Below are 57671 nucleotides of genomic sequence, written 5' to 3'. Positions count from 1 at the left end.
GACTCCATGCAGAAGGAGATGGACGCCGCACAGGTCAAGGTCGACGCGCTCGCGCGCGCGAGCTACCGCGGCGCGCGCGTCAATCGCCTCTACGCCATGCTCGTGAGCGATTCGCCGCAGAGCCTCCTCGACAACATGTCGGGCCTGGAGATCATGTCCCGGCAGGCGGCGACCGATCTCCGCGTCGCCACAGACGTCGCCAAGCGGACACGCCAGGCGCGGTCGGACGCCGACGCAGCGGCCGCCACGGCGCGCGCCGCCGTCGCGGAAGCCGAACGTCATCGCGGCGACCTCCAGGCCAAGCAGGCCGACCTTCAGCTCGAAGCGGTGCAGATCCGCGCGATCTACAAGTCGCTGACAGGGAAGCAACTCGCCGCACTCCGCGGACCGCGGTACGAATTCGACGCGCGGGCCGTCCCCAAGGGCACGTCCCCCGAACTCATCGCAGTCCAGGCCGCGATCTCCCGGATCGGCGATCCGTACGTGTGGGGCGCAGTGGGCCCGCACCAGTTCGACTGCTCCGGACTGATGCTCTGGGCGTACAAGCAGGCTAAGCGGACGATCCCGCGTACCAGCGAAGCGCAGCTCGCAGGCGGCACCCCGGTCGCGCGCAAGGACCTCAAGCCCGGCGACCTGATCATCTACTACTCGAGTGCCTCTCACGTGGGCATGTACGTCGGCGACGGATTTGTCGTGCACGCGTCCACGTTCGGAGTTCCTGTGGCCGTCGTCCCGATCGACAAGGCCGGACCGTACAACGCTGCGCGACGGTACTGAGTGAGCTCGCACCACGGGCGGGCCACGCTCGCTGCACTGGTGGCCGCGGCCGTCTCCTTCGGCGTGCTGACGGCGTGCTCGAACGGACCCGACGACTCGGTGACGCCGTCCGGGTCGGTGTCGACGACGCCGCTCAATCCGTTTGAACAGCAACGGTCCGACGGTGTGACGGCGCTGCTCGATCAGTTGTCGTCCGTGCTCCGAACAGGAGACATCGCCGGGCTCGACGCCCTCATCGACAAGTCGGCGCCCGCGGCGTTCCGTGACCGCATGCGCACGATCGCTGCATCGTTCGCGGCCAAAGGGGACCGCGGGTCGCGCGGAGGCCCCCTCGCCGCTTCGACGTTCGGGTATCGGCTCGCCCCGAGCACCGGTGCCGAACGGCTTCTCGGCGAGCAGTGGGTGTCCCGTCTGGAGCAGCAGGGGAGCACCGACACCTGGGTGAACCCGGTCGAGCTGTCGTACGCCCTTGGCGGTGCGCGCACTCCGGGTCTTGACGAACCCGTCATCACGCTCACCGAGACGATGTCGTTCGCCCGCTACGACGACGACTGGAAGGTAGTCGGAGACGGCAGCCTCGCGCCCGATCCCACTCCGACGACGATCAAATCGGCGGGTCCCGCTGAAGTCGGTCCGTGGGAGTTCGGCGGCGTGGCGGCCGTCGACGTGAAGACCGCCGGGGGAACCTCGACGGTCCTGTCGTATCCGAGAACAGAGGCGACCACCGCCGCGGCCACCAAGATCCTGCCGGCCGCCGTCACCGCGGTCGACAAGTTCTGGGGTCAGGACTGGCCGCGCCGCGCCGCAGTCGTAGCGACCGGCAGTCCGGCCGAGTTCGCGGGCCTCACCCGTACCGAGTCGGCAGACACGAAGACCGCGGCGGCGGCGACAGTGTTCTCCCGCATAGACAAACCGGAGAAGAAGGTGATCGGCCAGCGGATAGTCCTCGCACCCAGCGCCGCGTCCCTGACCGGACCCGCACTCACAGTGGTGTTGCGTCACGAGTTGATGCATGTCGCAACGCGCCTGATCACCGCTGAGAACGCGCCGCTGTGGCTCACCGAAGGCGTCCCGGAGTACGTCGGACGTCGCGGGACCTACCGCGAGTTCATCGACGCCGCGCCGGACCTCGCCGCAGCCGTCGCCGGGGGAGACGTCCCGAAGACTCTGCCCGCCGACTCCGCATTCGCGGTAGACACCGACGCCGCCCGTGTCGCCTATCAGAGCGCCTGGTCGTTCGCGGCGTTCGTCGCCGACGAGTACGGCGAGGAGAAGCTGAAGACGCTGTACACCGGTGTCGCCAAGGGGGGAGATTCGCCGACCCAGGACGCTGCGATCAGGTCAGCCCTCGGCAAAGACAAGGCCGCGCTGGTCAAGCAGTGGCAAGGTTGGCTGCGCGAGCAGGTCCGCTGATGGAACGGACACTGCTGGTCACCAACGACTTTCCGCCACGACCCGGCGGGATCCAGTCGTACCTGGAGAACCTGTTGCGGTTCTTGCCGCCGGAGGACGTGATCGTCTACGCGCCGAAGTGGAAGGGCTGCGAAGCGTACGACGCCGCCGCCCCGTATCGGATCGTCCGGCACCGCACCACGCTGATGATCCCGACGCCCTTCGTCGCGCGGAAGGCCGCCCGACTCGTCCGCGACAACAACGTGCACACGGTGTGGTTCGGTGCCGCCGCACCGTTGGCTGTCCTCGGCCCGCACATGCGCCGCGCAGGCGCCAAGCGCGTCGTCGCGAGCACACACGGTCATGAAGTGGGCTGGTCGATGCTGCCGGGATCCCGGCAGATCCTGCGGTACATCGGCGACAACACCGATGTGGTCACCTACGTCAGTCGGTACACGCGAGGCAGATTCGCCTCGGCGTTCGGGCGCAATGCAGCGCTCGAGTACGTGTCATGCGGCGTCGACGTCGACCGTTTCGCGCCCGACGCCGGGTCCCGACGCGAACTGCGGGAACGCTACGGTCTCGGGGACGCGCCCGTCGTCCTGTGCCTGTCGAGGCTAGTCCCGCGGAAAGGGCAGGACGTCCTCATCGAAGCGTGGCCGAGAGTGCTCGAATCGGTGCCCGACGCTCGACTCGTCATCGTCGGCGGCGGCCCCTACGGCGATCGTCTTCGAGACCTCGCGGTCTCGGTCGGCGTCACCGATTCGGTGATGTTCACCGGTTCAGTGCCGGCGGCCGAACTCCCCAAGCATCACGCGATGGCAGACGTGTTCGCTATGCCGACCCGCACCAGGGGGCGCGGGCTCGACGTGGAGGGACTCGGGATCGTGTTCCTCGAGGCGTCGGCCAGCGGCGTGCCGGTTGTCGCCGGCGATTCCGGTGGGGCGCCCGAGACGGTTCGCGAAGGAGAGACGGGGACCGTCGTCGACGGTCGCGATCGACATCGTGTCGCCGACGCGATCACCGACATCCTGACCGACCCCCAGCTCGCAGAGTCGATGGGGCGAGCGGGCCGGGCCTGGGCGGTCGACAACTGGCAGTGGCGGCAACAAGCCGCCCGCCTCATGCGTCTTCTCTGACACGGGCGAACGACGCTTACTCGACGAGACTGACGAAGACGACGATGCCCCGCACACTGCGTGAGTGCGCGGGGCATCATTCGTCGAGCTACTTCTTGTAGAGCGCCTCGATGTCGGCCGCGAACTTCTCGGCGACTACGTTGCGCTTCACCTTGAGCGTCGGGGTGAGCTCACCTGTCTCCTCGGTGAAGTCCGACGGCAGGATTCGGAACTTCTTGATCGCCTCGGCGTGCGAGACGGTCTCGTTAGCCTGATCGACGGCCTGCTGGACCTCGGCGCACAGCGCAGGGTCGGTGGCGAGGTCGGCGACCGTCGCACCGGCGTCCTTGCCGTTGCGTGCCTTCCAACCCTCGAAGGCCTCCGGGTCGATGGTGATCAGTGTCGACACGAACGGGCGCTGATCGCCGACGACCATGGCCTGCGACACGAGCGCGTGGGTGCGCATGATGTCTTCCATCGGGGCGGGGGAGACGTTCTTGCCGCCCGCTGTCACGATGATCTCCTTCTTGCGGCCGGTGATGCGGAGGTAACCGTCCGCGTCGAGGCTGCCGAGGTCCCCCGTGTGGAACCAGCCGTCGGTGATGGCGTTCGCGGTGGCCTCCTCGTTCTGCCAGTAGCCCGCGAAGACGACCTCGCCGGACAGCAGGATCTCGCCGTCCTCGGCGATGCGGACGCTGTTGCCGGGGATCGGGCGTCCAACCGTGCCGACCCGGACCTGACCGGGGGTGTTCACACAGATGGCGGCGGTGGTCTCGGTGAGTCCGTACCCTTCGTACACGGGGATGCCGACGCCGCTGAAGAAGTGGCCGAGGTATGGGCCGAGTGGTGCGCCGCCGGAGATCGCGAGTTCGCACTGGCTGCCGAGAGCGGCACGCAACTTCGCGTAGACGAGTTTGTCGAACAGTGCGTGCTTGCCACGCAGGATCAGTCCCGGCTTGTCGCCCGACTGTACCGCCTTCGAGTACTCCACCGCGGTGTCGGCGGCGAGATCGAAGATCTTGCCCTTGCCTCCGTCGTGCGCGCCCTGGCGTGCCGAGTTGAAGACCTTCTCGAACACGCGCGGCACCGACAGGATCAGGGACGGGCGGAACTGGGCGAACGTCGGGAGCAGATCCTTGATGTTGTTGGTGTAGCCGACCTCGACTCCTGCCTCGATCGCGACGAGATTGATCGCGCGCGCCAACACGTGAGCCATCGGCAAGAACAGGAGGAGTCGCTTGCCGTCGCCGAGGAGCGTGTTCAGCGGGGTCTCCAGGACACCGCCGATCTCGCCGAGCATGTTGGCGTGCGTCAGCATGCAGCCCTTGGGGCGTCCGGTGGTGCCGGAGGTGTAGATCAGCGTCGCCGGATCGGCGGCCGTGAGGTGACGACGACGCTCGTCGAGTTCGGCGTCGGTCACGTCCTTGCCGAGTTCGGCGAACAGTTCCACGATGCCCTTGCCGGGCTCATCGTCGATCTGATAGACGGCGACGGCGTCGGTGATCGACTCGACCGCGTCGACGGTCGCGCGGTGCGACGCTGTCTCGGCGATGATCGCGACGGCAGCCGAGTCGCGCATGATCCAGTCGATCTGCGGGCCGGACGAGGAATCGTAGATCGGGACGGGGACGGCGCCCGCCGACCAGATCGCGAAGTCGATGAGCGTCCACTCGATGCGGGTGGACGACAGCAGCGCGACGCGATCGCCCGGCTTGATGCCGGAGGCTATGAAGCCCTTGGCGAGGGACCGGACGCGGTCGGCCGCGTCGGCCGCGGAGACCGGAAGCCAGTCGGTGCCCTGCTGGACTCGGAACACGGTCTTCGCGGGGGTGGCCGCTGCGATGTCGAAGAGGACGTCGGACGCGTTCCGTTCCTTCGGAGTGTTGAATTCAGCGGGGACGCGGCACTCTGCCATCAAGAAACACCTTCTCAGAACAGGACTATGTGACAAGACGCATTGGTCTGGTCGGTAATTCTATCCCCGCTGACGCGGCCTCGCGGTGCCAGGCGGCTTTTGTCGTGCGACGTGCGTATGTGATGCTGGTTCGGTGACGAGCATTCAGGTGGCTGACGAGGCATTCGTCGCTGCCGCCCCGTCCCTGGCCGGAGCCGTTGTCGGCGATCGAGCCAGGTGGCGGCGGTGGTGGCCGGATCTGACGTTGGAGGTCGCCGAGGACCGCGGCGACGAAGGTGTCCGCTGGCGTGTGTCCGGCCCGCTGACCGGGACCATGGAGATCTGGAACGAGAAGTGCATGGACGGCTTCGTCCTGCACTACTACCTCCATGCCGAACCCGTCGCGCCGCTGCCGACCGAGCCCGACGCCTGGCTCGCCGAGGTCGCCGAACTCAACCGTCTGCGACGTGTCGCGGGCAAGGTGATGGCTTTCGAGGTCAAACAACTCCTCGAGGCAGGCCGAGAGATCGGTGGACCCGCCACCGCCGGGAGCGTCGCATGACCGACAGCACCGAGCAGTCCACGATCATCGCGGCCGACGTCGCAGCGGTGATGGCCGTGATCGCCGACTTTGAGAACTATCCCGAGTGGGTCGGGGCTGCGCGTGAGGTGACCGTCCTCGAGCGCGACGCGGCCGGACGCGGGGTGCACGTGCGCTTCGTCCTCGACGCGGGAGTCCTCGCCGACACTTACGAACTCCGTTACGAATGGGCCGACGACGGGTCGTCGGTGTCGTGGCGACTCGTCTCCAGTGATCTCCAGCGCGATCAGCGTGGCCAGTACCTGCTCGCGCAGCAGGTGGCTGGGTCGACGAAGGTCACGTACACGCTGACCGTCGACCTCAAGATCCCGATGATCAGTCAACTCAAGCGACGCGCGGAGAAGGCGATCACGACGTCGGCGCTGAGCGACCTCAAGAAGAGGGTCGAAGGCTGATCGATCTGACGCCCATCCACCTGGTGCTCGGACCCGGCGGATCAGGCGTGTCCGTGGTGGCCGCGGCGGCCGCACTGACCGTCGACGCGTCGACGCACGAGCATCGCGGAGTGCTGCCCATCGGAGCCGAACGCGACACCCTCCTGGTCACCGTCGACCGGCAGTCGTACCTGCCGGAGCGCCTCGGGGTGTTCCGCGTGCCAGGCGAGCCGGTGGCGATCACCGCCGACACCGATCTCCTGCACCTGGACCCGCTGGCCGTCGTCGAACAGGCCTGGACCGACTTCACGGCGGCCCTGACGGCCGTCAGCGCCGCCCGGGCGTTCCTTCCGATCGTCGGGACGCTGTCGTCGGTCGCTCCGGGCGAGATGGTGGCACTGCCCGGCATCGGGGAGTTCCTGTTGCTTCGGCAGATCCGGGACGCTGCGACCAGCGGTCGGTGGCGTCGGGTCGTCGTCGACCTGTCGGGTGTCGGTGATCCACACGCCTTCCTGCGTGCACCCGTCATCCTGTCGACGGCCGTGGAACGTCTGTGGCCGCGGCACGCACGCCTCGCCGAGGCGGCAGAGAAGCCCGCGCTCGCTCAACTGTCGGCCGCGGTCGAAGGCATCGACCGTGACTGCCAGGATCTCGCCGAACTGCTCATCGATCCGCATTCGGTGTCGGCGCATCTGGTCCTCGACGCAGGCGACCGTGGACGCCGCGCCGCTGCCGATCAACTCGCGATAGCCGATCTGACGGGACTCCCGCTGCGATCTGTGCTGGTCAACGCCGGTGAGGCCGCGATGTCCACGGTGTCGGTCGCCGAGCATGTCCGCTCGCTCGTCGACGGCGACGGGGCGGTGACCGTTCACGAGGTGGACTCCGGTGGAGTCCTCGACCGGCTCTCCCGCATCCGCAAGATCACGCTGCACGCGCAGAAGCCGAGCGGACGACCCCGTGGCAGCGGGGCGCTCACGGTCACCAAGGCGTCCGGCGAGGGCGTGGACACTGTGTTCGAACTCACGTGGAGGCAAGGTCTGCCGCGGCCGGACCAACTGCAGCTCGGCCGATCGGGTGACGACCTCCTGGTCACCATCGACGGCTTCCGACATCCCGTCCGACTGCCCTCTGTCCTGCGACGATGCCGAGTCATCGGGGCCGGATGGGATGCCGGACTGCTCACCGTGACCTTTTCGCCCGACCCGGCGGTGTGGCCCGCGCGGGACGGCGGATCCGGGCCCGCTAGGTAGCCGGACACGCTGGTCGCCCGCCTGGCCCGGTAGAATCCGCACACACGCCCGACGCCGAGCAACCAGGCGTCCGACACTTCCGAAGGAGTGCACGAGCAATGCCTGCAGACGAGCGCGACACCCGCGCCGGCACCGCCGCGAGCGGCGACCCGGTGCAGGACATGCTGCTCGGGCTGGTCTCGAACATCGATCAGTTGGCAGCCATCATCGGCGGGGGACATTCGGCGGCAGCCGCGGCGGTCGGCGTCGTCCCGGGACCCATTCCCGAACTCGCCGCCGAATTGGGGACGTTGCTCACCGAACTCGGCGACCTGCTCGCCCGAATCCTCTCCGCGTTCATCGCGATCCTCGAAGCAATCGCCGAATCGCTCCGCTCGGCACCCGCCGGACAATCGGCGCCGAGCAGCGGCTTCGAGTCGATCCCGGTCCGGATCTCGGCCGGAGCGTAAACCGTGACGCCGTCCCCGGGAACGGACCTCACCGTCGGAATCGACATCGGCGGTACCAGCGTCCGGGCCTGCGTCGTCGACTCCTCAGGTCGAATGCTCGACACCCTGCGCACCGCGACCCCGTCGACAGCCTCCGCGTTGGAACACTGCTTGGATCGGCTCGTCGGTGAACTCCGCGACCGGTGGGCGGTCGGGGCCGTGGGCCTCGCCATCGCAGGCTTCTTGACTTCGGACCGCAAGACCGTCCGATTCGCTCCTCACCTGCCGTGGATCGAGGCGGACGTCGCAGCCGACATGGCCGAGCGGATCGGCATGCCCGTATTCGCCGAGCACGACGCCAACGCGGCCGCCGTCGCCGAACTCCATTTCGGCGCCGCGGCACGGGGGCACAACACTCTCGTCCTGGCGATCGGCACCGGGATCGGGGCGGGTCTGATTCTCGGCGGAGAACTCTACCGGGGCAGTTTCGGCGTGGCCCCGGAGCTCGGGCATCTCACCGTCGTCCCCGACGGTCGTCCGTGCGGATGCGGCAAGAAGGGCTGCTGGGAGCGCTACTGCAGCGGCACGGCGCTCGTCGACACGGCCGTCGAGATCCTCGCATCACAACGATTCCCGCGAAGTGTGCTGGCCGCGGAGTCGGATGCCGACCCCGGCTCACTCACCGGGCGACGCGTCGCGGCGGCGGCCGCGGACGGCGACCCCGTCGCCCTCGCCGCCTACGCCGACCTCGCACGATGGCTGGGACTGGGCTTGGGCATGATCGCCGATGTTTTCGACCCCGACCTGATCGTTCTGGCCGGCGGCGTGGGGGCGGCCTCGGGTCTGTTCCTCGACGACGCACGCGAGCAGTACACCGCGTCGGTGACGGGTGCGGGCCATCGTCAGCTCGCGCGGATCCGCGGAACTCAGCTGGGGGAGTCGGCGGGAGTGATCGGCGCCGCACAAGTGGCCCGCGAGGGACTCCGCACGAGCCAGTAGAGTAAGGCGACGCACTGACGAGCCGAGCGGCCGTCGTGAGAAGGGACTGGACGCGAGCATGTGGTACTTCATCTTCAAGTACATCCTCATGGGCCCTGGACTGCGGCTCATGGGACGCCCGACGATCGAGGGGCATGACAACATCCCGAAGTCGGGCGCCGCCCTGATCGCGTCGAACCACCTCGCAGTCGTCGACAGCTTCTACCTTCCGCTGATGGTGCGTCGACGCATCTTCTTCCTCGCGAAGTCGGAGTACTTCACCGAGGGCGGATTCAAGGGCAGGTTCAAGAAGTGGTTCTTCAGCTCGTCCGGTCAGATTCCGATCGACCGGTCGGGGGCGAGTGCGGCGGCGGGTGCTCTGAGCGCGGGCAAGCGTGTCCTCGACGCAGGCGGTCTGCTGTGCCTGTACCCGGAGGGGACCCGCTCACCCGACGGTCGCCTGTACAAGGGCAAGACCGGACTCGCCCGCATGGCGCTGGAGACCGGAAAGCCCGTCATCCCCGTGGCGATGATCGGCACCGAGCGGATCAATCCGCCCGGGACGATCCTTCCCCGGCCCACCCGGATCACTGTTCGAGTCGGCGAACCCCTCGACTTCTCACGCTACGAGGGCATGGCGGGCAATCGTTTCATCGAGCGCGCCGTGACCGACGAGATCATGTACGCGCTCATGCGTCTGACCGGTCAGCAGTACGTCGACGTGTACGCGCAGAAGCTCAAGAACTCCGACGGCACGTACAAGAAGGCCGAAGAGCTGATGGACGGCGGCGAACCCGCCGCCTGATCGCCCCCGGGCCGTCGGCCTTCAGATCAGCGCGTCGGTCGGTACGGAAGGCGCCAGAAGGCGATGAGCAGCGCGATGCCCCAGAGGGGGTACGCGTTTCCGACGATGTGCTGCCACCAGGACCAACCGTCCTGGATCGGCGGCAGCAGTTGGAACGGTCCCATCGCGAAGATCACCGTTCCCACTGCGGCCAACGAGCCGTACACCGCACGTACACGTGGGGAGTCGGTGCGGGACACGAAGACCAGGGCAGTCACGATCGCCGGCACACACCAGACCCAGTGATGGGCCCAGGTGGTCGGGGAGACGAGCAGTCCCCACACCGCGATCGCACACGTGACGACCATCGCGTTCACCCGGCCGCCGATCGGGCCCGGGGCGAAAGCCTCCCGCGGACGTGCCGCGAGCACAGCGAAGACCGCGGGCACCGTCACCAACAGGCTGGAGAGCACCCAGAGCACCGACGCCGTCGACCCTCCATCGTCGAAGAGGCGCAACCACAGCGCATTCAGGTTCTGATTGATGCGGCCTTCGGGTTCACCGATGCGCCCCGTGTGGAACACCGTGTCGGTCCAGTAGGTCTTCGAGTCGTCGGGAATCCACACCCACGCGATGAGAGCGGCACCGACGAACGCCACGACACCGGCCGCGACCGCCCGGATCCGCTCGGCCATCAAGAACACGCCGAGGAACACGAGCGGCGTCAACTTCACTGCGGCGGCCAGACCGGTCAGGACACCCTGCAGCGCCGTCGACGGGCCGGGTCTGCGGCCCATGACGAAGACGTCGACCACGATCACCGCCATCAGGACCAGGTTGATCTGCCCGAATCCCAGGGTCATGCCGAACGGGTTGAACCACACGGTCGCCGCCGACAGCAGCAACGCGGTCTGCCACCGGTTGGCACGATCGCCCACCCCGAGGACGTCGAACGTCACCTTGGTCACATACACGAGCAGGAGCACGGTCACCACGGAGACGCCGATGCTCGTCACCGCAAGCGACATCGCGCCGAGCGGAGTGAAAAGCAGGGCCGCGAACGGCGGGTACGTGAACGGAAGCCAGATCCCGTCCTCGGTGAACGGTAACGAACCGTCGGCGTACAAGCTGAACCCCTGATGCCACAGCTGCCCGCCGAGACGGTAGACGTCCATGTCGAAGCGGGTCCGCGTGCCGAAACTCGAGGTGAACGGGACGCCGGCGATCTGCAACGTAGACGACACGATGAACACGAGCGCGGTCAGCGTCGACACCCCCGGGCCCGGTCGCCAACGGCGCAGCGTGGACTCGGCGGCGCGGATCGAGGAGGACATAGGGAGATTATGGCTGCTGCGGCGGGATAACCTTCAACTCGTGCGCTACTTCTACGACACCGAGTTCATCGAAGACGGAACCACGATCGAACTCGTGTCGATCGGTGTGGTCGCCGAGGACGGCCGCGAGTTCTACGCCGTCTCCACCGAGTTCGACCCGGGCCGGGCCGGCAGTTGGGTGCGTGCGAACGTGCTCGACAAGCTGCCGTCGCCTGCCGACAAGGCGTGGAAGTCCCGGCGCGCCATCCGCGACGATCTCTACGACTTCCTCGTCGCCGGGGACGGCCGAGTCGAGCTGTGGGCGTGGGTGGCCGCCTACGATCATGTGGTGCTCTGTCAGTTGTGGGGTCCGATGACCGAGCTTCCCCGCGACCTGCCGCGTTTCACCCGGGAACTCCGCCAGCATTGGGAGGCCGCCGGTTCGCCGACGTTGCCTCCCGCGCCGAAGGACGCGCACGACGCGCTCGCCGACGCTCGCCACAACTTGAACAAGTGGCTCTCGATAGAGGCGGCGCGAGACGCGTCCGCACCCGCAGGATAGGCTGAACGACGTGGTGAACTGGACCGTAGACGTGCCCCTCGACGAGCTTCCCGAACTGCCTCCGCTGCCGGGTTCCCTCGCTGCGAAACTCGAGGACGTGCTGGCGCGCCCCGCGCTTCAGCAGCCGAGCTGGCCCGCCGACGAAGCGCGCAAGATGCGCACCGTGCTCGAGAGTGTGCCGCCGATCTGCATGCCGACCGAAGTGGAGAACCTCGCCGACCAACTCGCCGAGGTGGCTCACGGTCGGGCGTTCCTGCTGCAGGGCGGTGACTGCGCTGAGACGTTCGCCGCCAACACCGAACCGCACATCAAGGGCAACATCCGCACTCTGCTGCAGATGGCTGTCGTGCTGACCTACGGCGCCAGCCTTCCGGTGGTCAAGGTCGCCCGCATCGCGGGTCAGTACGCGAAGCCCCGGTCGTCGGACACCGATTCGCTCGGTCTCCTGTCGTACCGCGGTGACATGGTCAACTCGCTCGCCGCAGACGAGGCGGCACGTGCCCACGATCCGTCCCGGTTGGTCCGCGCCTACGCGAATGCGTCGGCCGCGATGAACCTGGTCCGGGCGTTGACCGGTGCCGAAGCACGTCTGGCTCGGGTCCACGACTGGAACCGCGAGTTCGTCCGCACCTCGCCCGCCGGCGCTCGCTACGAGGCGCTGGCCGCCGAGATCGACCGCGGCCTCAAGTTCATGGACGCCTGCGGGGTGACCGACTCGAGCCTGGAGTCGGCCTCGATCTTCGCTTCCCATGAGGCTCTCGTCCTCGACTATGAGCGCGGCATGCTGCGCTTGGCCGACGACCCGCACGGTGGCGATGAGCAGGTCCTCTACGACCTGTCGGCGCATTTCCTGTGGATCGGCGAGCGGACCCGTCAGATCGACGGTGCTCACGTCGCGCTCGCCAAGCTGATCAGCAACCCGATCGGCATGAAGATCGGGCCGACGACGACGCCCGAGCAGGCCGCCGACTACGTGAAGCTGCTCGACCCGGACAACCGTCCCGGACGTCTGACGCTGGTGTCCCGAATGGGCAACGGCAACGTGCGAGACGTTCTCCCGCCCATCGTGGAAGCCGTCGAGGCGACCGGTCACAAGGTGATCTGGCAGTGCGACCCGATGCACGGCAACACCCACACGGCGTCGACAGGCTTCAAGACGCGCCATTTCGACAGGGTCGTCGACGAAGTTCAGGGCTTCTTCGAAGTGCATCGTGCGCTCGGCACCCATCCGGGCGGCATCCACATCGAGCTCACCGGGGAGGACGTCACCGAGTGCCTGGGCGGTGCTCAGGACATCTCTGATCTTGACCTCGAAGGGCGCTACGAGACGGCGTGCGATCCCCGCCTGAACACCCAGCAGTCGCTGGAACTGGCGTTCCTCGTCGCCGAGATGCTTCGCGGCTGACCACCAGCGCATACGTTCCGACCAGCACCGGAAGCACGAGCAGGTCGGTCGTGTCCGGATAGACCAGAATCGGAGTGACCGGGTCGGTCGAGAACGTGACGATGGTGCGCAGCAGTCCGACCATGTACTCGTAGGCTCGGTCGACCGCCGGAATCGTCTTGACCGCAGCGAAGCCGAACCCGACCACCGCGACGTGGATCAGCACGTCGCGTCGGCCGCTGACCCACCGGAGTCCGAACGCGTACCGGGCGACCTCGACGAGAGCCAAAGTGAGCAGCGGGAGCACGAAGACTCCCACCACATCGGACAGCTTTCCCGTGATCATGCCGCCGAACCGCGCCTTGAGCACATGGTCGTTGAGGACCAGCACGATCAGCGCGATGCCGACCCACGGGCTCAGCAGGAGGTCGCCCGGCTTGGTCACGACAGGGCGATCAGAGCCGAGCCCGACCCGAACAGGTCACAGCTGAACTTGAGCTGCAGCTTCTTCGAGGTCTCCGGCACTTCGTACGCGAGACTGCCGCGTCGCGAGGCGCCGGCAGCGACGTCACCGTCGAGCGTCTTGTCCGCGGCGTCGGTGATGGCGATGTCGTACGACTTGTTCTTCTCGTCGAGCAGTTCGAAGCACATCATCGACGACACGGTCTGTGACGAGTCGCTCTTGTTCGTCACCTCGGTGTCGACGACGACGTGGCGGTTGCCGGGCGACGGCGTCATGAACTGGTTGTCGGAGACATACGGGTCCTGCACGCCGTAGACCTTCACCTGCCAGTCGCCGAGCTTCACGGTCTCGCCGATCTTGAAGTCGGCTGCCTGCTGGGTCGCGTTCGCGCCGTCGACCTTCTCGGGCTTGTCCTCTTCACCGGAGGCGATGGTGGCGCCGAGCGCGACGACGGCGACAGCGGCGACTGCGATGGAACGGAAAGAGATCACTGGGATGTCCTTTGTGAGGAGCTCCGGGCGGGACGCCCGGTTGCTGGTGGACATCAAGGTAGGAACGTGGTCCGACAAAAATGGGCCTGCGAACCCGCCTCCACGCAGAGTTCATTCGAACGGACGAATTGCCCGCCCAGCTGCGTCTGGCGATCAGGCGACTGCGGAGCCGAGCGCCCAGCCGAGTGTTCCGATGCCCGCCGCGATGGCGGTGACCAGGAGAAACCAGACGACAGCCGCCATACGGCGAGAGGGCGGCAGAGGGTCGTCATCGACATCGGGTTGTCGAGGTCGGGCACCACGGTGCACTCGGCGCGCCGACCGCGCGTCGTTGGGCTCCTCGTCGTGGTCCCAGTCGTCGTCCGCGTAGCGGGCGTCCTGGTAGTCGTCGTCCCAGTGATCGTCGTCCGCGTAGTCGTCGTAGTCGGCGTCATCGTCGAATCGATCGGGGTCGGTGGCCTGTCGGGTCCCGGCGACTGCCGGTCGAGCGACCGCAGGCGGGGCGACGGGGCGGGGCACGACGGGGCGGGCGATCGCGTTCGTCACGCGGGCCGACGCCTGGCTCGGCGCGGGGACGGTGAACGGCGGCAGGCCGATCTCGTCGACGGCGTCGAGGATGGCGTGCTGCATCGCAAATCCGTCGGCGAACCGATCATCGGGGCGCCGCTCGGTGGCACGGAGCACGATGTCGTCGAACTGCGGGGGGACCCCGGGGATCAGGTCTCCGGGGGCGGGCACGTCGTAGCTCAGTCGCTGGTAGGCGAGCGCGAGCTGGGTGGAGCCGCTGAACGGTTGCCTGCCGGTGAGCAATTCGAACATCAGGATGCCTGCGGAGTAGACGTCGCTGCGCGCGTCGATGTCGGTGGACGACACCTGCTCCGGAGAAAGGTAGGCGGCCGTTCCGAGGATCACGCTCGCCGATGTGACGCCGGCTTCGGCGACGGCGCGAACCAGGCCGAAGTCGGCCACCTTGATGTCTCCGGTGTCGGAGATCAGCACGTTCTCGGGCTTCACGTCGCGGTGGACCAGGCCCGCGCGATGAGCGGTCCCGAGACCGCCGAGCATCGGGATTCCGATCGCCGCGACCGCATGCGGCGGCATGGGGCCGCGTTCGCGGAGGAGTTCACGGATGCTGCCGCCCCGGACGAGTTCCATGACCAGGAATGCGATGTCGCCGTCGATGCTCTGGTCGTACACGGCGACGAGTCCCGGATGGCTCAATCCTGCGACGGCGCGCGCCTCGAACTCGAAGCGTCGGAGGAACTGGGGATCGCCCACGTACCGCGCATCCATCACTTTGATCGCGACTCGACGATGCAGCCGGACATCGGTCCCGACGTACACCGACGACATTCCACCGCGCGCGATCGGAGCGTCGATCTGATATCGCCGCTCGAGAACGCGGCCGATCAACGGGTCGGCGGGGGCTGTCATGATGTTCGAATCTACCCGGTACGCCTGGCTTCTCGTGTGAGGTGTCCGACCGGACGGGTAGTGTTTCGCCCGTGGCATCCCTTCCGCTCTCCGTCAACATCCTGCCCGCCGACGTCGAGACCGTCGACCTCGATGAGGCGGCCCGTCGCCTTCACGTCTCCTCCAACCGTGTCCGGACGTTGGTCCGGGACCACAACCTCCTCGCTGCGTCTCGTGACGGCGTGCCGGTGATTCCCGCGGCCTTCTTCGGCCCCGACGGCCTCGCCAAGCACCTCGAGGGCCTGGTCCGCACGCTCCTCGATGGCGGCTACACCCGCGACGAGGCCATGGAATGGCTCTTCACCGAGCAGGACGACCTCGGACTGCGCCCGGCGGACGCCCTCCACACGCATTCCGCGCGCGAGGTCATCCGCCGAGCGCAAGCCCAGGCCTTCTAGCGCTACACGCCTCGGTCGTCAGATCCGCTCGATGATCGTGGCGTTCGCCAGGCCGCCTGCTTCGCACATCACCTGAAGTCCGAACCGTCCGTCAACCTGCTCGAGATTGTTGAGCAGTGTGGTCGTCAGGCGCGCTCCGGACCCGCCCAACGGGTGCCCGATCGAGATGGCGCCTCCATTGATGTTGACTCGTCCCAGGTCGGCGCCGGTTTCGGCCTGCCATGCCAGGACGACGCTGGCAAACGCCTCGTTGACCTCGAACACATCGATGTCGGCGATGGTCAGGCCTGCACGCTCGAGTACCTTTCGGGTGGCCGGGATGATGCCGGTCAACATCAGGATCGGATCATCGCCCGCGACGGCGAACGAGTGAACACGCGCTCGCGGAGTGAGGCCGAGTTCCGTCGCGGCGGCGTCGGACGCCACGAGGACCGCCGCTGACCCGTCGTTGACGGGTGAGCTGTTGCCCGCGGTGATCCGCCAGTCGAGGTCGGGGAAGCGCGACTCCCACGCGTCGCTCCGGAACGCCGGTCGCAGGCCCGCGAGGGTCTCGACGGTCGTCGACGGGCGGATCGTCTCATCGGTGCGGAGGTCGTTGACGTAGGTGATCTGGGAGTTGAACCTGCTGTCGGCCCATGCGGCCGCGGCGCGGCGGTGCGATTCCGCGGAGAACTCGTCCAGTCGGGTCCGGCTCAGATCCCATTTCTGGGCGATCAACTCGGCGCTCACTCCCTGTGGGATGAGGCCGGGGGTGTAGCGTTCGGCGACGGCAGGGCCCGCGAAGTCCGCGCCGAGGAATTGCGAACCGATGGGAATGCGGCTCATCGATTCGACACCCGACGCGATCGCGACGTCGTACGCGCCTGCGATGACACCCTGCGCTGCGAAGTGCAGTGCCTGCTGACTCGACCCGCATTGCCGGTCGACGGTCACCGCGGGCACCGACTCGGGGAGACCTGCGGCGAGTGCGGCCCACCGAGCGGTGTTACCCGACTGCTCGCCGACCTGACCGACGGCGCCGGAGATCACATCGTCGATGCTTTCGGGGTCGATGCCGGTCCGCTCGACGAGGGCGGAGAGGGCGCGAGCATGCAGGTCGACGGGGTGGATCTCGTGATATGCGCCGCTGGGCTTGCCCTTCGCCACGGGTGTGCGAACCGCGTCCACGATCACTGCGTCACGTGCGATACCGGTCATGGGAGTTCTCCTTCACGATCTGACTTCAGTGTTCTGAAGTCAGTGTTGACTGTACGCTGGATTCAACAATGTGAAGTCAGCGGATGTGTGAGGTGTGTCATGCGGTTGGACGGGGTCCTGGCCGATCGGGACGCGTGGGTCACTCACGGGCGGTGCCCGATCGAGAAGGCGATGCGAGTAGTCGGCACCCGCAACGCGATGTTGGTGATGCGGGAGGCGTTCTACGGCACCACGCGATTCGACGACTTCGCCGCGAGGGTCGGCATGTCACCTGCGACGACGTCGGCGAACGTGAAGAGCCTCGTGGAGGCCGGGCTTCTCGACAAGCGCGCGTACCGAGAAGTGGGGGAGCGAACTCGTCACGAGTACGTGCTCACCGAATCCGGACGGGATCTGATGCCGGTGGTGTTCGGCCTGTTCCAGTGGGGAGAGGTCCACGCCGACGCGCCCACGCCTTTGCGACTGGCGCACATCGACTGCGACGCACCCGTGCGCGTTGAAATGCGATGTGCCGCCGGCCATGAGCCCTCCGACGACCAGATCGCGGTGCGGGTGGATCGCCTCGGCGCTTAGGGAGTCGGCGCCGGACCTCGATCAGAACCGCGGGCCGCCGAACAACGACTGTGCCGCGTGACGGACGCGGGTGCGCCTGGGCACGACGGCCCGAACCGCCATGACATCGTGATCGGCGTCTTCGATCACTCGGAGGATGTCGCTGTACGAGCGTGCGGCGGCAGCGATGGCGGGGCGAGTGGTTGCGGGCAGACGTTCGATCGCCGGCGTGGTCCGTCGGTACTGATCCCGGTTGACCGCGATCACGTGGGCGATCGCACGCTTCAGTTCCGGAGACGTCGATCGCCGCCCGAGGTCGTCGCGAAGCCGGTCTTCGTCGACGCCGAACGCCGACAGAACGTCCAACGGGAGATACACGCGGTCGCGTCGCAGGTCCTCTGCGACGTCGCGGATGAAGTTCGTGAGTTGGAACGCTTCACCGAGCAGCGCGGCGCCGTCGCCGAGCGACGGGTCGGCCCCGAGCACCGGGATCATCTGGATGCCGATGACCGCGGCGGAACCGTAGGTGTACTCGGCGAGATCGTCGAACGTCCGGTACCGGTTGCGGAACAACGGTGTACCGGGCAGATCCATGCGCATGGAGCGACCGAAGGCGTCGAACGTTGAGATCGGAATTCCGTTGTCTCTGACGGCGGCGGCCAGCGCGGCGAGCACGTCGGCGTCGTCGACGTCCAATCCAGTAGGGGGTGCATCGCCGCGGAGCGCGGCGTGCAGCCCGGCCTCGAGGACGTCGATCCGAGCTGTCGCGACGTCTGGTGCGAGGCCGCTGTCGACGGCGTCGTCGACAGACCTGGCATACGCGTACAGCGCATGCACTGCGCGGCGCCGTGGTGCGGGCAGCAGGAGGGACGCGAGATAGTAGGTGCGGCCTGCGCCAGCCGTCACCGACCGCGCGACGGAGTGCCCGCGTGCGACGTCGCTCATCTCCCGAGCAGGAAGGCGCCGCCGCGCCGTAGTCGAAGCGGATCGGCCCGCCGCAGCGCGACCGCGGCCAGCACCGAGAGCGCAAGCGCGAGGAGCGTCTCGACAGGTTTGTAGAAGACGATCGAGTCGTCCGGCTGGAACACGATGAGCAGGAAGGCACTTGCTCCGACGATCGTCTGACGTGCCCACATCGGCAGGGTGAACGCGACCACCAGGACCGTGACCCACGAGTAGTACCAGGGCAGAGTGGAAGGTTCCAGGAGCAGTACCGCGAACATCGCCCAGCACATGCACTTCATCGCCGAGCGTTCGTCGCCGCGTCCCCGGAAGAAGAACCAGACCAGCAGGACCGCCAGCACAACCTGGCCGATCAAGCGGGTCACCGGCAGGATCGCCTGCAGATTCCACACGTGGAACGGCGCGAGGACGTAGCTCGCCACATGGCCGACCAGGCTCGGAAGCGTGAACCAGTTGATGATGCGGTCCGCGAACGTCAGCCCGTTCGTCCAGCCGATGCCCAGCCCGAGGATCGCTGTGAACGTGCCGAAGACCGCGAGCGGGATCGCTGCCGTCGCGGCGAACACCCCGACGCCGTCCTGCACGGAGACGGCGCGTTCTCTGCGCAGATGATCGATCCAGATCCACACCACGAACGGGACCGCGATGAACGCGGTCACCTTGAGCGATCCGGCGCAACCGAGTACCAGCAGCCCGAGGATGTGGCGGCCGTCGAGGACGAGTGCGACGCCGGCGGCGAGGACACCCATCAACAGCAGCTCGGCGTGCGGACCGCCGACGAGGTGGATCAGCAGCATCGGGTTGAGGACAGCCAGCCACAGCCCTCGGCGACGACTCGCGCCGAAGTGCGCGGCGATCTTCGGGACAGCCCACAGCGCGAGCAGCAGACCGGGCAGCAGAACGATCCGGAAGGCGATGACGCCTGCGAACACGTTCTGGCCGGTCACCTCGACAACACCCCGTGCGAGCAGCATGAACGCCGGACTGTAGGGCGACGTCGTGGGCGCCCAGATCTGAGCCATCGAGTCGACGATGGGACCGGGGACATGGGCGGGACCGTCCTGGTACGGGTCGAACCCGTCGGCGAGGACCATCGCTTGACCGAGGTATGCGTACACGTCACGGCTGTAGACCGGGATCGCGAGCATCAGCGGCGCCGCCCACGCGAGGACCGTTGTGACGGTCGCCCGCAGGCTCATCGCATGCGGGGCCCGCCCGATCCGCACCCACGCCCAGATCATCAGCGTGACACCAAGCCAGAACACCACACCCGACAGGGTCTTGCCGTGGCCGTACGTCATCGGCGCAAGGCCCAGGTCGGCGAGCGTCGCATCGTTTCGCGGGACGTCGGCCAGGCCGTACGTGCCGATCGTGACGGCGAATGCGCCCGCGAACCCCATGACGGAGTCCGGATACCGGCCGACGAACGCTTTGAGCGAGCCGCCGGACGAGTCGACGCTGTTGTCGGTGGCTGCCGTCGTCATCGGTCGCCGCCTGTACTCAGCATGTCGACGACACGCGAAGCCGCGAGTCCGCCCGAGATCAGGACCGGTGGGATGCCGACACCGGGCACCGTGGCACTGCCCGCGAGGACAAGATTGTCGATCGTGGGCCAGACGTTGCGCGTGCGGAACGGCCCGGTCTGGGCGGCCGTGTGAGCGGCCGAGAACGGAGTTCCCGCGGGCAGGCCTGCGCGTTGCCACGTGCGGGGGTGATCAATGCGGAGGATGCGCATCGAGTCGATTCCCGAGTACCCGCGGTGCGCGAGGGTGCTGAGCACTTCGTTGACGTACGGCGCGGCGAGGACGTCCCACGGCAGTTCGGCCGAGTCGAGGTTGGGCGTCGGAGCGAGGACTGACACCGACTCCAGGCCGTCGACGACAAACGTTCCCGGATCGCCGACTGCGCCGCGCGTCACGAGGAACGAACCGTCCGACATCACGCGGCCCCGGCGGCCGGTGATCTCGGCGAACGTCTGTGTCCACGCAGTGCCGAAGTCGAGTGTGTGATGACCCGATCGCCACCGGGCGGTCACATCGACCGGCACCAGGCCGTGGGCGACCACCGCGCTCGGCGAATACGTGAGACGTCGACGTGCGCGACCTTCGCCGGTCAGACGAGCGACGGCGTCACGTTCGAGAGTCGAGACGACGGCGTCCGCGGCTATGGGACCGTGGGTCGTGTCGACGGCCACGATCGAGCCCGCAGAGTCCCTGGTGAACCCGGTCGCGGTGGTCCCGTAGGAGATGCGGACGCCCGCATCGACAAGCGCGGACGCGAGGACTTCGCCGACCCGACCCATGCCTCCAGGCGCCGCCCAGACTCCCCGCCCGATGTCCATGTCGGGGATGATCGCGTAGATCGCCCGGGCACGGTGCGGCGGGACACCCGCGTACAGCGCCTGGAAGGTGAATGCGCGCTGCAGACGTTCGTCCGACACGAATCGTGCGATCGCGCCGGTCAAGCCGCCGAGGGTGCGGAGCCGGACGAGCTCGGCGGCGGCCTTGCGAGTCCGTCCATCGGCCAGGTCGCTGAATCCGTCGAAGTTCCGGTCGATGAAGACCTCGAACTCCGCGTCGTACACCCTCCGGAGCCAGGTCAGCAGGTCGGCCACGTCAGATCCGGACTTCGGACCGAACGCGTCGGCCACGGCGGCCGGAATCGCTGCCGCATCGTGCGGGATGGTCAACGAAGTTCCATCGGCGTAGTTCATCACGTAGCCCGGATCGACCGGAGTCAGCGACAGCCGTTCGCGGGCCTGATCTTCGGTCACTCCGACGGCATCGAGCACGTCGACGAGCAGTCCCGGCATGGTCAGGACAGTCGCGCCCGTGTCGAATCGGTGCCCGCCGATCGTTTCGGTGCGGACGAGACCGCCCGCCGCAGATGCTGTTTCGATGATGGTCACGTCGACGCCGGACTGGCGGAGTCGAGCCGCGGCCGACAGTCCGGACAGGCCTGCGCCGATCACGACGACGTGGGGAGTCGACACCGCAGTCACTTGTTCCGGCTGGTGACGCGGTGCGCCATCGACGTCAGGTCGGCGCGAGCCGCAGCAGGGCAGTCGAGGGCGTCGATCCGGGCGAGGCCGACGTCACGGCGATCGGCGATCTGTCGTTCGATCTCGGCCACGGCACCGGATCGGATGAGGACGTCGCGGGCGGCGGCCAGTTCGGCATCGCTGATCGGGCGGCCCACACTGCTGCGGAGCAGACGGGCGTCGGCATCGGAAGCGGCGTCGAGCGCGACGGCGAGCAGGGCTGTGCGTTTGCCCGCGATGAGGTCGTCGCCCGAGGGCTTGCCGGTCTCGGCGGGGTCGCCGAACACTCCGAGCAGATCGTCGCGCAGTTGGAACGCGATACCGAGGTCGATGCCGATGCCGTGGAGTTCGGCACACAGTTCGGGGGACGCTCCACCGAGTGTCGCCCCGAGCTCCAATGGTCGAGCGACAGTGTAGGCGGCGGTCTTATACGCCATCACGCGTTCTGCCGCGGTCAGCGACTCGTCACCGGACACCTCGTTGGTGATGTCGAGGAACTGGCCCGCGAGCACCTCGGTCCGCATCCTGGACCACACCGCGGACGCCGCGAACGGGATCGGGCGGTGCGGGGGATCGGCGACGGCATCAGGCGTCGGCATCGCGCCGTGGAAAAGGTCGTCGGCCCAGGCAAGCGCCATGTCGCCGATCAGGATCGCAGCAGAGTCGCCGTAGTGTCCGGAGTCCGAAGCCCATCCGCGGTCGGCGTGGACGGCTTCGAAGCGGCGATGCACCGTCGGATTCTGCCTGCGCGTGTCCGAGCGGTCGAGGATGTCGTCGTGGACGAGAGCACACGCTTGGATAAGCTCGATCGCCGCACAGACCCGCAGCGTCTCGCGCAGCTCGTCCGGAGTTTCAATCAAGGTGATTTTATCTCCGTTGGCGAGCGGTGGACCCGCCGCGGCGCACTGCCGTCCAGCGAAGACGAACAGTGGTCGGACTCGCTTTCCGCCCGTCATCACGAAGTCGCGCAGCGCATCGCCCGCCTCGCCGACAGTGGGATAGATCGCCTCGAGGATCGGTGCCGTGGCCTGGAAGAACCCGTCGAGCACGTCGTCCACTGCAGCAGGCAGCTCCGTCAGATTCACCACGCCAGCAACCCTACCGGTGGACGTCGCAGTGACGGCACTCACGCCGACGCGTCGACCGGTGGGTCACTGCCTGGATCGGAGCAGGGGCCGGGTCGGAGTCGAATCCGAAGGATCGGACCGCGACCGTATGATCGGCTCGTGAGTGAACGCAATGAGTCGACAGCCGTCGCAGCCCGCGGGCAGTCCGTCGTCGAACGGATCGCAGCCCCACACAGCGGGCCCGTGCCGTTCTCAGTCGAGTTCTTCCCGCCGCGCGACGAGGCGGCTGAAGCTCGACTGTGGCGTGCCGTGCGGGTGTTCGAACGAATGAACCCGGCCTTCGTCTCGATGACCTACGGTGCAGGCGGTACGACCCGCGATCGCACCGTGCGCATCGCGGGCGAACTCGCCACCGAGACCACACTGCTGACGATCGCGCACCTGACCGCGGTGAACCACAGCATCGACGAACTGCGCGCGCTTGTCGGCGCGTACGCCGACAAGGGGATCGTCAATCTTCTCGCACTGCGGGGCGACCCCCCGGGCGATCCGCTCGGCACCTGGACCAAGCATCCCCAGGGCGTCGAGTACGCATCGGAACTCGTGGAGCTCATCGACTCGCTCGGCGACTTCCACACCGGAGTCGCATCGTTCCCCGAAGGGCACCATCGCTCGCCGGATCTGGCGTCGGACACCGAGAACCTCGTCCGCAAGCTGCGTGCGGGCGCCGAGTACTCCGTGACGCAGGTGTTCTTCGACGTCGACGACTACTTCCGTCTCCGCGATCGGGTCGTGGCCGCAGACCCGGAACAGGGCGCGAAGCCGCTCATCCCGGGCCTGATGCCGATCACGTCGCTGGCGACGGCTCGACGCATGACCGAACTGTCGGGCAGCACGATCCCGGCCGACGTCGAGAAGCGGCTCGTAGAAGCAGCGGGCGACGGTCCCGAGGAGGACAAGGCCGCCATCCGTCAGGTCGGGATCGACCTGTGCACCGAGATGGCGCAGCGGTTGATCGACGAGGGTGCACCGTGCCTGCACTTCTGCAGCCTCAACTTCACGAAGGCGACGAGCGAAGTGCTCGAACGCATCGGCATCGACACCCGTGGTGCTCTGGAGCGCGCCTCGGTCTGAGGTGCGTCAGTCGGAGGACGTGACCTTGTCGGCCACCTTCTGCAGCGGCTTCGGGAGAGGCTTGGACTTCTGCGAACGGCCGGGTCGCGGACTGTTGTCGCGGTTCTTGTAGGCGGCGAGGCCGATGAAGACGACAAGGGCGCCGCACAGGATGAGCATGAACCACGTCCAACTCGGCACCGCGGCGGTCGCCGGGTCGGCGTACTCGGAATCGGCGTTGAACTCCGTCGTCTGACCGGGCTGCGGGATCCAGGTGACTGTCGAGTCGCCCGACTGCTGACCGTTCGTCGCCGCGACCGGCCCCGCGAAGTCGACCGTGATCGACACGAACGTCGTCGCCGGGTCGAGATCGAGGAGCGACGCCGATCCGCGGAGGCGAACGAACTCGCCGCTGCGTGTCGCCTTCAAATCGACGGTTGCGGTCGGATCCGGGAGCGCACCGGCGATGATGTCGCCCAACTGGCTGAACTGCCCTGTCGAAAGGTGATCGAACGACAGTTGCGCGCCCTTCTTCCCCTCGGCGGTGGGTACGACGGTGTCGGCGGAGTCCGGGGTCTTGCTCGCAGTGGGCGCGGTCGCGGCGTCGTTCGACGGGAAGTCGGTGGACCACACCTGGCTGCCGAGTGACGCGGGAATGTCGAACGCCGGAGTCGTAGGGCCGGCGTCAGGGCTGCTGACGACGAGGATTCGACCAGAGAACTGGTCGCCGACCGTCGTCGACTTGGTGAGGCAGCCGGACAGCAGCGGCGCCACTGCGAGGAGCGCGACGACGGCGAGAATCGGGGCTCTGCGGAGTGACTTCACGGTGTCATCGTGCCAGAGCGCTGCAATGAATGGTCCTCGCGACACGGGAGTGTCCGCCCGAGGAATGCGAAGGGCCGGGAATCGCCGACGAACGTGAAGCCTCGCAGGACATCGGCGAACCCGAGCCGCCGGTACAACGACCAGGCGCGGTTCGCCTCGCCTGCGACCTCCGGTGTGGACAGGAGGACCGTCGATTCGGGCCGGTCCGCGAGCAGTGCCAGCAGCAGACGTTCGCCGAGTCGCGCACCCTGCGCAATCGGGTGGACGTGGAGTTCGGTGAGCTCGAAGTAGTCCGAGGTGATCCGCTCTATCTCGGCGGGCGGACGACCCGTGCGCCGCAGTCCCGATCGCAGCTGCTGATTCCACCATTGATCACGGGCGCCGTGATACCCGTACGTGACTCCGACCAGCACCTCACGATCGACGCCGGTCATACCGTCGACGCGCAATCGACTGATCGACGGGCGCAGTGCATCGATGCTCGACACCTGCATCAACGCGCCGACCGCGTACCAGCCGGGTCGAGTCATGTGGTCCCGCCACAGGGGAGCGCGGTGGGCCTCGGTTCCGCGCGGATAGTTCATCGCCGTCACATACGTGTGCACCGCGGGGTCGATCCATTCGTTCGCGTCCTGTGGGTGCAGCGCCACCAGGCGGTACGGGGACGGCGAACGGCTGGTCATCCTTCAGTCCTATCTGGTGCGGCGAAAGCTGTGGAGAGATTAGCGCGACCAGAAATGTCAGACCCTCATGGGACTGTTGCACCAGATCACCGGTGAGGCGCCGGAACTCCGCAGGACATGACGAGAGGACGTGACACGAGATGGCACGGTCGCAAGCGAGTGCACGATCGTCCGAGTCGACGCGAGGAGTCGTCGACGAGCGGGTCGTGCTGCGCAGCCGGGAACTCCTCGAGCGGGCTGAGGCCCTCTTCGAGGACGCCTCGGCCGTCGAGGACGACGGAGCCGAGCGGTTTCGTCTCTTCTACCTGGCTGCGATCCGTGCATCTGCTGCGGTGCTCGCAGTTCACGAGCCGCCGGGTCCGGTGCGCCGACGCCGGGATGCCCGTGACGCATGGAGTCGAATCAAGGCGGTGGCCCCCGAGGCGCACGACCTCGCCGAATACTTCGGTGGACTGTCGGTGATGCGTGGCCACGTCGAGGCCGGGCTGGTCAAGACTGTCGACTCAACGCTGTGTGCGCGTGTGGAACGCAGGGCGATGGAGTTCTTGGACGTGGCAGATGCCACACTATTGATGTACGAACAGGGAAAGATGCCCGATCGCCGTCGTTCGACCGGACGGAGTGGTGGTCGTCAAGCGGATCTGCTCGTATCATGAAGTTGTACTGGGCATTGACCGATGACGCCTAGCTGACCAGCGAGGAGGGATAGTGCCGCTTTCTGAGCACGAGCAACGCATGCTCGACGAAATCGAAAGCGCGCTGTACGCCGAGGATCCGAAGTTCGCCTCGAGCGTGACGAAACAGCGCGTCGGCCGTCCGACGGCACGACGACGCCTTGTCGCCGTGCTCGGATTCCTTGTCGGTCTGGCGCTTCTTGTCGGCGGCCTCATGGTCGACGTCGAAGTGGGCGGTCTCCGCATTCTGAGCTTCATCGGTTTCCTCGTGATGTTCGCAGCCGCGGCGTTCGGGATGTTCGGTCCCCGTGGTCCGAACCTCGCCGACGCGTCGTCTCCGGCGTCGCGGGGTGGATCGTCCTCGCGGGCGAAGCCGGGCAAGCCGTCCTTGAGTGAACGCATGGAAGAGCGCTTCCAGCGTCGGTTCGACCAGGACGATCACTAGAAGTCCACTAGATCTCTGAAACGGGGCCTCTCCTTCTCGATGCGAGAAGGATGAGGCCCCGCTTTCGTGTGTCAAGATGCCTCGGCCCCCCGGATTCCCCACAACGCCCCACCGGAACGCCCCACTTTCACCCACTGATGGTCATAGGGCCCCACAGCAGCCTCTCTAGTGCTGTTTTGTCCCACACGGGACCCCCGACACGCACGTTGTGTGCTGGCTGTTTCCTGAGAATCTCCAACCTGGCATTCCTTTGACCTGCGCATATATATGGTCGTGGGGAGTTGGTGGGGCTTGCGGGGTGGAAAGTGGTGGAAAGTGGGGTACTGTGGGCATCACTGGTTGAGGGGGACACCGGAACCGCCAAAACCAGAACGGGTGAGGAGGTTGCCGACATGGCTCGCTTTCTCGGTACCTACACACCCAAGCTCGACGACAAGGGGCGGTTGACCTTGCCGGCCAAATTTCGGGACGCGTTGGCAGGAGGGGTCATGGTGACAAGAAGCCAGGACCGCAGCCTGTCGGTATACCGAGCGGAGGAGTTCGACGCCATCGCAGAGAAGGCGGTGACGGCGTCGCGCAACGATCCCGAGGCACGCGCATTCCTGCGGTACTTCTTCGCAGGTGCGGACGAGCAGCGACTGGACGGGCAGGGGCGGGTGAGCCTCTCCGGTGAGCATCGCGAATACGCGGAACTCACCAAGGAGTGTGTGGTGATCGGCTCGTACGACCACCTCGAGATCTGGGACGCGCAGAAGTGGCGCGAGTACCAGGCAGAGCACGAAGAGGCGTTCTCGAACGCCGGATCGACCGCACTGGACTCGATCCTCTAGCGACCTTTTGACGAACTGAACACGACGGACGACGACACCTGCGGTGAGACGAGGCCTCGGCCCGATCGACCCTGACGTACTTCCCCAACGCCAGGTGCGCTCGGGCGGGGACCCCGCCTCACCGCAGTGTTGTTCTCCGGCGTGTCTCGGTTCGTCCAGCTCATCACGACGTATCCGCCACCCGGCCGTGGCGTCGTCGTCAGACATGCGACACCGGGGAGGAGGCGCAGTGAACGAACGTCAGCACGGTGAACACGGTCACGTGCCGGTGATGGCCGAGCGGATGTTCGATCTCCTGGCACCAGCACTGACCCGGACCGACTCCGACGGCACGGGCGCGGTCCTCGTCGACGGAACCCTCGGAGCGGGCGGTCACACCGAGTACTTCCTCACCCGTCTGCCAGGGCTCGTCGTGCACGCCATCGATCGCGACACATCGGCCATCGGCATCGCGAGTGAACGACTCGCCGGGTTCGGCGACCGTGTGTTCTTCCACCATGCTCGCTACGACGAGATCGACGATGTCGTGGCGCGAGCCGGATTGTCGACCGTGGACGGTGTCCTGCTAGACCTCGGTGTCTCGTCGATGCAGCTCGACCGCACTGATCGCGGCTTCGCGTACTCGGTCGACGCGCCGCTCGACATGCGGATGAACTCGGACGACGACCTGACCGCCGCGGACATCCTCAACACCTACGAGCACGGCGCGTTGGCGCGAGTGCTCAGTGAGTACGGCGAGGAGCGCTTTGCGGGGAAGATCGCGTCGGCGGTCCTCCGTGAGCGTGCGATCGAGCCGTTCACCACGAGCGGCAGACTTGTCGAGCTGCTCTACGCGACCATCCCGGCCGCGACGCGCAGGACCGGCGGGCATCCCGCCAAGCGGACGTTCCAGGCCTTGCGCATCGAGGTGAACCACGAACTCGACTCGCTCCGGGGCGTGATCCCTGCGTCGTTGGACGTACTCGCGGTCGGCGGACGTCTCGCGGTGATGAGCTACCAGTCCCTCGAGGACCGGATCGTCAAACGAGACTTCGCCCAAGCCGTCCGCAACACCACACCCGCCGGGCTTCCGGTGGATCTTCCGGGCACGGCCGCCCGGTTCGCACTCGTCACACGGGGAGCGGAACAGGCCGACGCGACCGAGCGCGAAGCGAACCCGCGGTCTGCGCCGGTACGCATCCGCGCGATCGAACGCGTGGCAGAAGACGAAGGGGGCACACGGTGAGCACACTGCTCGACGACCGTAAGACTGGTCCCGAGCGTTCGGCGGGGGTCGGCGCTCGGACCGAGAAGGCACGAGGCGAACGCCGTCCACGGAGGACCCGCGGCACCGCGACGGTCGAGCGAGCGAATCGGTCGAAGGCCGCGCAACGCGCGTTGGACCGGCGCGAGCGTCGCATCGGGCCGGTCGGGCCGAGCGGTGGGATCACCAGTCGCCGAATCGCCGGCGTCCCGCTGGTGTTCCCGGTTCTGCTCCTGATCGTCGGGGCGCTCGGCCTCACCCTGTACCTGACGACGAAGTCGGCCCAGGACTCGTATGCGCTTGACGCGCTGCGCAGTGAGAACCAGTCGCTGTCCGACCGCCGCGACGATCTGCAGCGCACGTTCGACAAGGCCGACGCTGCACCTGAACTCGCAGCGAAGGCAGCCGAGCAGGGCATGGTGCCGGCTGACGGGGCTCTGCAGGTGACCGTCGGCGAAAGCGGATCGAAGAAGGTCCGCGGTACGGCGACTCCGGCAGACGGCAAACCGCTACCGGCTCTGAACCCGGAGCCCAACCCGGTCGCAAAGATCGATGCGGACAAGGTCGACGACTCGCAGGGACTCGGCACGACGGGCACCACGTTGACCGAACCCACGTCCACCGACCGTGCGACGGCCCCGACATCGTCGACGCCCGCGCCGAATGTGGTTCCCCGGTCTGCCGCCACGCCGAGGCCGAATACCGCACGTGCACGCTGACCGGGTGGAGAATCGACAATCATGACCCGATCCAGTTCCCGCTCCGTGCGCCCGCCGGCGTCCAGGCCGGGCGCACGATCGAGTGCGGGCAGTCGGCTGCCGACCCCGCCGCCGGTGGACGACTCCCGGATCGACGAACTCGACTCGGCTCCGTCGCCTCGATTCATCGGCAGGCAGCGCATCGTCGGAGTTCTCGTGGCCGCCGCTCTGGTGCTCGTCACAGGCCGAATGGTGTACGTCAACGTGATCGCAGCGGACGACATCTCGGCGCTCGCCGCCCAGCAACGTTCTGTGACGATGCAGTTGCCCGCGACTCGCGGGTCCATCGTCGACCGCAACGGGCGACTCCTGGCGCACACCGACGACGCGCGGGCCCTGACCTTCCAGCCGAAGGCCGTCCGCGCGTCGATCGACACCGAGCACAAGAAGAACAACGCCGTGCCCGACGTCCCGACGCGACTCAAGGAGATCTCCGCGGGCGTGTCCGAGATGCTCGGCGGCAGCATCAGCCAGGAGGACCTGCTCACGCGGTTGACGTCCGACAAGGACTTCGTCTACCTCGCGCGCGCCATCACCCCCGAACTCGCGAAGTCCATCCAGGACAAGTTTCCGGAGGTCGGAGCCGAGAAGCAGAGCATCCGGGTGTACCCGGGCGGATCCCTTGCAGCCAACGTCGTCGGCGACGTGAACTACGACGGCAACGGGCTGATCGGTCTCGAATCGTCGCTCGAGCCCGTGTTGGCAGGTACCAACGGCACCGAGACGTTCGACCAGGGCCGTGACGGTGTGATGATTCCGGGCAGCAAACGGAACGTCCATCCCGCGAAGGACGGCGAGACCGTCCACTTGACTCTCGACTCCGACGTCCAGTGGTTTGTGCAGAGCCAGGTCAACATGGCGAAGAAGGCGTCCGGCGCGAACAACGTGTCGGTGGTCGTCATGGACAGTCGGACCGGGGAAGTCCTCGCGATGGCCAACGACGGCACCTTCGACGCGTCGAAGCCTCTCGACGAGCAGAAGGGCGCCGACCTGGGCAACCGGTCGGTGACGTCGCCGTTCGAGCCCGGATCGGTCAATAAGATCGTGACCGCCGCCGCGGCTCTCGAATACGGCGTGACCAATCCCGACGAGGTGCTGCAGGTTCCCGGATCGATCAAGATGTCGGGCATCACGGTGAACGACGCCTGGGCCCACGGCACGGCTCCGTACACGACGACCGGAGTGTTCGGCAAGTCGTCGAACGTCGGCACCCTCATGCTCGCGCAGCGGGTCGGGGAGCGGCGTTTCGCCGACATGCTGCAGCGTTTCGGGCTGGGCGCGATGACGGGGGTCGGCCTGCCGGGCGAGAGCCCCGGCGACGTTCCGGCGCTCAGTCAATGGTCCGGTGGCTCGTTCGCAAACCTCCCGATCGGCCAGGGTCTGTCGATGACGCTGCTGCAGATGACCTCGATGTATCAGGCGATCGCCAACGGCGGTGTCCGGATTCCGCCGCGCATCATCACCGGCGGTGAGAAGCCCGACTCGGTGCGGGTGGTCTCTCCCAAGACGGCCGACACGGTCCGAGACATGTTCCGCGCCGTGATGCAGAACGACGACGACGGCAATCAGCAGGGGACCGGCGCGAAAGGCGCCATCGCCGGCTACCAGACGTCGGGCAAGACCGGAACCGCTCAGCAGGTGGACCCGGCCTGCAACTGCTACTCGAAGTCCAGCTACAACATCACCTTCGCCGGGATCGCTCCGGCTGACGACCCGCGGTACGTCGTCGGCATCATGATGGACAACCCGGTTCGCAGCTCGGACGGCTCGGGCGGTCAGTCGGCGGCGCCGCTGTTCGCCACGATCGGCGCGTGGCTGCTGCAGCACGAGCGCGTGCCGTACTCGGCCCAGCCCGCACCGCGTCTGCGCCTGCAGGCCTGACCGGTTCTGTCGGACGGCCACGGTAGATTCATCTGTCGAGAACGCGCACGATCGATCTGTCGTGCGCGGAGCACCACAGGAAGAGGTCTTCGAGTGAGCACAGGAGCGGACGCCCCGCGCAACGGGTTCCGACCGGCCACCGAGCCGGTGCTGTTGTCGCAGCTCGGAGCGCTGTCCGGTGCATCGCTCGACGGCCCGGACGTCCAGGTCTCCGGGATCACGCTGCGCGCGCAGGCCGCCGGTGCGGGAGACGTGTTCGCGGCGATGGCGGGGACCAGGACGCACGGCGCGACCTACGTGAGTCAGGCGGAGGCGGCGGGGGCCGTAGCGGTGTTCACCGACCCGGCAGGCCTCGAGACGGTCCGCGGGGTCGGTTCGACGCTTCCGGTGCTCGTCCACCCTGAGCCGCGCAGTGTGCTCGGTGCAGTGTCAGCGCGCGTGTACGGGGACCCGTCGTCGAAACTGACTCTCATCGGCATCACCGGGACGTCAGGCAAGACCACAACGTCGTATCTGGCGGAGGCGGCGCTGCGTGCGGCGGGCAAGAGCGTCGGACTCGTCGGGACGACGGGATCGAGGATCGACGGTGAGCCGATCCCGAGCGACCTCACCACGCCCGAAGCGCCCGACCTCCAGCGGCTGCTCGCGGTGATGCTCGAACGCGGCGCGGACGCCGTCGTGATGGAGGTGTCGAGTCACGCGCTGTCCCTCGGTCGCGTCGACGGCTGCCGATTCGCGGTCGGCGCGTTCACCAACCTGTCGCAGGATCACCTCGACTACCACAAGACGATGGACGAGTACTTCGATGCGAAGGCACGGCTGTTCGCATCAGATTCGCCCAATCGCGCGGCGCGCACGGTGATCTGCGTCGACGACGAGTGGGGTGCGCGGATGGCCCGGATAGCGTCCGACGGCGGTCACCCGACAGTCACCGTGTCGACCGGGGAGACGCCCGGCGACTGGCATGTCTCGGCAGTGGTCAGCGACGTGCAGGGGAGCCAGCGGGTGTCCGCTGTGGGCCCGGACGGCGCGGCCCACGACATCCTCGTCCCGCTTCCCGGCGCCTACAACGTCGCGAACGCCCTCGTCGCGCTCGCCACCGTCGACGCAGCCGGTGTCGACGTGAACGTCGCGATCGAGGGGCTCGCCCACGTGGCCGTGCCCGGACGTGTCGAGAAGGTCGATCGCGGGCAGGACTTCCTCGCAGTCGTCGACTACGCGCACAAGCCGGCTGCCGTCGAAGCGGTGCTCGCGACCCTCGCCGCGGACACAGACGGGCGCATCGCCGTCGTCCTGGGTGCGGGTGGGGACCGCGACACCGAGAAGCGTCCCCTGATGGGTGCGGCCGCCGTGCGAGCGGCCGATCTGGTGATCGTCACTGATGACAATCCGCGGTCGGAGGATCCGTCGACGATCCGCGCGGCAGTCGTCGCTGGGGCGGAAGGAGTGCCTGCCGCCCAGCGCAGAGCGTCGGACGTTCGGGAGATCGGTGATCGCCGGGCGGCGATCACCGCTGCCGTCGAGTGGGCACGGTCCGGCGACGTGGTCCTGGTCGCGGGCAAGGGACACGAGACCGGGCAGGAGATCAACGGGGTGAAGCATCCCTTCGACGACCGCACCGTGCTCGGCGAAGCGCTCGAAGCGATCTCCGGCGACGCCTTGCTGCACGTTCTGGTCGCCGAGTCCGGAGCCGATGTGCCCGCGGCCAAGCGGTTGCTTCGCGAGATGGTGGCGGTCGCCGCGGACGCGGGCGCCGGCAGCGCTCACCGCTCCGGTGACTCGGCTCGAACGTGGGCGGTGTTCGGCGAGCTCGCCGACGCCGACGGAGCCGACGACAACAGCCGGGCGGTGGACCACGACGGGTTGGGTCGACAGGCAGTCCGCGTCGCAGTGGACAAGATCATCGCGGTCGGCGAGTCACGTGTGGTCCGGGCCCTCCATCAGGGGGCGGTCATGGAGGGGTCGTGGGGCGACGAGGCCGCATTCGTCGGGACACCGGCGGAGGCCGTCGACCACATGCGCACCGCGCCGGGCTACCGGCCGGGACCGGGCGACGTGGTGGTGGTCGCCGGACCGGACGACCTCGCACCCGCACTGATCGATTTCTGGCAGAACGAGCTCCACCTGCAGGTTCGTCGCGTCCAAGTGTGACGTCCGACGCGCGACCGCCTACCGGGTGCCCTCATTCAGGGCCTTCACAGGCTAGATTCAGTAGTCAAAGTTCTCTCGACGAGTGAGGATTCATCAGCTGTGACCCAGATTCTGATCGCCGGAGCGATCTCGCTGGCGGTGTCGATTCTGTTGACCCCCGTGCTGATCAAGGTGTTCTCCCGCCAGGGATTCGGCCAGGAGATTCGCGACGAGGGCCCCGAGAGCCACAAGGCCAAGCGCGGCACCCCGTCCATGGGTGGCGTCGCCATCATCACCGCGCTGTGGGCCGGTTACCTCGGCGCCCACCTCGTCGGCCTGATCGGCAACGGGCAGGGGCCGAGCGCTTCTGGACTGCTGGTGCTCGGGCTCGCGACCGCACTGGGTCTTGTCGGCTTCCTCGACGACTTCATCAAGATCCGCAAGCAGCGCAATCTCGGTCTGAACAAGACTGCGAAGTCGGTCGGCCAGTTCCTCGCCGCAATCATCTTCGGCATCCTCCTGCTGCAGTTCCGCAACGGCGCCGAATTGACGCCCGCGAGCGAGCACCTCTCGTACGCGCGCGACATCAACGTCATCTCGTTGACCGCGGTCGGCTTCGTGTTCTTCTGCTGGCTGGTGGTGGCGGCGTGGTCGAACGCGGTCAACTTCACTGACGGCCTCGACGGCCTCGCCGCGGGATCGGCCGCGATGGTGATGGGCTCGTATGTCCTCATCACGTTCTGGCAGTTCCGCCAGTCGTGCGAGCTGCTCGGCGTGTCCGACGACAAGGCGGGCTGCTACCAGGTCCGTGACCCCCTCGACCTCGCGGTCGTCGCAGTCGCGGCAGGCGGCGCGTGCCTCGGTTTCCTCTGGTGGAACGCCGCTCCCGCGAAGATCTTCATGGGTGACACGGGCTCCTTGGCTCTCGGCGGTCTGATCGCGGGACTGTCGATCACCACGAAGACAGAGCTTCTCGCCGTTGTCCTGGGCGCACTGTTCGTCGCCGAGATCATCTCGGTGGTCGTCCAGATCGCGTTCTTCCAGACGACCGGCAAGCGCGTGTTCCGCATGGCGCCGTTCCACCATCACTTCGAGTTGGGCGGTTGGGCCGAGACGACGGTCATCATCAGGTTCTGGCTCCTCACCGCCATCGCCTGTGCGCTCGGCTTTACGTTGTTCTACGGCGAGTTCCTCTCGCTGCAGAGCTGACGAACCGATGAGTGCGCAGCCGTCGGAACTGAACCTCGCGGGCAAGCGTGTCCTGGTCGCCGGGGCACGGGCGACCGGTCTCGCGGTGCTGAATCTGCTCGACGAGCAGAACGCCCGGGTCACCATGCTCGACACCAAGTTCGCCCACGGCGGGACCGATCCCGACCTCGCCGGGCGCGGTGTCGCAATGGTCGGCCCCGATGCGTTCGACGTCGCCGGCGTGGTCAGTGCGCCGCCGGACATCGACTTGATCGTCGTGTCGCCCGGTTTCCGGCCGGACGATGCGTTGCTGGTGGCCGCGGCCGCTGCGGGCATTCCGGTGTGGGGCGACGTCGAACTGGCGTGGCGCGCCGATCAGGCCGGCATGTACGGCCCGCCGCGCACCTGGCTCGTGATCACCGGCACCAACGGCAAGACCACCACCACGTCCATGGCGGAGGCGATCGTCGAAGCCTCGGATCGGGCAGTCCTCGCGTGCGGCAACATCGGGCTGACTGTCGCCGATGCGCTCCGCGCGACGCCACGGGCCGACATCCTGTGTGTCGAGATGTCGTCGTTCCAGCTGCACTGGGCGCCATCGGTGCGCCCGGCGGCAGGTGTGGTGCTCAACGTCGCCGACGATCATCTCGATTGGCACGGGTCGTTCGATGCGTACGCCGCCGCAAAACAGCAGGCGTTGCTCGGCGACGTGGCGGTCGTCGGTCTCGATGACGCCGTCGCCTCGGGTCTCCCGGCAGGGGAGCAGTCCCGGCGCATCGGCTTCACGCTGGCCGTGCCGCAGACGGGCCAGCTCGGCGTCGTGGACGGAATGCTCGTCGACAATGCGTTCGCCGCCGTCGCAGTGCCGCTCATCGCCGTCGATCGCATCCGGCCCGCAGGTCCGTCCGGGCTGTTCGACGCGTTGGCCGCGGCTGCCGTCACCCGTGCGATCGGGATCGATCCGGAGGCCGTCGAGCGCGGTCTGATCGGCTTCTCGCCCGCAGCGCACCGTGGCCAGATCGTTGCGCGGATCAACACGACCGCGTTCGTCGACGACTCGAAGGCCACGAACCCGCACGCCGCGCAGGCTGCGGTGTCGGGCTATGAGCGAGTGGTGCTCATCGCAGGCGGCCTGCTGAAAGGCGCACCGGTCGACGACCTGATCGCACACAACAAGCGACGTTTCGCGGGAATCGTCGCGATTGGCACGGATCGCGACATCATTGTGGACGCGATTGCGCGACACGCCCCAGAAGTCCCAGCAGTCACAGTATTCACAAGGGACGATGGTTCGGTGATGACTCAGCGGACTGATGGCGGTATTTCGGCCATCGCAGCGACCGGTGCTTCGAGCGCCGACGCGGTGATGGCGCAGGCGGTATCGGCCGCCTGGCAGTTGGCAGAGGCAGAACAGGCGGACTCCGGTCGTGCCGTGGACGCGGTGCTGTTGGCGCCCGCGGCCGCGTCGCTCGACATGTTCGCCAGTTACGGCGCGCGGGGCGATTCGTTCGCGACCGCATCGCTGGCCCTCGCCGACTCCGTCGTAAACCGATGAGCAGTCGAGACCGGAGGGACGGCCGTGATCGTCGAGATCGGCGTCGAAAGCGCTCGACCACGGCCGAGCCTGGCGTCTCGACGAACGCCGAGGAGAAAGACCACACGCCCGTCGACTCCGAAACGGAGGCGGACGCCCCGGCCTCACCGGCAGTCGACGACGGTTCGAACGGGCCGTCGGCTCCGGACATCCTCGATGCCGACGCCGCCGCCGACGGGGATTCGGCTGACGACGGCCGCGCTCAGGAGTCGCCACGGCGACTGAACCTGTCGATGTCCTCGTTCGACGTCCGTGCAGTGATCGGCACCGTGCGGCAGGGCGTCGGCAATCTTGTCGGCCGACCGTTGACGTCGTTCCACATGGTGCTGTCGCTGACGGTGATCCTGACAGTTCTCGGCCTCCTGATGGTGCTGTCGGCGTCGTCGGTGGACGGATACTCGAAAGACGGTTCGGCGTACGGGATGTTCACGACGCAGGCGATGTTCGTCGCGCTCGGCTTCGTGGGCTTCTACCTGGCGATGCGAGTGTCGCCCGCCGCCTTGCAGCGGCTCTCGTTCCCACTGGTCCTCGTCTCCTTGTTCCTGCTCATCATGGTGATGATCCCCGGCGTCGGCGTGCAGGGCGGTGGAGCGAAACGGTGGATCGAGATCGGCGGGCTCACTCTTCAGCCGTCCGAGGTCGCGAAGGTCGCACTGTGTCTCTGGGGCGCGAGCATTCTCGCCCATAAGCGACCCGGTGGGACTTTCAGCAAGGAACTCCTCCTCCCGCTGCTGCCGGTCGCCGCGGTGATGGCGTTCCTCGTGGCCATCCAGCCGAACCAGTCGACCATGATGATCCTGGTCATGATCGTGGGCGTTCTCCTCGTCTTCGCCGGGCTGCCGGGGCGGATCGTCGCGTCGTTCGCGTTCTTCGGCGCCATCGGGTTCGTCGCCTTCGCCTTTGTCGAGGAGTACCGCGCTGCTCGAGTGTTCAGCTTCCTCGGCGGTGCGCAGGACGTACTCGGCGGGGGCTACCAGGCGAATCAAGCCAAATTCGCTCTCGCCGACGGCGGGATCTTCGGCAAGGGACTCGGTCAGGGCACTGCGAAGTGGAACTACCTTCCCAACGCGCACAACGACTTCATCTTCGCCATCATCGGCGAAGAGCTCGGGCTGATCGGGGCGCTCAGCGTCGTCATCCTGTACGTCCTGCTCGGCTGGGTGGGAATGCGGATCGCACGACGTTCGGCGGACCCGTTCCTCCGACTGCTGTCGGTGACGATCACCGTGCTGTTCCTCGCGCAGGCGTTCATCAACATCGGCTACGTGATCGGTCTGCTGCCCGTCACCGGCATCCAGTTGCCGATCCTCTCGTACGGCGGCACGTCGGCGTTGACGATGCTCGCGATGCTCGGGCTGCTCGCGAACGCCGCGCGCCACGAACCCGCCGCCGTCACCGCGCTGACTCGGCCGAAGCCGAAGGGCCTCGCGCGGCTCCTGCGTCTGCCGGTTCCGCAGGCCTACAAACCTCCACGCGCCGCCGTGAGCAGGAGTCGCCGCGAGCGACGCCGCCCGGCGCCGTCGGCTGACCGCCGCCGACCGGCGCCCGCCCGGTCGTCTCGAGTCCGGCGTCCCGCCGCAGGCAGCGGGTCGACGTCTGTCCGGTCCGGCGAGATCCACTATCCTGGCAGCCAGCCGGGAGCGTTCCGACGTGAACAGCCGCGCCAGCCTCGGTCGGCTGCGGCGAGAGCGGAACGATCACGACGCAGCGGCGCAGACACGTCGTCGCGAGCACGGCCGACGAGGCGGAACGAAGGGGAGACCAGGCGCCGGTGAGCAAGAACAGAGAGACCGGCAGGCCGCTGTCCGTCGTCGTGGCCGGCGGCGGCACGGCGGGACACATCGAGCCTGCACTCGCCGTCGCCGATGCAGTCCGTCAGCTCGACCCGACGGCGCGGATCACGGCACTCGGCACCACCCGTGGACTGGAGACGAAGATCGTCCCGGAACGCGGATACGACTTGAAGTTGATCCCGCCCGTGCCGCTGCCCCGCAAGCCAGGTCTGGAACTGGCCAAGACACCGTGGCGTGTTCTGCGTTCTGTTCGCGCGACCCGCAAGGTGTTCGCGGAGGTCGACGCCGATGTGGTCGTCGGCTTCGGCGGCTACGTGGCCCTGCCGGCCTATCTCGCAGCTCGGTCGACGTTCCGCGGATCGTCTCGACTGCCGGTGGTGATCCACGAGGCCAACGCGAGTGCGGGTGTCGCCAACAAGGTGGGCGCCAAGGTCGCCGATCGTGTCCTCGCGGCCGTGCCCGACTGCGGGCTCGCAGGTGCAGAGGTCGTCGGCATCCCCGTCCGGGGAGCGATCACCGGCCTCGATCGGCCCGCCGTCCGTGCACAGGCCCGCCAGTTCTTCGGGCTGGACGCGGATGCGCCCACGCTGCTGGTGTTCGGCGGCTCGCAAGGCGCACAGCGTCTCAATGAGGCGGTAGCGCCCGCCGCAGGCGCCCTGGGCGACGCCGGAGTGGGAGTGCTCCATGCGTACGGACCCAAGAACTCGATCAGTCCGGTCTCGCCCGAGGGCGCACCGGCCTACGTCGGCATCAGTTACCTGAACCGGATGGACCTCGCCTACGCCGCTGCTGACCTGGTGATGTGTCGGTCGGGTGCGATGACGGTCGCCGAGATCTCAGCGGCCGGACTGCCTGCCGTGTACGTTCCGCTGCCGCACGGCAACGGCGAACAGCGACTCAATGCGCTGCCCGTCGAGAAGGCCGGCGGATGCCTGATCGTCGACAACGACGACGTGACGCCGGAGTGGGTCGCCGAGCAGATCCCGGCATTGATCACCGACGCGGATCGGCTGGCCACGATGGGAGCGGCCGCGGCATCGGTCGGTCACCGCGACGCGGCCGTCGCCGTCGCCACCGCAGCACTGGAACTCGCGACCGAGAGAAGAATCCGATGAGCGCGCCGTCGCCGCAGCTGCCCGAACAGCTCGCCCGTGTACACATGGTCGGCATCGGCGGCGCCGGGATGTCCGGACTGGCCCGCATCCTCCTCGCGCGGGGCGGAAGCGTGTCGGGTTCGGATGCCAAGGACTCCCGTGGGATTCTTGCGCTCCGAACGCGCGGCGCCCAGGTCACGGTGGGTCACGACCCGTCTGCGCTGGATGTCCTGGACGGCGGTCCGACAGTTGTCGTGACCACCCACGCCGCGATCCCCAAGGACAATCCGGAACTCGTCGAGGCGCGCAGGCGCGGGATTCCGATCCTGTACCGCCCGCAGGTTCTCGCGCTCCTGATGGAGGGGCACCGGACCCTGTTGATCTCCGGCACACACGGGAAGACGTCGACAACGTCGATGTCGGTCGTCGCGCTGCAGCACTGCGGCAGCGACCCGTCGTTCGCGGTCGGTGGTGAGCTCAACGAGTCGGGCACCAATGCGCACCACGGCAGCGGTGGAGTGTTCGTGGCAGAGGCCGATGAGAGCGACGGCTCGCTGCTCGAGTACACCCCGGACATCGTCGTGGTCACCAACATCGAAGTGGATCACCTCGACTTCTTCGGCACCGAACAGGCGTACGTCGAGGTCTTCGACAAGTTCGTCGCGCTGATCCGTCCCGGTGGCGTCCTGGTGCTGTGCCTCGACGATCCCGGTTCGGCTGCGCTCGGCGGACGTGTCGCCTCCACGCTGACCGATCGAGGAGTCACAGTGCTGGGATACGGCGCGGGTGACCACGCCGGCTCGGCGCCGGATGTGCCGCTGGTGGCCGAACTCCTCGAGGTGACTCCGCGTGGGGCGGGCAGTACCACGGCGGTCCGACTCTCGCCGCCGGTCGCACCGACCGTGATGGAGAGGTCGCTGGACGTGACCCTGCCGGGGCGGCACATGGCGCTCAATGCGCTCGGTGCGCTCGTGGCGTGTGTGAGCACCGGCCAACCGGTCGATGCCGTGGCTGACGGGATCGAGAGTTTCGGCGGCGTGCACCGGCGGTTCGAGTTCCGCGGCCGCGAGCGGGAGGTCGACGTCTATGACGACTACGCACACCATCCGACCGAAGTCCGCGCTGTGCTGTCGGCGGCGCGCGACGTGGTCCGGCACGGATCGGGTCGTGTGATCGCCGTCTTCCAGCCGCATCTGTACTCGCGCACTGCCGAGTTCGCCGCTCAGTTCGCCGAGGCGCTCAGTCTCGCCGATGAAGTGCTCGTCGCTGATGTGTACGGCGCTCGCGAAGCGCCGCAACCCGGAGTGAGCGGCCTGCTGATCTCCGACGCGGTGACGGCGCCGTCCGAGTTCGTGCCGAACATGTCTGCGATCCCCGGCGCCGTGGCCGCGCGTGCACGACGTGGCGATCTGGTTCTGACCATCGGAGCCGGCGACATCACGATGCAGGCGGCGTCGATCCTGTCGGCGCTGGCAGAACAGTAATGGCCGACGGCGACGAGCGTCGTCGACGCCGACGTCGAGGTTCCGACCGCGACAGCGGTCGGCGACCGAGCAAGGCGACCGTGATTCTGGTGATCCTCGGTGTGCTCGGACTTGTCGGGGGAGCAGTCGCGGTCGCGTACTATTCGCCTCTGATGTCGGTTCGTTCGGTCGATGTGGTCGGGACCGCGGCCGTCGACCGCAACGAGGTGCTGCGCCTGGCGAACGCACCCCAGGGCGTCCCCCTTCTCCAGGTCGACACCGGTGCGATCGCGGATCGGATCGCGGTGCTGCCCGCGGTCGAGGAGGTCAAGGTGGAGCGAAGCTATCCGTCCACGCTGACGATCGAGGTCACTGAGCGGACGCCGGTAGCCACTCTCGATTGGCAGGGCGGAATCGGCGTGATGGACCGCCTCGGAATGGTCTACCTGACCTTCGCCGACCGGAAAGCGGTGCCGAAGACGTTCGCTCGACTGCCGATTCTGGCGGTTCCGAATCCCGGATCGAAGGATCCGGCGACACTGGCGGCGCTGACGGTCGCGCAGGAGTTGCCGGAGTGGCTCCGGTCTCGGACGACGACGATCGAAGCGTCGTCGCCGGCCGACATCACCCTCATCATGGCGTCGAAGCGTCGCGTGATCTGGGGTGATGCAGAACGGACCGACGACAAGGCCGAGGCGCTGCAGAGTGCGTTGAAGGTGAATGGGGACACCTACAACGTGTCGAGTCCGGAGTTTCCCGCGGTGAGCTGAGATTTCGCAGCGAACAATCTGCGACACGCCCACGTGCCTTACCCGGCACATCTGTACGCAATCAATACCGTTGTCATCAAGCGTTACGTACTTGACATAACTATAACCCTTTGGTTTAGCTTTAGGGTTTGAATTCAGGACTAGGAAAGGCATCATGACGCCACCCCACAACTACCTGGCTGTCATCAAGGTCGTCGGCATCGGCGGCGGTGGTGTCAATGCCGTCAACCGGATGATCGAGCAGGGTCTCAAGGGTGTTGAGTTCATCGCCATCAACACCGACGCTCAGGCGCTCCTGATCTCCGACGCCGACGTCAAGCTCGACATCGGCCGCGACTCGACCCGTGGCCTCGGCGCAGGCGCGAACCCCGAAGTGGGTCGTGCGGCCGCCGAAGACGCGCGTGACGAGATCGAAGAGCTGCTCAAGGGTGCGGACATGGTCTTCGTGACCGCAGGTGAGGGAGGCGGCACCGGCACCGGTGGCGCACCCGTCGTCGCGTCGATCTCTCGCAAGCTCGGCGCGTTGACCGTCGGCGTGGTCACGCGCCCGTTCTCGTTCGAGGGCAAGCGCCGCGGTGGGCAGGCAGATGCCGGCATCACTGCTCTGCGGGAGTCGTGCGACACGCTGATCGTCATTCCGAACGATCGTCTCCTGCAGCTCGGCGACTCCAACCTGTCGCTGATGGACGCGTTCCGCAGCGCCGACGAGGTGCTCCTCAACGGTGTCCAGGGCATCACCGACCTGATCACCACGCCCGGCCTGATCAATGTCGACTTCGCTGACGTGAAGGGCGTCATGAGCGATGCCGGCAGTGCGCTCATGGGAATCGGCGCCGCGCGGGGCGACGGTCGTGCGAGCAAGGCGGCTCAGGCCGCGATCAACTCGCCACTGCTCGAGGCGTCGATGGAGGGCGCGCGTGGTGTTCTGATCTCGATCGCAGGCGGCAGCGACCTCGGCCTGTTCGAGATCAACGATGCCGCGTCGCAGGTCCAGGAGGCCGCGCACGAAGAGGCGAACATCATCTTCGGCACCGTGATCGACGACAACCTCGGCGACGAGGTGCGCGTGACCGTGATCGCGGCCGGTTTCGACGGTGGAACGCCGCGCAAGAAGGTCGATGCGCCTGCGGTGTCGAACCGGAGCCAGGTGGCCGCCGCGAGTTCCGGCGAGGTCGCGACCCCGGCGGCGAAGGATCCGCTGTTCGGCAGCGAGCGGGAGAAGCCGGGCAACCCGTTCGGCGACCCGGCTCCGCGCCGAAACTCGCTGCGCTTCGACGACGATGACGTCGACGTTCCCGACTTCATGAAGTGACCGTGGCATACACGGTCCGTCGTGCCGTGACCACGCGGGCCGGTGGGGTCTCGCAGTCGCCGTACGACTCGTTCAACCTGGGCGACCACGTGGGCGACGATCCCGCCGCAGTCGCGGAGAATCGGGCGCGCCTGGCCCGCGATCTGGGTGTGGGTCCGGATCGGGTGGTCTGGATGGAGCAGGTCCACAGTCGTACCGTGACCGTCGTCGACGGACCTGTCGCCGAGCCGGTTCCGGTGACCGACGCGCTCGTCACGTCGCGAACCGATCTGGCACTCGCTGTGCTCACCGCCGACTGCGTGCCGATCCTGCTCAGCGATGACGAGGCCGGCGTGATCGCCGCCGTCCACGCCGGGCGCGTCGGCGCTCGGATCGGCATCGTGCCCGTCGTGCTCGAGGCGATGATGGATCTCGGGGCCAGGGCCGATCGAATCGGCGCGTTCCTCGGGCCCGCCGCCAGTGGTGATCGCTACGAGGTGCCCAGTGCGATGCAGGCCGACGTGGAGAAGCACCTCCCCGGCAGCGCGTGCCGCACCAGCAAGGGAACCGCGGGACTCGATCTGCGTGCAGGTATTCGTCGCCAACTGCTCGATGCCGGTGTCGGAGGCGTGGCCGTCGATCCGCGCTGCACGATCGACGACCTGTCACTGTTCAGTCACCGACGCGGAGCACCGACCGGACGCATCGCATCGGTCGTCTGGATGGACTCCTCCGCCGCACAGGGGCGCGAGTGACGGATTCCCGACGTGACGCGCTGTCGGCGGCACTGAGCGCGGCGCAGACGCGGGTGGCAGACGCTACCCGTGCTGCGGGACGCGCCGACGGTGACGTCACGCTCCTTGTCGTCACCAAGTTCTTCCCGGCGTCGGACGTTGTGCATCTGCTCGACCTGGGTGTGCGCGAGGTGGGGGAGTCGCGTGAACCGGAGGCCGGCCGCAAACTGGCCGAGGTGTCCGCTGCGCGTCCTGACGTCTCGTTCGACGCCGACATGATCGGCACGGTGCAGCGTAAGAAGGCACGGTCGGTCGCGCGATGGGCGCGTCGAGTGCATTCGGTCGACTCGCTGGACTTGATCGACGCCTTCGGCGGTGCCGCGGCTCGGTGCCGCGATGAGGGTGAACGCACCTCGCCTCTCGGTGTGCTGCTGCAGTTGAGCCTCGACGGTGACCCCTCACGTGGTGGCCTCGTCGAGGCGGATCTCGCAGACGCCGCGGATCGCGTCGCCTCCCATGATGCGCTGAGCTTGGAGGGCCTCATGGTGATCGCGCCGCTCGACATCGAGGCCGGAGCCGCAATGCAGCAGGCAGCGGCGGTGCGGGAGCGCTTCATCGTCTCGCATCCGGAGGCTCGAGAGTTCTCGGCCGGCATGTCAGGTGATCTCGAAGAGGCGATTGCAGCCGGATCGACGTGTGTGCGTGTCGGAACTGCGATCATGGGTCCACGACCGATACTCTCTCTCTAGTCACATTGGTCCCAACAGAACCACCTGGACCAACTGGCAACAACTTCCACACGGATCACGCGCATCTCGAGAAAGGCTTCCGATGACGACGATGCAGAAGTTCAAGGCATATTTCGGCATGGTGCCTCCGAACGAGTACGACGACGACTACTTCGACGGTCCGTCCGACGGCGAGCCCAGCGCTCGTGAGCGGACGTACATGGAGAAGTACCGTTCGAACTCGCTGCGCGAGGAGCCCTTCTACGAGGACGACGACTACCGCGCGTCGGAGTTCCGAGGCGAGTACCGCGACGCGGGCTACCGTGAACCCGAGTACGCCGATGCAGGACTGCGTGAACCCGTCATGCACGACGGCGGTCGCTTCGAGGGCTCGCGCGGCTACGCCCCGCGCTCGGAGCGTCCGTATGTCGCGGCACGCCGCGCGGAGGCCCCGCGCCGCCTCGCCGATGAGGCGCCGGTCCGGTCGCGCCTCGAACCCCTCGAGCGGCCGTCGGGTCTGCAGGTGCGCGGAGCGAATGCCATTGCGCCGGAGCCCCGCATGGACGTCGATGCCGTCGCCGACACCGCGGCCAAGATCACGACGCTGCGTCCCGCCGACTACTCGGAGGCCCGAACCATCGGTGAGCGCTACCGTGACGGCAATCCGGTCATCATCGACCTCGCCGACATGAGCAACGACGATGCCAAGCGACTGGTGGACTTCGCTGCTGGGCTCGCCTTCGCGGTGCGCGGCTCGCTCGAGAAGGTCGCCACCAAGGTGTTCCTGCTCTCGCCTGCGGGCATCGACGTGAGTCCCGAACAGCGTCGACGGATCGCCGAGACGGGATTCTCCAACCAGTCCTGAGCGACCTCTCGCCCTGACGCCCACGCCGCGTCGAACCGCCTCCTCCGGCGGGTCGACGCGGCGTTGTCGTCTGACATCAGGCACGATTGACAGGTGACATCGTTTCTGTGGATCCTCTATTTCGCGCTGTTCGTCTACACGTTGCTCCTGCTCGGCAGGCTCGTGGTGGAGATGGTGCAGTCGTTCGCGCGTCGTTGGCGACCCAAGGGGCCGTCGGTGGTGATCATCGAGGTCGTGTTCATGCTGACCGATCCGCCCGTCAAGCTTCTGCGCCGGCTGATTCCGCCGCTCAATCTCGGCGCTGTGCGTCTGGACCTGTCCCTCATGATCATCCTGATTCTGGTCGCGATCGGCATGCAGGTGACTCAGCATTTCGCGGTCGCATCGGGACTCTAGATCGACCGAGTCGGAGCTGTCGAACAATTGTTCCCGTTCTCTGTTGAATAGGAAATACTGATTCACCGGGCGTGGCGGTAACCGGGGGCAGTGGAATGCAGATCACACGAACGTGATGCCGCCCCGAGTGCCGGGGCGGCCGGGTCGAGCATCCTCGAAGGTCTCTGACGTGGGCTTTGGAGCGGTCAGGCCCCCTGCGTCGCACTGATCGGTGCAGTGGCGCGTGGCGGATGACAAAACGATCGAGATTGTATTTCGAACGGGTAGAGCCTGTGGATGAAACTTGGTCCTGGAGTGACGAGATGACACGCTAGTGACGTAGTGGTACTGGTATTAATGGAATTGCGATGGAAACTCCGTCGCATCGAACGTGTTCGCTCACGCGGACTGCATGTACTCGACGCAGGACATACGGACTCGAAGCCGACCGGATTCGAGTGAGATGTAAAAGGGGAACCGAAATGCGGCTGACACCGGCTGATGTGCACAACGTGGCGTTCAGCAAACCGCCGATCGGTAAGCGTGGCTACAACGAGGACGAGGTCGACCAGTTCCTCGACTTCGCCGAGGCGGAGCTTGCACGGTTGATCGACGAGAACAACGACCTCAAGCAGCGCGTCTCCGAACTCGAGACCGAACTGGCGGAGGCCCGTGCCAAGGGTGGCGCCGACCGTACCCAGGCGTTCTCGGCTCCGGCGCCCGCGCCGGTCCCCGAGCCCGCTCCTGTCGCTGCCGCTCCCGTCGTCAACGACGAGGAGGCGCACGGTCGCGCCGCACGCGTTCTCGCCCTCGCTCAGGACACTGCTGACCGAGTGACCGGTTCTGCTCGTGCCGAGGCGGACAGTCTGTTGACCGACGCGCGCCAGCGCAGCGAGTTCATGGTGAACGAAGCGCAGGGCAACGCCGACGCGACGCTCGCCGACGCCCGTCAGCGCAGTGAGGCGCTTCTCGCCGATGCGCAGACCCGTGCCGAGGCTCAGGTCCGCCAGGCGCAAGAGCGTGCAGACTTCCTCCAGCGCGACGCCGAGCAAAAGCACACCGAGATCATGTCGACCATCAACCAGCAGCGTGGCGTGCTGGAGGGTCGCATCGAGCAGCTCAAGACCTTCGAGCGCGAGTACCGGACCCGCCTGAAGACCTACCTCGAGTCGCAGCTGGAAGAGCTGCAGCAGCGAGGCAGTGCCGCACCGGCCGACTCGACCCAGGCGCCGCAGGGTTTTGACGGCGGCTACCCGCAGAACTAGCGTGACCGCACCTTCGAACGCTGAACCGACGAGAGGACCTCGCTCGTGCTGACAATCGCCGTAGCGCTGACTCTCGTCGGTTTCGGCCTTCTCGTGTTCGCTCTCGTGAGCTCGAACTTCGCGCTCGCCATCGCATGCATCGTCGTGTGCGTGGTCGGCCTGGCCGTGCTCCTCATCGACACCATCCGGGCGGGCAAGCGCGGAGGGACGGGCGTCGACGACGAACCGTTGTTCACCATCCGCGGACGCGAGTCGTCCTCACGCGCGGAGCCGCTCGCGGACGACGACGTTGAGGAGCCCGTCGCAGACCGCACGCCGTCGTGGGACGCCGACCCCGAGCCGGAGGCCTCCGGACTGGGTTCGATCGTCTCCCCGGAGGCGCACGGAAGTCCGGTTCCGTTGGAGAAGCCGATCGACTCGGGTCGCCTGCCGACTTTCGACACCGGCCAGCAACCACGTTTCGACACCGGCCAGCAGCCTCGGTTCGACACCGGCGAGCAGCCGCGTTTCGACACCGGCCAGCAGCCTGTCGAAGCCGAGACCGGCGATGCGAACGATTACATTCGATCGGTCACGGGGCAGTTCCCGGCCGCATCCCAGACGGGCCGTATTCCGGCTGTCCAGTCGTATCAGCCGAACCCTCAACCGCTCGAGACGTCGGACCCGATCACCGGCGGTCAGCCGCAGATCAACACCGACTCCGGGTACGTCGGGCGTCGTCGCCGCGTGGAGGGCGAATCGGACTCTGTCGTCGTCAACACACCTGATCCGTCGCTGCCCGCGATGAAGCTCGTGTACGGCGACGAGCCGGGCGACGCCGACTCGACCGGCGAACCGCGCAACGGGTAGACTCCGTCACGATCAAGCGATGATCCGGCCATCACCGGGGAGCATCCGGAAGAACAGGCGCGTGCGCCCCAGTAGAACCGGACGGGTAGGCCCGTCACAGCCGTAGATTCGAGAGGCGTCGCATTACGGTGCGGCGCAAGCGGGGTGGTACCGCGCGCATCGCATAGGTGAGCGTCCCCGTGCCGAGACACGCTGACATGTCAGCACTGGCACGAGGAGACACTGGTGAGCGACAACGCCCCCGACACTGACACCACGAGCACCGCACCGGTGTACCCGATCGTCGACCTGACGGGCGGCACCGGTCGCGGTGCTCCGTCGTTTCCGGACGTCGAGCAGCGGGTGCTGGACTTCTGGGCGTCGGACGACACCTTCAAGGCGTCGATCGCCAACCGCGACGACGCTCCCGAGTTCGTCTTCTACGACGGTCCGCCCTTCGCCAACGGTCTGCCGCACTACGGTCACCTGCTGACCGGCTACGTCAAGGACGTGGTCCCGCGTTACCAGACCATGCGAGGCAAGAAGGTCGACCGGCGCTTCGGCTGGGACACGCACGGCCTGCCGGCCGAACTCGAAGCCGAGCGTCAGTTGGGGATCACCGACAAGTCGGAGATCGAGACCATGGGCGTCGAGAAGTTCAACGACTACTGCCGCGACTCGGTTCTGCGGTACACCGGCGAATGGCGTGACTACGTGACCCGCCAGGCCCGCTGGGTGGACTTCGACAACGACTACAAGACGCTCGATCTCGACTTCATGGAGTCGGTCATGTGGGCGTTCAAGCGGCTGCACGACAAGGGGCTGGTGTACCAGGGCTATCGTGTGCTGCCGTACTCGTGGTACGAGCAGACCCCGCTGTCGAATCAGGAGGCGAAGCTCGACGACGCCTACCGGATGCGCCAGGATCCGGCCGTGACCGTCACCATGCCGCTCACCGCTCCGGGTTCGCCGCTCGACGGTGTCAACGCCCTGATCTGGACGACGACACCCTGGACCCTGCCGTCGAACCTCGCGATCGCCGTTCATCCGGACGTCGAGTACTCCCATGTCCGCACAGCGGAGGGCGTCGACTATCTGCTGGCCACGGCCCTGGTCGGGGCGTACGCCAAGGAACTCGGCGAGGTGGAGACGATCGGCACGCACGTCGGACGCGAACTCGCGGATCTGACCTACACGCCGCCGTTCGACTTCTTCGCAGGACACCCGAACTCCCACCGCGTTCTGCTCGCGGACTATGTGACCACCGACAGCGGCACCGGCATCGTCCACCTCGCTCCCGCATTCGGTGAGGAGGACATGGACTGCGCGACCGCCAACGGCATCGAGGTGGTGCAGCCTCTCGATCCGGGTGGCAAGTTCACCTCGCAGGTCCCGCCGTACGAGGGTCTGATGGTGTTCGACGCGAACCCCGTCATCATCAAGGACCTCAAAGAAACCGGCCGGATCCTCCGGCACGAGACGATCGAGCACTCGTACCCGCACTCGTGGCGGTCGGGCAAGCCGCTGATCTACATGGCCGTCCCGTCGTGGTTCGTGGCCGTCCAGCCGATCAAGGCGCGGATGTTGGAGCTGAACCAGGAGATCACCTGGTCGCCGTCGCACATCCGCGACGGCCAGTTCGGCAAATGGCTCGAGGGCGCCAAGGACTGGAACATCAGTCGCAACCGATTCTGGGGCGCACCGATCCCGGTGTGGGTGTCCGACGACCCGGAGTTCCCCCGTGTCGACGTGTACGGCAGCCTGGACGAGCTCGAGGCCGACTTCGGCGTTCGACCGACGAACATGCATCGGCCGTACATCGACGAACTGACTCGACCGAACCCCGACGACCCGTCGGGACGGTCGACGATGCGCCGTGTCCCCGAGGTCCTCGACTGCTGGTTCGAGTCGGGCTCGATGCCGTTCGCGCAGGCGCACTATCCCTTCGAGAACACCGACTGGTTCGACGGTTCGGTCGAGAAGGGGATCCTTCCGCACAACCCGGGTGACTTCATCGTCGAGTACAACGGTCAGACGCGCGGATGGTTCTACAACCTGCACGTTCTCGCGACCGCACTGTTCGACCGTCCGGCGTTCAAGACCGTCGCCGCTCACGGCATCGTGCTGGGCGACGACGGTCAGAAGATGAGCAAGTCCAAGCGCAACTACCCGGACGTCAACGAAGTGTTCGACCGCGACGGTTCCGACGCGATGCGCTGGTTCCTGATGGCGTCGCCGATCCTGCGCGGCGGCAATCTGGTCGTCACCGAGCGCGGCATCCGCGAGGGCGTCCGCCAGGCGCTGCTCCCGATGTGGAACGCCTACAGCTTCCTGCAGTTGTACGCGGATCGTCAGGCCACGTGGCGCACGGACTCGGAGAACGTCCTCGACCGCTACATCCTCGCCAAGCTTGCGGCGACGCGGGACGAGATGACCGAAGCCCTGGACGTCTACGACATCGCGGGCGCCTGCGAGAGCTTCCGCGAGTTCTGCGGGTCGCTCACCAACTGGTACGTCCGACGTTCGCGGGCACGTTTCTGGGCGGGCCAGGACTCCGATGCCGACGCGTTCGACACGCTGTACACGGTGCTTGAGGTGGCGGGCCGCCTGGCTGCGCCGCTCCTGCCGTTGGCGACCGAGGCCATGTGGCGCGGTCTCACCGGGGAGCGCTCGGTGCACCTGACGGATTGGCCCGCCGAAGGCGAACTGCCCGCCGACGCCGATCTCGTCGCGGCGATGGACGAGATCCAGTCGGTCTGCTCGGTCGCCTCGAGCGTCCGCAAGGCGAACAAGCTGCGCGTGCGTCTGCCGCTGCCCGGTCTGACTGTCGCGTCCCCGACCGCTGAATTGATGGCGCCGTACGCGGACCTGATCGCGGACGAGATGAACGTGAAGAAGGTCGACCTGTCGACCGACGTCGACTCGTTCGGCAAGGTCGAGGTGGCGGTCAACGCTCGCGCGGCCGGACCCCGCATCGGCAAGGAGGTCCAACGGGCCATCAAGGCGGTCAAGTCGGGGAACTGGGAGTTCGCGACCAGCGCGGAGACCGGTGAGCAGATCGTCGTCGCCGACGGCATCGAACTGCGGGGAGAGGAGTTCTCCCGCAAGCTCGTCGCGGCATCGCCGGACTCGACGGCAGAGTTGCCGAGCGGCGCCGGACTCGTGGTGCTCGACACCGCCGTCACCCCGGAGCTCGAAGCGGAGGGCTGGGCCAAGGACCGCGTTCGTGAACTGCAGGATGCCCGACGGAACCTCGGTCTGGAGATCTCGGACCGCATCGTCGTCCGGCTCGTGGTGCCGGAGGATCGGGTGGACACCGCCAGAACTCACGCTGCGATGATCGCAGGCGAAGTCCTCGCGACGTCGTTCGACGTCGAGATCGGCGCCGCTGCGGCGATCGAGCTCAACGACGGCGTCTCCGTCGACGTCGCGAAGGCCTGACCGCATTCTGAGATCCGTCTGATCATCGGCCTCCGACGGCACTATGCCGTCGGAGGCCGATGAATCGACGAGTTTCAGCAGCGATCGCCCGATCCTGGTGCTCGAATCCACGTCGGTACGCTGGCACGGTGACTTATCTGCGATATGCGGCGCTCGGAGACTCCTTCACCGAAGGTGTCGGAGATGTTGATCCGGCCCTTCCGAACGGTGTCCGGGGATGGGCGGACCGAGTCGCGACCGCGCTTCACACTGCGCAGTCGGACACGCGGTACGTGAATCTGGCGATCCGTGGTCGCAAGCTCGTGCCGATCGTCGAGGAACAGGTCGACGCGGCGATCGCGCTCGGTCCGGACCTCGTCACGATCCACGCTGGAGGCAATGACCTGCTGCGCCCATCGGTAGACATCACCGCCCTCGCTGCTGTGTATGACGACGCGATAGGTCGCCTCACGGCGACGGGTGCGACAGTTGTGCTGTTCACGCCTCACGATCCGGGTGCGGCCGCGGGATTCCGGGCCTTGCGCGGGCGGTTCGCGATTCTGGCGGAAGCGATGCGGGAGATCGCCGACCGTCATGACGCAGTGCTCGTCGACTACTGGCGACTCCGCGACTACGACGACGTCCGCCTCTGGAGCTTCGACCGATTGCACATGTCGGCCGCCGGGCACCAGCGAATGGCGATGGCGGTCCTCGACGCGCTCGGTGTGGACCACGACCTCCAGACGCTCGAACTGGCACCGCTGCCAGAGCTGAGTACCGCCGAGCAGGCGCGCCAGGCCCTGACCTGGGTCACCGGTTTCGCCGGACCATGGCTGGGCCGCCGCCTTCGTGGTGTGTCGAGTGGGGACACCCTCGCGCCGAAGTATCCGGACTGGTCCGTCCCACCGCAGTAGTACACGACCGATTCCTGCTCCCGAGCGAGCCTGCGTCCAATGGTGCCGCTCGCTTGAGGAGCGGGGAGGATTCGGCTCAGTCGGAGGAGGACTAAACTCTTCAGACATGCTCACCGACGACCTGGAACGATTGCAGCGTTGGGAAGACGCGGGCGCGCAGTGGTCGGTCGCGGCGCTACGGGCCGACTCGGTGACGATCTCACTGCTGCGGTGCGACGGTGGGGAAGAGGTCGACCGCTTCACGTCGACCGATCCGCGCGTCCTGGCACTCTGCCGCGAACGGTGACCGCAGAACGCAGCTCGCGGTGGGTGTTCCACATCGACATGGACGCGTTTTTCGCCTCGGTGGAACAACTGACCCGGCCGACGCTCGCTGGGCGTCCAGTCCTCGTCGGCGGAAGCGGTGGACGCGGTGTCGTCGCAGGCGCCAGTTACGAAGCCCGAGCGTTCGGCGCGCGTTCCGCCATGCCGATGCATCAAGCGCGGCGTCTCGTCGGACAGTCCGCCGTGGTTCTGCCGCCGCGTATCGACGTGTACCGCGTCGTCAGCGCGCGAGTGTTCGGCATCGTCCGAGAGTTCGCGCCCGTCATCGAGACGTTGTCGTTCGACGAGGCGTTCGGGGAGCCGACGGAGCTGCAGGGGGCCACCGTCGACGACGCTGCGGACTTCGCCCGCAGCATGCGGGCTGCGATACGTGACACAACGGGACTGGCGGCCTCCGTCGGATTCGGGACCGGCAAACAGATCGCGAAGATCGCGTCCGGATTGGCGAAACCCGACGGCCTTCGAGTGATCGAACCGAGTCGTCAACTCGAGTTCCTGCAGGAACTCCCGGTCCGGAAACTGTGGGGGATCGGGCCGGTGTCCGGCGACCGTCTCGCGCGCCTGGGCGTGGAGACGATCGGAGACCTAGCCGCGATGTCGGACGCCGAAGTCGCCTCCGTGCTCGGCGGCACCGTCGGCCCCGCCCTGCATCAACTCGCCAAAGGGATCGATCATCGACCAGTCGCCGAACGCGCCAGCGCGAAGCAGATCAGTGCAGAATCGACCTTCGCCACCGACATCATCGACCTCGTCGGTCTGCGCGCTGCGGTACTGGCTGCCGCAGCCGATGCGCATCGCAGGCTGATCGACGACGGTCGAGGTGCGCGAACGGTTGTGGTGAAGCTTCGGCGGAGCGACATGTCCGTGCTGACCCGCTCGTCCACCTTGCACGCCGCGACGACCGACCTCGACGTCCTCACGAACGCCGCGTTGAAGGTGATGCTCGATCCGTCGGAGATCGGTCCCATCCGTCTCGTCGGCGTCGGGTACGCGGGGCTCACCGACGTCCGACAGGACTCGCTCTTCCCCGAACTCGACGCTGACCCGACTGCCGGCACAGACCCGGTGGACGTGCCGCGCGGGGTGCAGATCCCCCGAGGGCCGGATCGAGACGACGACCTGCCGACCGGCACCGATGTCCGACATCCCGACCATGGGCACGGCTGGGTGCAGGGCGGTGGACACGGGTTCGTGACAGTGCGCTTCGAGACACGTGAGACCGGCCCGGGGCGCACCCGGAACTTCCGGCTGGCAGCGTCCGGCCTGACCAGGGCTGATCCGCTCGACAGCCTCGGGTGGGATCAGGACGGCGACGACGCGGCGAAGAACTCGGACACCCGCTGACGGTCCGCTCCGACCGACAGCAGCGCGAGCAGCGCCATCCGGGCTTGCGGCGCCCGGAGCCATGGGGAGAAGATCGCGCCGGCCCGGTTGAGATCGACCCCGCCGCCCCCTCCGCCGTAGGTCGGTTCGACCGTGCCGAACGGGACACGGGTCGAGACGACGACGACAACGTCGCGCTGCACGGCGAGGCTCACCTGGGCGGTGATGTCGGGGTGTGTGTTGCCCGACCCGGTCGCCGACAGGACGATGCCGGACGCGCGCTGTTCAACCGCCGCGGCGATGGTCCCCGGTGAGACTCCCGGGTACAGCGCGATGAGATCCACACGCGCGCGGAGCCGGTCCGGGAGGGCTTCGGCGACCAAGGGGCGCGGGAGGTCGGCATTCACCGTGTCGAAGGCCCGAATGTCGGTGGTCGAGCGTTTGAACACTCCACGGGCGTTCAGGATCGTCCCGCCTAGTGCGACCAGCACACCGCGCCCGCGATACTGCGGATCGGCGGCGGCGGTGACGGCCGTCGTGATGTTCGCCGGGCCGTCGGACTCCGGGTGATCGGCCGGATACTGCGCGCCGGTGAACACGACCGTTCGTGGATCAGCTGCGAAGAGGTCGGCCAGGTAGGCGGTCTCCTCGAGTGTGTCGGTCCCGTGTGTGACGACGACTCCGGTCACTTCCGGGTCGTCGAGGGCGTCGGCGATCGCGCGGACCACGGCGAACTGCTCACGGACGGTCATCGCGGACGAGTCGACAGCCATCAACTCGACGGGGATCACAGTGATGTCGTCGGAGACCGTCGGGACGAGGTCCGCTGCGGTCAGTACGGGCACCGCTCCGTCGTCCGTCGTGCGGGACGCGGCCGTCCCGCCGGTGGTGATCATCACAACCCGGCATGCGTTCATGGGCCGATTGTTGCACTTTCTGGCGGGGCGTGTGCGCTGGTCATCGGTAGCGGACGGGACGGAAGTGGCGGATGTGTCGCGAATGATCGGATGCGTGCCGCCGCCGCCTTTTGGCATAGTGGATGTGTGCTCGGGCTCGACAGTCGGCCAGGGCGGAACATGACGTGAGGATTGAACTCTTGAAGATTCGCAATTTCGTGGCCGTTGCCGTGGTGGCCGCTGCTGTCGCCACCACCGCCGCGTGCGGCTCCGACGACTCCGGCGTGCCGCCCGTGCCCACCTCGACCAGTTCGTCGGCCGCCGCCTCGACCAGCACCGAGGCGACCGGCACCGAAGCGGAAATGACCAACGCGAGCAAGGTGCCGAGCGTCGCCGCGCTCAACGACATGCTGACGACCGCCCTTGATCCGAAGATCAAGGCATCGGAGAAGGTCGACCTCATCGAAGGCTCCGAGAAGGATCCGTCGATCTTCGACAAGCTGGTCAAGGCGAAGAAGGACAACCCGAAGGTCACCTACCGGATCAAGGCTCCGGTCACCAAGAACGGTCCGAAGAAGGCCAAGGTGAAGGTCCTCGTCAAGATTCCAGGCAACCCGGCGAACCCGATCGACGCATCGATCGTCTTCGACAACGGCCGCTGGAAGCTGTCGAAGGACACCGTGTGCTCGCTGCTCGCGATGAGCGACACCAAGTCGCCGCTGTGCGCGAGCGACACGCCGTCGTCGAAGAAGAAGGCGAAGTCGACCAACTGAGTCCGGCCTGCTGACACGAATGCCCCCGCCGTTCGGCGGGGGCATTTGTGCGTTTCAGCGGGTCTCGACGTGAGAGTCAGGGGGCCGCCGGACTCCACGAGACGGTGTACTCGTTCTGCTGGAGCAGCGGAGGGGCTCCAGCGTCTCCGGAGAGCTGACGCGCACCCTTGGTGACGATCTTCCCCCCAGTCGGCAGCATCTTCGTCAGGTCGACGGTCACCTCGCCGGACCCCGACATCGCGTAGCGGTCGATGGTCAGCGTCTGGGCCGACCCCGGGATGCGGAACACCGAGTCCACCGGCGTCTCGTCGACGGTCACCGCCAAGGTCAGCACAGATCCGACGCGCGCCTTGAGCGTTACCGTTGTGGTGCGGCGAATGGTGGCGGCCGAGGCGATCGTGCGAACCGACTCCCACCGCGCGCCGACGCCGACGGGCTCCGTCGGCAGTGGGATCGACTGATCGAACGCCCCGGTGAACGACTGCTCGACTGCACTCCTCGCAGGCGACGACGAGTCGTCGTTGGGGAGCAGCCTCAGCATCTGCGGATTGAGGCCGGGCGCGAAGGTGACCCCTCCGGCCGAACCGGATATCGCGCCCAGTTCCGGAGTCAGAGCATCGTCGAGGGTGGTCGGCGTGCCGATCGTGAACTCGAGGTTCGACGGATCGTCGCACGCCACTCGAGCCGTGATCGGCGTCGTGAGGTTCTGCTGCGTTCGCTGCACCTGCTGCTTGTTCTGCGCATCCGGCGCGATGCTGGCTTCCAACGAGTCCGTCGTCAACGTCACCTTCTGCGCGCGAGCGGTGTCCGGTGCGGGCGTCAGCGGCTGCGGAGTGCCGGACCCCGGGTCGACGACAGTCACGGTGGCTGCGGAGACCGGGATCGGTCGCACCCCGGCGCGGTCCACGCTCGACGATTCCGCACATGGACCGGAGTCGGATGTCCCGCCGGAGTCGTCGGACGAACAGCCGGTCAGCGCGATCGTGGCGCTCAATGGAAGCACCGCGAGCGCGACGACGGTGCGGCGTCGCGGGGTCGACGAACGGGGAGGGTCGGTGGCGTCTCGATGCGGAACAGTCACGCCCACGAGAGTAGTGGTCGGCCGATGAGGGACAATCGATGCATGAAGCAAACCGTGCCCGGGCGCAGCGTCGCCCGGACCGTCACTCTGCTCGCCGCCATCGCGGTGACCGTCTACCTGCTGGATCTGCTGACGAAGGTCCTCGTCGTCGCGTTTCTGACGCCCTACGAGCCGATGGAGGTCATCGGCGACTTCGTCACGTTCACGCTGATCCGCAACAGCGGTGCGGCGTTCTCGATGGCGACCGGCTACACGTGGGTGCTCACGTTCGTCGCGCTCGCCGTGGTCCTCGGGATCATCCGGTACTCGTCGAAACTCGTCTCGACGGGCTGGGTGATCGGACTCGGCATGGTCCTGGGCGGTGCGCTCGGCAACCTGACCGACCGCATGTTCCGCTCGCCCGGGCCGTTGCGCGGCCACGTCGTCGACTTCATCAAGGTCGGCGACTGGTGGCCGACGTTCAACGTGGCCGACTCCGCCGTCGTGTGCGGCGCGATCCTCCTCGTAGTCCTGACACTGCTCGGCTACGACTACGACGGCACCCGAACGGGGTGGGCGGCTCGCAACGACCCCGACCCGGCGGAGACTGATCCGACTGAGGCCGACAGCACCGATGAGGAGACCGACAACCATGCGTGACTCACGAGCGATGCCCGTGCCCGACGGGTTGCACGGCATGCGGACGGATGCGGGAGTCGCGCGTCTGCTCGGACTGTCCCGGACCGTTGCGGCCGGTCTCGCCGACGCCGGTGACATCACCGTGGGCGGCGTCGCAGTCGACAAGGCGCACAAGCTGGTGGCCGGGGCCTGGCTCGACGTGACGCTCCCCGAACCGGAGCGTCCCCTGACGATCGAGCCGACACCGGTGGAAGACCTCGACGTGATCTACCACGACTCGGACATCGTCGTCGTCAACAAGCCGCCGGGCGTCGCCGCCCACCCGTCGCAGGGGTGGACCGGCCCGACGGTGATCGGGGCGCTGGCCGCGGCGGGGTTCCGCATCTCGACGTCAGGTGCGCAGGAGCGGCAGGGCATCGTCCACCGCCTCGACGTCGGAACGTCCGGGATCATGGTGGTGGCGGCGTCCGAACGCGCCTACACCCTGCTCAAGCGAGCGTTCAAGTACCGCACGGTGGAGAAGGTGTACCACGCGCTCGTGCAGGGCCACCTGGATCCGCCGGAAGGCACCATCGAGGCGCCGATCGGCCGCCACCCGGGTTCGGACTGGCGGTTCGCCGTCACCGCGAACGGCAAGCCGTCGACGACGCACTACGAGACGCTCGAGATGTTCGCGGCCGCGTCGCTGCTCGACGTGCATCTGGAGACCGGCCGCACCCACCAGATCCGCGTGCACTTCTCGGCCCTGCACCATCCGTGCGCGGGTGACCCGACATACGGTGCGGACCCGAAGCTGGCCGAACGCCTCGGCCTGGAGCGGCAGTGGCTGCATGCTCGATCGTTGGCGTTCGCGCATCCCGCGGACGGTCGTCGTGTGCAGTTCACGACCGACTACCCCGATGATCTGCAACACGCTCTGGACGTCTTGCGAGACGTCTGACAGCCGGGCAGCGCGCCTCATCCGTCACACCCGCGTGTGCGGGACCGGTGGTGTCGTACCGGGCGCATACAGTGGTGTCATTCGAAGCCGAATCTGATCAGGGGAGCCGCACGTGTCGGGGTCGTTCGTCCATCTGCACAACCACACCGAGTACTCGATGTTGGATGGTGCAGCCAAGGTGTCACCGCTCTTCGCGGAGGCCAAACGCTTGGGGATGACCGCGATCGGCATGACCGACCACGGCAACATGTTCGGGGCGTCCGAGTTCTACAACGCCGCTCGCAAGCACGACATCAAGCCGATCATCGGC

55 protein-coding genes (2 of these 55 cut by a window edge) are annotated in these 57671 nt (G+C 67.1%); 42 read left to right on the top strand and 13 right to left on the bottom strand.

All coding sequences use genetic code 11. The features are described from left to right. The 3 genes in view from GM1_RS03890 to GM1_RS03880 are tightly spaced (each overlapping or abutting the next) and all read left to right on the top strand, a layout consistent with a single transcriptional unit that may run on beyond the window. On the top strand, positions 1-777 hold the 3' portion of the coding sequence (locus tag GM1_RS03890; protein WP_081604225.1) for a C40 family peptidase. 291 nt of this gene lie to the left of the window's left edge; only the last 777 of its 1068 coding nucleotides appear in the window; the start codon falls outside the window, past its left edge; it ends in the stop codon at positions 775-777. After that, positions 778-2190 (top strand): peptidase MA family metallohydrolase, encoded by a 1413-nt coding sequence (locus GM1_RS03885; RefSeq protein WP_008376792.1) that lies wholly within the window; start codon positions 778-780, stop codon positions 2188-2190. Then, on the top strand, positions 2190-3308 hold the full coding sequence (locus tag GM1_RS03880) for a glycosyltransferase family 4 protein (RefSeq protein WP_008376791.1): 1119 nt from the start codon (positions 2190-2192) through the stop codon (positions 3306-3308). Before GM1_RS03885 ends, GM1_RS03880 begins: the two co-directional genes overlap by 1 nt. An 88-nt stretch (positions 3309-3396) precedes the next feature. Here the strand turns inward: GM1_RS03880 and GM1_RS03875 are convergent, their stop codons facing one another. Then, entirely contained in the window at positions 3397-5202 is a 1806-nt protein-coding gene (locus GM1_RS03875; RefSeq protein WP_008376790.1) for an AMP-dependent synthetase/ligase, read from the bottom strand. Between the two features lie 133 nt (positions 5203-5335). On the opposite strand from GM1_RS03875, the gene GM1_RS03870 reads away from it, so the two are divergent. The 6 genes from GM1_RS03870 (at position 5336) to GM1_RS03845 (ending at position 9620) form a co-directional block, all read left to right on the top strand. Beyond that, positions 5336-5743 carry a hypothetical protein gene (locus GM1_RS03870; RefSeq protein ID WP_008376789.1) on the top strand — a complete coding sequence of 136 codons (408 nt, stop codon included), beginning with the start codon at positions 5336-5338 and terminating at the stop codon, positions 5741-5743. After that, positions 5740-6177 carry an SRPBCC family protein gene (locus GM1_RS03865; protein ID WP_008376788.1) on the top strand — a complete coding sequence of 146 codons (438 nt, stop codon included), beginning with the start codon at positions 5740-5742 and terminating at the stop codon, positions 6175-6177. Before GM1_RS03870 ends, GM1_RS03865 begins: the two co-directional genes overlap by 4 nt. A gap of 20 nt (positions 6178-6197) precedes the next feature. After that, positions 6198-7409, top strand: a complete 1212-nt coding sequence (locus GM1_RS03860; protein ID WP_040519448.1) for an ArsA family ATPase — start codon at positions 6198-6200, stop codon at positions 7407-7409. A gap of 98 nt (positions 7410-7507) precedes the next feature. After that, the gene (locus GM1_RS03855) at positions 7508-7858 is read left to right on the top strand and encodes a hypothetical protein (RefSeq protein ID WP_008376786.1); all 351 of its coding nucleotides are present in this window, start codon (positions 7508-7510) and stop codon (positions 7856-7858) included. Positions 7859-7861: 3 nt separating this feature from the next. Continuing rightward, positions 7862-8836, top strand: a complete 975-nt coding sequence (locus tag GM1_RS03850; protein ID WP_008376785.1) for an ROK family protein — start codon at positions 7862-7864, stop codon at positions 8834-8836. Between the two features lie 58 nt (positions 8837-8894). Beyond that, positions 8895-9620, top strand: a complete 726-nt coding sequence (locus tag GM1_RS03845; RefSeq protein ID WP_008376783.1) for a lysophospholipid acyltransferase family protein — start codon at positions 8895-8897, stop codon at positions 9618-9620. Between the two features lie 26 nt (positions 9621-9646). Here the strand turns inward: GM1_RS03845 and GM1_RS03840 are convergent, their stop codons facing one another. Next, positions 9647-10933 carry a glycosyltransferase 87 family protein gene (locus GM1_RS03840; RefSeq protein ID WP_040519445.1) on the bottom strand — a complete coding sequence of 429 codons (1287 nt, stop codon included), beginning with the start codon at positions 10931-10933 and terminating at the stop codon, positions 9647-9649. 40 nt (positions 10934-10973) lie between these two features. Between GM1_RS03840 and GM1_RS03835 the strand changes: the two genes are divergently transcribed. Beyond that, a complete protein-coding gene (locus tag GM1_RS03835; RefSeq protein WP_008376780.1) occupies positions 10974-11474 on the top strand; it encodes a polyadenylate-specific 3'-exoribonuclease AS in 501 nt (166 codons plus the stop codon). A 10-nt stretch (positions 11475-11484) separates the two neighbouring features. Continuing rightward, positions 11485-12879 (top strand): class II 3-deoxy-7-phosphoheptulonate synthase, encoded by a 1395-nt coding sequence (locus tag GM1_RS03830; protein ID WP_008376779.1) that lies wholly within the window; start codon positions 11485-11487, stop codon positions 12877-12879. A 420-nt stretch (positions 12880-13299) separates the two neighbouring features. Here GM1_RS03830 and GM1_RS03825 read toward each other — a convergent pair whose 3' ends face one another. After that, positions 13300-13812: a DUF4352 domain-containing protein gene (locus tag GM1_RS03825; RefSeq protein WP_223291386.1), complete on the bottom strand. Its 513-nt coding sequence runs from the start codon at positions 13810-13812 to the stop codon at positions 13300-13302. Positions 13813-13965: 153 nt separating this feature from the next. Continuing rightward, positions 13966-15246, bottom strand: a complete 1281-nt coding sequence (locus GM1_RS03820) for a protein kinase domain-containing protein (protein WP_008376776.1) — start codon at positions 15244-15246, stop codon at positions 13966-13968. A gap of 71 nt (positions 15247-15317) precedes the next feature. Here GM1_RS03820 and GM1_RS03815 point away from each other — a divergent pair, with 71 nt between their 5' ends. Next, positions 15318-15683 carry an Rv2175c family DNA-binding protein gene (locus GM1_RS03815; RefSeq protein ID WP_008376775.1) on the top strand — a complete coding sequence of 122 codons (366 nt, stop codon included), beginning with the start codon at positions 15318-15320 and terminating at the stop codon, positions 15681-15683. An 18-nt stretch (positions 15684-15701) separates the two neighbouring features. Here the strand turns inward: GM1_RS03815 and GM1_RS03810 are convergent, their stop codons facing one another. After that, complete coding sequence (locus GM1_RS03810) at positions 15702-16880, bottom strand: thiolase family protein (protein WP_008376774.1); 1179 nt, start codon at positions 16878-16880, stop codon at positions 15702-15704. Positions 16881-16979: 99 nt separating this feature from the next. On the opposite strand from GM1_RS03810, the gene GM1_RS03805 reads away from it, so the two are divergent. Then, positions 16980-17453 (top strand): winged helix-turn-helix transcriptional regulator, encoded by a 474-nt coding sequence (locus GM1_RS03805; protein ID WP_008376773.1) that lies wholly within the window; start codon positions 16980-16982, stop codon positions 17451-17453. 21 nt (positions 17454-17474) lie between these two features. Here GM1_RS03805 and GM1_RS03800 read toward each other — a convergent pair whose 3' ends face one another. The 4 genes from GM1_RS03800 to GM1_RS03785 are packed head-to-tail and all read right to left on the bottom strand — an operon-like array spanning position 17475 to position 22523. Then, positions 17475-18377: a phytoene/squalene synthase family protein gene (locus tag GM1_RS03800; RefSeq protein WP_008376772.1), complete on the bottom strand. Its 903-nt coding sequence runs from the start codon at positions 18375-18377 to the stop codon at positions 17475-17477. Then, the gene (gene mptB, locus GM1_RS03795; protein ID WP_008376771.1) at positions 18374-19879 is read right to left on the bottom strand and encodes a polyprenol phosphomannose-dependent alpha 1,6 mannosyltransferase MptB; all 1506 of its coding nucleotides are present in this window, start codon (positions 19877-19879) and stop codon (positions 18374-18376) included. The genes GM1_RS03800 and mptB overlap by 4 nt, the downstream gene beginning before the upstream one ends. After that, a complete protein-coding gene (gene crtI / locus GM1_RS03790; RefSeq protein ID WP_008376770.1) occupies positions 19876-21396 on the bottom strand; it encodes a phytoene desaturase family protein in 1521 nt (506 codons plus the stop codon). Before crtI ends, mptB begins: the two co-directional genes overlap by 4 nt. Further along, positions 21393-22523: a polyprenyl synthetase family protein gene (locus tag GM1_RS03785; protein ID WP_040519443.1), complete on the bottom strand. Its 1131-nt coding sequence runs from the start codon at positions 22521-22523 to the stop codon at positions 21393-21395. Before GM1_RS03785 ends, crtI begins: the two co-directional genes overlap by 4 nt. A 138-nt stretch (positions 22524-22661) precedes the next feature. Here GM1_RS03785 and GM1_RS03780 point away from each other — a divergent pair, with 138 nt between their 5' ends. Further along, positions 22662-23636, top strand: a complete 975-nt coding sequence (locus tag GM1_RS03780) for a methylenetetrahydrofolate reductase (RefSeq protein WP_008376767.1) — start codon at positions 22662-22664, stop codon at positions 23634-23636. A gap of 6 nt (positions 23637-23642) precedes the next feature. On the opposite strand, the gene GM1_RS03775 is transcribed toward GM1_RS03780, so the two are convergent. Both GM1_RS03775 and GM1_RS03770 read right to left on the bottom strand, forming a co-directional pair. Beyond that, positions 23643-24440 carry an LppM family (lipo)protein gene (locus tag GM1_RS03775; RefSeq protein WP_008376765.1) on the bottom strand — a complete coding sequence of 266 codons (798 nt, stop codon included), beginning with the start codon at positions 24438-24440 and terminating at the stop codon, positions 23643-23645. After that, positions 24437-25123 (bottom strand): hypothetical protein, encoded by a 687-nt coding sequence (locus GM1_RS03770; protein ID WP_008376762.1) that lies wholly within the window; start codon positions 25121-25123, stop codon positions 24437-24439. Before GM1_RS03770 ends, GM1_RS03775 begins: the two co-directional genes overlap by 4 nt. Before the next feature lie 140 nt (positions 25124-25263). Here GM1_RS03770 and GM1_RS03765 point away from each other — a divergent pair, with 140 nt between their 5' ends. From GM1_RS03765 to GM1_RS03650, 24 genes are all read left to right on the top strand, one after another. Continuing rightward, complete coding sequence (locus tag GM1_RS03765; protein ID WP_008376760.1) at positions 25264-25779, top strand: SAV_6107 family HEPN domain-containing protein; 516 nt, start codon at positions 25264-25266, stop codon at positions 25777-25779. 52 nt (positions 25780-25831) lie between these two features. Continuing rightward, positions 25832-26242, top strand: coding sequence for an SCO2097 family morphological protein (locus GM1_RS03760; RefSeq protein ID WP_008376759.1), 411 nt, complete (start codon positions 25832-25834; stop codon positions 26240-26242). A 392-nt stretch (positions 26243-26634) separates the two neighbouring features. Continuing rightward, complete coding sequence (mraZ, locus tag GM1_RS03755; RefSeq protein WP_008376758.1) at positions 26635-27072, top strand: division/cell wall cluster transcriptional repressor MraZ; 438 nt, start codon at positions 26635-26637, stop codon at positions 27070-27072. A gap of 205 nt (positions 27073-27277) precedes the next feature. Continuing rightward, on the top strand, positions 27278-28297 hold the full coding sequence (gene rsmH / locus GM1_RS03750; protein WP_040519480.1) for a 16S rRNA (cytosine(1402)-N(4))-methyltransferase RsmH: 1020 nt from the start codon (positions 27278-27280) through the stop codon (positions 28295-28297). After that, a complete protein-coding gene (gene ftsL / locus GM1_RS03745; protein WP_008376754.1) occupies positions 28294-29034 on the top strand; it encodes a cell division protein FtsL in 741 nt (246 codons plus the stop codon). The genes rsmH and ftsL overlap by 4 nt, the downstream gene beginning before the upstream one ends. A 21-nt stretch (positions 29035-29055) precedes the next feature. Further along, entirely contained in the window at positions 29056-30954 is a 1899-nt protein-coding gene (locus GM1_RS03740) for a peptidoglycan D,D-transpeptidase FtsI family protein (protein WP_040519441.1), read from the top strand. Between the two features lie 93 nt (positions 30955-31047). Continuing rightward, a complete protein-coding gene (locus tag GM1_RS03735; protein ID WP_008376751.1) occupies positions 31048-33105 on the top strand; it encodes a UDP-N-acetylmuramoyl-L-alanyl-D-glutamate--2,6-diaminopimelate ligase in 2058 nt (685 codons plus the stop codon). Between the two features lie 99 nt (positions 33106-33204). Beyond that, a complete protein-coding gene (gene mraY, locus GM1_RS03730; protein ID WP_008376750.1) occupies positions 33205-34293 on the top strand; it encodes a phospho-N-acetylmuramoyl-pentapeptide-transferase in 1089 nt (362 codons plus the stop codon). A 7-nt stretch (positions 34294-34300) separates the two neighbouring features. After that, entirely contained in the window at positions 34301-35827 is a 1527-nt protein-coding gene (gene murD, locus GM1_RS03725; protein WP_008376749.1) for a UDP-N-acetylmuramoyl-L-alanine--D-glutamate ligase, read from the top strand. Beyond that, positions 35824-37641, top strand: a complete 1818-nt coding sequence (gene ftsW, locus GM1_RS03720; RefSeq protein ID WP_157435790.1) for a putative lipid II flippase FtsW — start codon at positions 35824-35826, stop codon at positions 37639-37641. Before murD ends, ftsW begins: the two co-directional genes overlap by 4 nt. After that, complete coding sequence (gene murG, locus GM1_RS03715; RefSeq protein ID WP_008376747.1) at positions 37638-38774, top strand: undecaprenyldiphospho-muramoylpentapeptide beta-N-acetylglucosaminyltransferase; 1137 nt, start codon at positions 37638-37640, stop codon at positions 38772-38774. Before ftsW ends, murG begins: the two co-directional genes overlap by 4 nt. Beyond that, positions 38771-40237: a UDP-N-acetylmuramate--L-alanine ligase gene (murC, locus tag GM1_RS03710; protein ID WP_008376746.1), complete on the top strand. Its 1467-nt coding sequence runs from the start codon at positions 38771-38773 to the stop codon at positions 40235-40237. The genes murG and murC overlap by 4 nt, the downstream gene beginning before the upstream one ends. Continuing rightward, on the top strand, positions 40237-40986 hold the full coding sequence (locus GM1_RS03705) for a cell division protein FtsQ/DivIB (protein ID WP_081604224.1): 750 nt from the start codon (positions 40237-40239) through the stop codon (positions 40984-40986). The genes murC and GM1_RS03705 overlap by 1 nt, the downstream gene beginning before the upstream one ends. A gap of 154 nt (positions 40987-41140) precedes the next feature. Next, positions 41141-42298 (top strand): cell division protein FtsZ, encoded by a 1158-nt coding sequence (gene ftsZ / locus GM1_RS03700; RefSeq protein WP_008376743.1) that lies wholly within the window; start codon positions 41141-41143, stop codon positions 42296-42298. 2 nt (positions 42299-42300) lie between these two features. Then, on the top strand, positions 42301-43032 hold the full coding sequence (pgeF, locus tag GM1_RS03695; protein ID WP_008376741.1) for a peptidoglycan editing factor PgeF: 732 nt from the start codon (positions 42301-42303) through the stop codon (positions 43030-43032). Next, the gene (locus GM1_RS03690; RefSeq protein WP_008376740.1) at positions 43029-43760 is read left to right on the top strand and encodes a YggS family pyridoxal phosphate-dependent enzyme; all 732 of its coding nucleotides are present in this window, start codon (positions 43029-43031) and stop codon (positions 43758-43760) included. The genes pgeF and GM1_RS03690 overlap by 4 nt, the downstream gene beginning before the upstream one ends. 82 nt (positions 43761-43842) lie before the next feature. Beyond that, positions 43843-44604, top strand: coding sequence for a cell division protein SepF (locus GM1_RS03685; RefSeq protein ID WP_008376738.1), 762 nt, complete (start codon positions 43843-43845; stop codon positions 44602-44604). Between the two features lie 93 nt (positions 44605-44697). Beyond that, positions 44698-45000, top strand: coding sequence for a YggT family protein (locus GM1_RS03680; RefSeq protein WP_008376736.1), 303 nt, complete (start codon positions 44698-44700; stop codon positions 44998-45000). A 461-nt stretch (positions 45001-45461) separates the two neighbouring features. Beyond that, positions 45462-46244, top strand: a complete 783-nt coding sequence (gene wag31 / locus GM1_RS03675) for a DivIVA-like cell division protein Wag31 (RefSeq protein WP_008376735.1) — start codon at positions 45462-45464, stop codon at positions 46242-46244. A 45-nt stretch (positions 46245-46289) separates the two neighbouring features. Then, a complete protein-coding gene (locus tag GM1_RS03670) occupies positions 46290-47093 on the top strand; it encodes a hypothetical protein (protein ID WP_008376734.1) in 804 nt (267 codons plus the stop codon). 225 nt (positions 47094-47318) lie between these two features. Beyond that, positions 47319-50513 (top strand): isoleucine--tRNA ligase, encoded by a 3195-nt coding sequence (gene ileS / locus GM1_RS03665; RefSeq protein ID WP_008376733.1) that lies wholly within the window; start codon positions 47319-47321, stop codon positions 50511-50513. A gap of 128 nt (positions 50514-50641) precedes the next feature. After that, complete coding sequence (locus GM1_RS03660; protein ID WP_008376732.1) at positions 50642-51406, top strand: SGNH/GDSL hydrolase family protein; 765 nt, start codon at positions 50642-50644, stop codon at positions 51404-51406. Between the two features lie 106 nt (positions 51407-51512). After that, on the top strand, positions 51513-51692 hold the full coding sequence (locus GM1_RS03655; RefSeq protein WP_008376730.1) for a hypothetical protein: 180 nt from the start codon (positions 51513-51515) through the stop codon (positions 51690-51692). 38 nt (positions 51693-51730) lie between these two features. Next, positions 51731-53074 carry a DNA polymerase IV gene (locus GM1_RS03650; RefSeq protein WP_052005312.1) on the top strand — a complete coding sequence of 448 codons (1344 nt, stop codon included), beginning with the start codon at positions 51731-51733 and terminating at the stop codon, positions 53072-53074. Here GM1_RS03650 and GM1_RS03645 read toward each other — a convergent pair. Further along, positions 53032-53970 (bottom strand): asparaginase, encoded by a 939-nt coding sequence (locus tag GM1_RS03645; protein ID WP_040519438.1) that lies wholly within the window; start codon positions 53968-53970, stop codon positions 53032-53034. The two genes, GM1_RS03650 and GM1_RS03645, sit on opposite strands and share 43 nt — an antisense overlap. Before the next feature lie 179 nt (positions 53971-54149). Here GM1_RS03645 and GM1_RS03640 point away from each other — a divergent pair, with 179 nt between their 5' ends. Next, the gene (locus tag GM1_RS03640) at positions 54150-54722 is read left to right on the top strand and encodes a WKL family lipoprotein (protein WP_008376725.1); all 573 of its coding nucleotides are present in this window, start codon (positions 54150-54152) and stop codon (positions 54720-54722) included. 76 nt (positions 54723-54798) lie between these two features. Here GM1_RS03640 and GM1_RS03635 read toward each other — a convergent pair whose 3' ends face one another. Continuing rightward, the gene (locus tag GM1_RS03635; protein ID WP_157435786.1) at positions 54799-55803 is read right to left on the bottom strand and encodes a hypothetical protein; all 1005 of its coding nucleotides are present in this window, start codon (positions 55801-55803) and stop codon (positions 54799-54801) included. 42 nt (positions 55804-55845) lie between these two features. Between GM1_RS03635 and lspA the strand changes: the two genes are divergently transcribed. From lspA to dnaE, 3 genes are all read left to right on the top strand, one after another. After that, on the top strand, positions 55846-56442 hold the full coding sequence (lspA, locus tag GM1_RS03630; protein ID WP_008376723.1) for a signal peptidase II: 597 nt from the start codon (positions 55846-55848) through the stop codon (positions 56440-56442). Beyond that, on the top strand, positions 56435-57361 hold the full coding sequence (locus GM1_RS03625; protein WP_008376720.1) for an RluA family pseudouridine synthase: 927 nt from the start codon (positions 56435-56437) through the stop codon (positions 57359-57361). The genes lspA and GM1_RS03625 overlap by 8 nt, the downstream gene beginning before the upstream one ends. 112 nt (positions 57362-57473) lie before the next feature. Next, on the top strand, positions 57474-57671 hold the 5' end (the start) of the coding sequence (gene dnaE, locus GM1_RS03620; RefSeq protein ID WP_008376718.1) for a DNA polymerase III subunit alpha. Its footprint extends 3336 nt past the window's final position; only the first 198 of its 3534 coding nucleotides appear in the window; it begins with the start codon at positions 57474-57476; its stop codon lies beyond the right edge, outside the window.

Source organism: Gordonia malaquae NBRC 108250 (assembly GCF_000344135.1).
Taxonomy (GTDB): Bacteria; Actinomycetota; Actinomycetes; order Mycobacteriales; family Mycobacteriaceae; genus Gordonia; species Gordonia malaquae.
The sequence above is the reverse complement of the archived record's forward strand: the minus strand, read 5'-3'. Positions and strand labels throughout refer to the sequence as shown.

Bases quoted from the DNA above. Each gene is read 5' to 3' on its own strand.
- GM1_RS03880 (WP_008376791.1), top strand. From the start codon at position 2,190: ATGGAACGGACACTGCTGGTCACCAACGACTTTCCGCCACGACCCGGC.
- GM1_RS03875 (WP_008376790.1), bottom strand. From the start codon at position 5,202: ATGGCAGAGTGCCGCGTCCCCGCTGAATTCAACACTCCGAAGGAACGG.
- GM1_RS03865 (WP_008376788.1), top strand. From the start codon at position 5,740: ATGACCGACAGCACCGAGCAGTCCACGATCATCGCGGCCGACGTCGCA.
- GM1_RS03855 (WP_008376786.1), top strand. From the start codon at position 7,508: ATGCCTGCAGACGAGCGCGACACCCGCGCCGGCACCGCCGCGAGCGGC.
- GM1_RS03845 (WP_008376783.1), top strand. From the start codon at position 8,895: ATGTGGTACTTCATCTTCAAGTACATCCTCATGGGCCCTGGACTGCGG.
- GM1_RS03840 (WP_040519445.1), bottom strand. From the start codon at position 10,933: ATGTCCTCCTCGATCCGCGCCGCCGAGTCCACGCTGCGCCGTTGGCGA.
- GM1_RS03820 (WP_008376776.1), bottom strand. From the start codon at position 15,246: ATGACAGCCCCCGCCGACCCGTTGATCGGCCGCGTTCTCGAGCGGCGA.
- GM1_RS03810 (WP_008376774.1), bottom strand. From the start codon at position 16,880: ATGACCGGTATCGCACGTGACGCAGTGATCGTGGACGCGGTTCGCACA.
- GM1_RS03805 (WP_008376773.1), top strand. From the start codon at position 16,980: ATGCGGTTGGACGGGGTCCTGGCCGATCGGGACGCGTGGGTCACTCAC.
- GM1_RS03800 (WP_008376772.1), bottom strand. From the start codon at position 18,377: ATGAGCGACGTCGCACGCGGGCACTCCGTCGCGCGGTCGGTGACGGCT.
- mptB (WP_008376771.1), bottom strand. From the start codon at position 19,879: ATGACGACGGCAGCCACCGACAACAGCGTCGACTCGTCCGGCGGCTCG.
- GM1_RS03770 (WP_008376762.1), bottom strand. From the start codon at position 25,123: ATGACCAGCCGTTCGCCGTCCCCGTACCGCCTGGTGGCGCTGCACCCA.
- GM1_RS03765 (WP_008376760.1), top strand. From the start codon at position 25,264: ATGGCACGGTCGCAAGCGAGTGCACGATCGTCCGAGTCGACGCGAGGA.
- mraZ (WP_008376758.1), top strand. From the start codon at position 26,635: ATGGCTCGCTTTCTCGGTACCTACACACCCAAGCTCGACGACAAGGGG.
- rsmH (WP_040519480.1), top strand. From the start codon at position 27,278: ATGCGACACCGGGGAGGAGGCGCAGTGAACGAACGTCAGCACGGTGAA.
- GM1_RS03740 (WP_040519441.1), top strand. From the start codon at position 29,056: ATGACCCGATCCAGTTCCCGCTCCGTGCGCCCGCCGGCGTCCAGGCCG.
- murD (WP_008376749.1), top strand. From the start codon at position 34,301: ATGAGTGCGCAGCCGTCGGAACTGAACCTCGCGGGCAAGCGTGTCCTG.
- ftsW (WP_157435790.1), top strand. From the start codon at position 35,824: ATGAGCAGTCGAGACCGGAGGGACGGCCGTGATCGTCGAGATCGGCGT.
- murC (WP_008376746.1), top strand. From the start codon at position 38,771: ATGAGCGCGCCGTCGCCGCAGCTGCCCGAACAGCTCGCCCGTGTACAC.
- GM1_RS03705 (WP_081604224.1), top strand. From the start codon at position 40,237: ATGGCCGACGGCGACGAGCGTCGTCGACGCCGACGTCGAGGTTCCGAC.
- ftsZ (WP_008376743.1), top strand. From the start codon at position 41,141: ATGACGCCACCCCACAACTACCTGGCTGTCATCAAGGTCGTCGGCATC.
- GM1_RS03685 (WP_008376738.1), top strand. From the start codon at position 43,843: ATGACGACGATGCAGAAGTTCAAGGCATATTTCGGCATGGTGCCTCCG.
- wag31 (WP_008376735.1), top strand. From the start codon at position 45,462: ATGCGGCTGACACCGGCTGATGTGCACAACGTGGCGTTCAGCAAACCG.
- GM1_RS03655 (WP_008376730.1), top strand. From the start codon at position 51,513: ATGCTCACCGACGACCTGGAACGATTGCAGCGTTGGGAAGACGCGGGC.
- GM1_RS03650 (WP_052005312.1), top strand. From the start codon at position 51,731: ATGGACGCGTTTTTCGCCTCGGTGGAACAACTGACCCGGCCGACGCTC.
- GM1_RS03645 (WP_040519438.1), bottom strand. From the start codon at position 53,970: ATGAACGCATGCCGGGTTGTGATGATCACCACCGGCGGGACGGCCGCG.
- lspA (WP_008376723.1), top strand. From the start codon at position 55,846: ATGAAGCAAACCGTGCCCGGGCGCAGCGTCGCCCGGACCGTCACTCTG.
- GM1_RS03625 (WP_008376720.1), top strand. From the start codon at position 56,435: ATGCGTGACTCACGAGCGATGCCCGTGCCCGACGGGTTGCACGGCATG.